Origin of the sequence: Mucilaginibacter aquaedulcis (assembly GCF_030409325.1) — a bacterium.
Classification (GTDB): Bacteria; Bacteroidota; Bacteroidia; order Sphingobacteriales; family Sphingobacteriaceae; genus Mucilaginibacter; species Mucilaginibacter aquaedulcis.
In genome coordinates, this window is record NZ_JAUFPR010000001.1 from 977,882 (window position 1) to 1,035,552 (window position 57,671).

The following is a 57,671-nucleotide window of genomic DNA, read 5'->3' on the forward strand; positions in this document are numbered from 1 at the left end:
ATTTTGTAAGGTTCATTTTTCAAAAGTAATCATTTTCTGCACCGCCAATCATAAATTAAGTAGCGTGGTTTAAAACAGGCTGTTCAACATAATATGCTTACCTCACCAACCATTCACATAATTTTGTACTTTAGTGGCGCTTATGAAAAAAAATATTGTAGTAGCAATTGATGGGTATTCATCATGTGGTAAAAGTACGCTGGCCAAGGCTTTAGCCAAAAAACTTCACTTTATTTATGTAGATAGCGGGGCCATGTATCGCGCCGTTGCCCTCTACTTTTTGCGCAACAATATTGATGTACACAATCATGAGCAAATTGAGGAAGCCCTGAAAAACATCCATCTCAACTTTCACTCCCGCGACTATCAAACCCACATCACCCTTAATGATGAGGAAGTATCTGAAGAGATACGCCTGATGCCGGTTTCTGAAAAAGTAAGCGAGGTATCGGCCCTGCGCGAGGTACGTAAAGAGATGGTGAAACAGCAGCAGCGCATGGGTCACTCTAAAAATATTGTGATGGACGGTCGCGACATCGGCACAACGGTTTTCCCTAATGCCACCGTGAAAATATTCATGACAGCCGACCCAAAAGTTCGTGCCGAACGGAGGTATAAAGAGATCATCGACAAGAATCCCGAAATTACATTAGAAGAGGTATTTGAGAACATCGCCCACCGCGATTACCAGGACACCACCAGGGAAGAAAGTCCGTTGGTAAGGGCTGCAGATGCTGTTGTTTTAGACAATACCAACCTTACCCCCGAGCAGCAATTAGATTTTGCACTGGAAAGAGTGCGCCCGTTTATTCTTTAGGATTATAAGACGATTGGACTTTAGGACTAATAGAAAAACAAAAAACTGATTTAACGATACTACACTTGTTCTTCAGCAACTTTTAGAGTTTAAATCCTTTGTCCAAAAGTCTTTTATCTAATAGTCCTAAAGTCTAATAATCCTAAAGTCCCATAGTCTATAAATCGTCTTTAAATTTCTCTGCCTTAACTCCAAACTTATTCAAAAAGTCGACACCTTCATCGCTGGGTAAGCCTTTATATTCTGCGTATGATTTATCAAAGTAAACATGTTTGATGCCAGCCGAAAATATCAGGCGGGCACAAGGCAAACACGGCGATAAGGTAATATACAGCGTTGCGCCTTCCAGTTTGGCTCCGTTTTTCACAGCGTATAAAATCGCATTTTCTTCGGCATGCAGTGCGAGTGAGCAGCTGCCTTTTGAATCTCGCGGACATCCCTCAGCCGGCCATTCCTCATCACAGTTATGCGTACCTGCAGGCGGCCCGTTATAACCTATGGAGATAATACGGGTATCACGGGTTAAAACTGCCCCCACATGGGCTTTTACGCAGTGCGAACGCTTAGCCAGATCAGTAGCCAGATTCATGAAAATATGATCGAAACTTGGTTTCATTTGCTTAATTGGTTTAAAAACAACAATGGTTCATTAGTTAATTGGTATTGCTACCAAGAACCCAATGAACCATTGAAGTAATGAACTAAATATTAATGTCCGCCTTTTGCTTCTACGTGGTCAAGGTCAATACCCTGGCTGCGCAGTTCGCGGCTCACCTTCCAGGCAAAATATGCCAGGTAAGCAAAGCCTATAGCAGGTACAATATATGAGAAGTGTATACCGCTCATGCCTTTAATAATATCGTTACTGCCGTCGGCAATTTTACCTTGCAGCGGTGGTATAATAGAACCGCCCAGGATCATCATGATTAAAAATGCCGAACCCTGGCTGGTATATTTACCCAAACCTGTAATTGACAATGCAAATATAGATGGCCACATAATAGAGCAGCATAAGCCACCGCTAATGAAAGCGAAAGTAGCTACCCTGCCGGTTGTAAACAGACCGATCAAAACAAATATTACACCTAATAAACCCAGTACCGATAGCGTACGGGTTGGCTTTTGCTGACCAATAAAGAAAGCCACAATTAGTACAGAAACACAAATTGCATAAGTATACAGGTTGCTTACATTAACACCGCTAACCACGTTGGCAAACAACACTAACCCGAATGCAACAAATGGTACAATGATGTATAAAATATATTTGGTTGTTTTTGATAAATTGAACGCGTCAATTGATCCTGCAAAACGGCCTATCATCAAGCTACCCCAGTATAATGAAATATAGGGTGCAATATCCGACTCGTTAAATGAACCAAACTCAGGTGTTTTCAATAACGATCCCATGTTACTTTGTAGGGTTACCTCGGTACCTACATAGGTAAAAATGGCAATCATACCTAAAATCAATTGAGGGTATTGCATAGCACCCCAGCCCTCTTTACTCTTTTTGGCGGCAAAAATGGTACCTACCAGCGTAAATATGATAATAGCCAATGAAGCGTAAACGAAATACTGGCTTGGGATATGTATAGCTAAGCTAAGCGGGTCGGCTGCTAATATGAGAAGGAATGCTATAAAAATGATGAACAATGGTTTATTAGCCTTGCTGCTTGATTCCATTTTTTCGTCGCTGGTAACCTTAGGCAGGTTGGAGAACCAGAAGAAAATAGCTACAGCTATAAATAATGCTGCAAGCATATAGTAGAGGTTATTGATAGATGATATTTTAACCTCAGATGCAGCAGCTTTAGCCGATGCCGAACCGAACAATACCACACTCACTACAATCGGGCCTAATAAGGCACCTATATTATTGATACTACCAGCAAAATTTAAACGGTTTGAGCCTGTTTCTGCAGGGCCCAAAGCAACCACAAACGGGTTTGCCGCCGTTTGCTGTAATGAAAAACCTACGGCAATAATAAAAAATACCGCCAGGATAAACCCAAATGAACCTGTAGCCACCGCGGGGATCATTCCCAATGCGCCTAAGGCCGATATCACCAAACCTAATATGATACCATTTTTATAGCCCAGCTTATTCATGATATCAACCTTACTGGCTTGTGACGCAAAATAAAGTATTAACGAACCGATAAAATACCCACCATAAAACGTAAAATCTATCAGTTGCGACTCAAATTGAGTTAAATGAAAATGCGTTTTACAAAATGGTATGAAAATACCGTTTGATGCAGCTAAAAAGCCCCAGAAGAAAAATACAGTGATCAGCGTATACAATGCTGAGCTGTAATTCTTTTTGTCGTTTTGTTCCATTGTAATGTTTAGTTATTCGGGATATTTTTTGAATCGCTAAACATAATCCATTTTTTGTAAAAAGTGACTATACTTTTTCAAATTAAATAAATCACAATTTTAAGTTTCGTTGTTTAAGAGATAAAATTGCATATTCGCATGGTTCAAAATTTGGAACTTAAGCCTCAATAATGATAGAAGCTGTTATTTCGGGAATTGGGATTGGATTAGTGTTAACGTTTTTGACTGGCCCGGTCTTTTTTGCTCTTATTAAAACCAGCATTGAAAAAGGCTTTCATGCAGGCGTTGCCCTTGCTCTGGGTGTAGTTTGCAGCGATATTGTTTTTGTGGGTGCCATTCTGTTTGGCTCTCAGTATTTTGATATATCAAACCATGCCAAAACTGTAGCCGGTGTTGTTGGCAGTATCATATTATTTAGTGTAGGCATCCGCTACCTGTTTAAAAAAGGCGAGGTTAACTATAATAATAAAGTTCCCTCGGGCATTAACCGCGCAGGCTATTTTTTAAAGGGCTTCTTGATGTGCATTTTTAACCCTACCCTGCTCTTTCATTGGATAACTGTTATAGGTACCGCAAGTACCGTTTTTCACGAAGGAGTTGCCCATCGCTCCATTAAAATTGCCGTAATGTTTGCCACCGTACTTATTGTACAATTCGGCATGGATACCACCAAAGCCTTTTACGCCAATAAACTGCGCGATAAAATATCGGTTAAATTAGTACACCGCCTTAACGAGGTAGCCGGTATAGCCCTCATTATCGCCTCACTTATTTTAGTAGATAAACTGGTAACCCATTTTATATTCGCGGCCCCGGCGGTATCGTAAATTTCTACCTATCATTTATTTTGTCTGGACCAGGATTCATTTGATTACAGGATTTTCTATGCTTCGTTAATTTGTAACGGGCTGCATAAAAAACATTTGTCATATATAATAGATACAGACTTTAATCATATTGTATAGAAATCCCAATAATCCTTTAATCCTAAAAATCAGGTTCAGACAATTCGCTTTGCTTCGTTTCTTCTCAACAACATAAAGCCGAATATGGCAAACAAAAAAGGCGATGAATCTAAATCCATCGCCTTGTATATCATGTTCCCCTTTGGGGGGTTAGGCTTTTACATGTAAGCTCTTTGGTTTTTACCTTCCATCCAGTTAACAAAGGCGCGGTTAACAACCTTGTTACCACCCGGAGTTGGGTAATCACCGCTAAAGTACCAGTCGCCGGTATGATCAGGACAGGCAATATGCAGGTTATCTAAAGTTTGGTATAAAACCTCCACTTTACATTTAATACCTTTTGGTGTAATGATTTGCGCTATGCGATCAGAGATCTCCTGATCTGTAAACGGCTCATAAATGGCTTTTACATAGTTCACCACCTCTTCTTTAGGCAGCTTGGCGCTATCCTTACATTTCTGGTAAACATCAAGGATAATATCCTCACGTTTCATTTCTTTCAGCAAACTGATAGCAGCTTCAAAAGCAACAAACTCACCCATGCGCGACATATCAATGCCATAACAATCCGGGTAACGAATCTGCGGAGCCGATGAAACTACCACTACCTTTTTAGGGCCAAGCCTGTCCAGAATTTTCAGGATACTTTGTTTCAATGTAGTACCACGCACAATAGAGTCGTCAAGAACTACTAAAGTGTCGGTATTTTTGTTGATCAGGCCGTAGGTAGTATCATACACGTGAGCCACCATTTCGCTTCGGTCGGCATCGTTGGTAATGAAAGTACGCAGCTTTACATCTTTAATGGCAATTTTTTCAACCCTTGGTGCAAGTTGCAATACTTCTGTTAACTCTTCCTCACTGATCTTATCTGCACGGTTCAGCAGCTTATCGCGCTGGTATTTTTTAACGTATTTATGTACACCTTCAACCATACCATAAAAGGCAACTTCGGCTGTGTTAGGGATGTAAGAAAATACGGTGTTTTTTATATCATGATCAACCGCGTTCAATATTTGCGGGCAAAGCAGCCTGCCTAATTGTTTACGCTCGCGGTAGATGGAGGCATCGCTTCCTCTTGAAAAATAGATGCGTTCAAATGAACAGGCTTTCTTTTCCAGCGGCTCGCTAAACATATCCTCAGTTACTTTACCATTCTTTTTAACAATTAAAGCATGGCCTGGGCGTATCTCTTTAATTTCTTCAATAGGAATGTTAAATGCTGTCTGGATAGCCGGGCGCTCTGAGGCGGCAACAACTATTTCATCATTATAGTAATAAAACGCAGGGCGGATACCAACCGGGTCGCGCATTACAAATGCATCGCCGTGGCCTAATATACCTGCAATGGTATAACCACCATCCCAGTTTTTGGCCGATTTACGGAGTATCTTGGCTACGTCCATATCGTTGGCAATCAACTTACTGATCTCCATGTTGTCGTCAAGTCCTTCGCGTTTATACTGATCAAACAAGCCCTGATTTTCGGTATCAATAAAATGACCGATCTTTTCAAGCACAGTGATCGTATCTGCTTTCTCTTTCGGATGCTGACCCAAGTCGTAAAGTTGTTGTAACAGTTCATCAACATTGGTCATGTTGAAATTACCTGCTATAACCAGGTTACGGGTTTGCCAGTTGTTTTGCCTTAAAAATGGATGGCAGCTTTCAATGCTGTTTTTACCATGGGTACCATAACGCAGGTGCCCCAGTAAAACTTCGCCTGTAAAGCTCACATGCTCTTTAAGCCATTCGGCATCTTCGAGTTTTTCGGGAGATTCTTTCTGAATATCCGCGAATTTCTTCTGGATGTATTCAAAAATATCAGCAACAGCGTTTGACGCCATTGAGCGGTGCCTGCTGATGTACCGCTTGCCAGGCTCAATATCCAGTTTAATAGTGGCAACACCTGCGCCATCCTGGCCGCGGTTATGTTGTTTCTCCATTAAAAGGTAAAGCTTGTTCAGGCCGTACAGAGCTGTTCCGTACTTTTTCTGATAATAAGATAGTGGCTTTAATAAGCGGATAAACGCCACACCGCATTCATGTTTAATCTGATCGCTCATGATTTGGAATGAGGCTGCAAAGGTATCATTTATTAGTTAACTACGGCAATACCAATTGTCATTAAACGGTAGTTTGTGGATAAGTTAGCTTAACGTTAAATTTTTGTGCAAAATATATTTGTGTTTAAACAACTATTCTTTTCAAGTTTTACCAAAAACGACCATTCAGAACGACATAAAAACACTGTAACCCGGTCAGTATTTAATATCCCTGAAAGTGATATTTATGCGCTGGCCAGCCTCTTTGCTGGTTTTGGGAACCTGGTGCAGCCAGTTATGCTGTGTTTCGCCTTGCATAACCAACAGGCTGCCATTGCTGAGCGCTACAGACACCTTCGCGTTTTTTTGCGTTTTGTGCTTAAACTGAAAAGTACGTGTGGCGCCAAATGATGCGGAAGCTATAACCGGGTTACCGCTTAATTCTTTCTCATTGTCGCTATGCCAGCCCATGCTATCGTCGCCATCACGGTAAAAGTTGAGCAGGGCGGCGTTAAATGGTTTGTCGCATTGTTGCTCGGCCGCCTTTTTTATTTTTAGCAATAACGGGGTAAATGGAATAGGCGTATTTACCACGCCCGAGTAAGTATAGGTTTTATCACCATCGGCATACCAGGAAGTGAGGCGCGGAAAACTAACCGACTTTCCGTAGATCTTCATTTTATCTTGTTTCCATAAAATGGTATGTTTCAGTTCCTCAAACAAATCGTAAACACCTTCTTCCTGGTAAAAATTAGGATACAGGAATACCTCTCCATCAAACGGTAAAAGATTTTGATGGGTGGCTTTAAAAATGTTTAACTGATTATCTGCAAAAAGGCTCATACTCATACTCCGACTTATAGTTAACTGTTGGACAGAAACTATGGTATATGGTTTAACAAAAAAATCCGGCTTGTGGCCGGACTTTAGGTTTATTTAGATTTGGTTTGAAATTCAAAACTATAGTTTTTCGCCATGCTGGCTAATATCCAACCCTACTACTTCATCCGCTGCTGATACCCTTAACGGTGATATCATATCCGTAATTTTCAATAACAATAATGAACCGAAAAACGAAAATATAGATACACCTACAAGCGCTACTAACTGAACCAGGAATAAGTGGGTTTCGCCAAAAAACAAGCCGTTACCCGTAGTGTTACCCGCGTTTACATGCTGGTTAGCAAACACACCGGTAAGCAACATACCCACCATACCACCTACACCGTGACAAGGGAACACATCTAAAGTATCATCAATTGAAGTGCGTGTGCGCCACTCAACCACCAGGTTACTCACCACTGCCGATATAATACCAATAGCCAGTGAGTGCGGCACGGTAACAAAACCAGCAGCCGGTGTAATAGCAACTAAACCCACAACCGCACCAATACATGTACCCATTGCCGATGGTTTGCGGCCGCGCAGCATATCAAAAAATATCCAGGTAACACCGCCAGCGGCCGATGCTGTGGTGCTGGTAGCCAAAGCGGTAACCGCCAAAGCGTTTGCCCCAAAAGCCGAACCTGCGTTAAAACCAAACCAGCCAAACCATAACAAGCCGGTACCGATCATTACGTAAGTGATACGTGCCGGTGAATGATTAGCCTCGTTACGGCGTTTTAAATACAGGGCCGATGCAAGCGCAGCCCATCCGGCCGACATGTGTACTACGGTACCGCCTGCAAAGTCAAGCACACCAAATTTGGCTAATATGCCATCAGGATGCCAGGTACAATGCGCCAGCGGCGAAAATATAAATATCGAGAACAGGCAAAGGAAAATGATATACGAATTAAAGCGGATACGCTCGGCAAAGGCGCCGGTAATAAGGGCCGGGGTTATAATAGCAAACTTAAGCTGATACATGGCAAACAACAACAGTGGAATGGTTGGTGCCGCTTTCCATGTTGCGTTGCCCAGCATCCCCTTCATCATAAAATAGGTAAGCGGATTACCAATAAAACCATGAAAGCTATCGCCGAAGGCTAAACTGAAGCCGAATATGCCCCACATCACCGTAATTATTACCATACAAACTATACTCTGCAGCATAGTTGATATTACATTCTTTTTATTAACCATTCCGCCGTAAAAAAAGGCTAATCCAGGCGTCATGATCAAAACCAGGGCTGTTGACATCAGCATCCAGGCAATATCACCGGTATTAAAGTTAGGATGACCCGAATCTTTAAAGTCTACAGATGGAAAAACAAAGGTTAATGTTAAAATAATAAGAATTATTACAAAAGGAAAGTACCGCTTCATGAAAATATTGAAATTGCTTTGTAAAACGGCCTGAAAGTATGATTTTAATTATAAAAAAACGAAGATTATTATGTTTTTGTTAAAAAATTGCGAAAATTGAAAAATTATAGATACCGAAGCACAAAATCAGGGAAAATACCGAGCAAAATCAGCATAAAGCTTACAATGATTGATAAAATCAATAAATTCATGGATTTTATGCCGCTTATTTCTGGCATTTCTTTCCTTTTCAAAAATAAATTCAAAGGTATTTTAAGATAGTAAAACAGCGAAACTACCGTAGTTAAGGCTCCGGTAATCATCAATAACATTAACCAAATGTTATGCGTTTGCTGATAAACCGCATAAACTGCCGAAAAAACAAACAATTTTCCGGTAAATCCTGCAGTTACAGGTAATCCTGTTAATGATATTAAGATAATTACGAAGCAAACAGAGGCTATAGGATATTTAAGGCCAAGTCCGCGGTAATGTTCTACTTCTTCAGCACCGGTTTCGTTGGTAAAATAGCTGGCCAACGCCAAAGCGCCGATATTGGCCGCACTATATACCAATAAGTAATAAGTAATGGCCGATACTCCCTGCAATGTTAGCACAACCACCGCCATTAATGCAAAACCGGTATGCCCAATGCTGGAGTAAGCCAGCATTCGCTTCACATTGCTTTGCATAACAGCTGCAAAATTACCTGCAATCATGGTAACTATACCTACTGCGGATAGTATTATTCCTATATCAAAGCCTCTCCACGAACTGGCGAGCATAAACGGAGGCAAAAAGTTTGTTAGCAATGCAAATGCTGCAATTTTGGGTACGGTTGAAAGGTAAGCCGTTATGGGTGTACTGGCTCCCTGGTACACATCGGGCACCCAAAAGTGCACAGGTACAAACGACAGTTTAAATCCAATGCCAATTAAAACCAGTATAACCGCAAATGATGAACTAATCGGGTTTACCTTTGATAACTGCGCAATACTGCTCTGAAAAACAATATCAAGTGAGCCACTAAAGCCATACAGCAAGGATATCCCATACAGCATAATGGCCGAAGAGGCCGCACCAAACAGCACATATTTTAACCCCGCCTCTGTACTGAAAGCATTTTCGGTACGGTATGCTACCATCAGGTATGATGCAAGAGATACCAATTCAATAGCCAGGTATATGGATAGCAGGTTTACCGCCATCACCATTAAATGCAAACCAAGAATAGATGCTATGGTAATAGAATACAGATCAGACAATCCTTTCTGATGCGCGTTCAGCTTATTATCCCAGGTAAAGTACAGCAACAGGACAAACGACAATACATCAATACTCAATTTGAAAAATATACCGATGCGGCTTACCAGCAACATATTACTGAATATAAAATGTTCGCCATCAACCACCAAAGCTATCTGCTGCAGATCTTTAAACATGATAAGCACCAAGCCGGCACAAGCTATAGTGCGGCATAATTGAGCAGATCTTTTACCAAATATCAGATCCGTTATCAGTACTATGATAAATAGCAGTGTAAGGTAAACTTCGGGCACAAAATACCTTATGCTGCCAAAAACATGTGACAAAGACTCAGATATATGCGGTAGCAGATCGTGCATTGGTTATTATTGAACTATTTAAGCTGTAAAAACTGAATAAGGCTAAGTACCGAATCATTGATCTTTTCAAAAACCAGCGAAGGCATAACTCCCAGGGCTATGGCAATGATGGCCAGCGGTGCCAGGGTAAGTTTTTCGCGCAGGTTCAGATCGGTAAGGGCTATCTTCCATACATCGCCGCCTTTTAATGATTCGGGGCCGAAGAACATGCGTTGCAGCGTCCACAAAAAGTAAGCTGCGCTTAATAAAATACCCAGCGAACCGCAAACTGCCATCCAGTAAGGCACTAAACCATTTACTGACGACGATCTGAACGTACCGGCCAGCGTAAACGCCTCGGCCACAAATGCTGAAAAACCAGGTAAACCTAAGGATGCAAAAAAGGCTATCATGACAAAGGCCGTATATTTCGGCATCAATGTGCTTAGTCCGCGGAAATGGTTAATACCCCTGTCATGCACCCTGTTGTATAGCACACCCACCAGGAAGAACAGCATAGTTGATAAAAACCCGTGGCTTACCATTTGCATCATCGCTCCGCTTATACCTTCGGCGGTTTGAGAGGCAATACCCAGCAACACAAAACCCATATGTGATACGGAAGAATAAGCGATCATCCGTTTCAGATCCTTCTGAGCAAGAGCATTGAAAGCTCCATATAAAATAGAGATAACCCCAAGCTGGCCTAACCAAAAAGCACCTGTTGTAGCTACTTCGGGGAAAATCCCTAAACAAATTCTGATAATACCATAACCACCGATTTTTAACAGCACCCCTGCCAGTATGATGGATACAGGTGTTGGCGCTTCCACGTGTGCATCAGGCAACCATGTATGTAAAGGTACCACTGGCACCTTAATGGCAAAAGCAATAAACAGCACTACAAAACCAACGGTTCGGGCAGGCATACCTAATATGGTTTGATGCCCTGCTATAGAAAACACCGACTGCGCGCTGTAATTAGCAGGATTCATCATTTGTATAATGTTGAAGGTATGGTTGCCGGTTGCCGGATCGGTAACGGAAAGGTACAACCCTACCATCACCAGCATCATAAATACCGAACCAAATAAGGTATACAGGAAAAACTTGATGGCCGCATATTCCCGGCGTGCGCCACCCCACATCCCTATCAGGAAGTATAAGGGCAGTAACATCAGTTCGTAGAACAGGTAGAACAGGAAGAAATCAAGCGCGCAGAACACCCCGATAACTGCCATATCCAGCAGCAGGAACAGCAGGAAAAACCCTTTCAGGTTACTCTTGATCTCCCATGATGATAACGTGGCGATCACCATAACCAATGAGGTCATGACCAGCAGCGCTATCGACATGCCATCCACACCAATAAAGTAATCGATCTGCATTTTACCCGCACTGCCCAGGTTCAGCGAGATCCATGGGAGCTTCTGCACAAACTGGTACTGATCTTCATGATTGATGCCTCCGTAAGCTGCGCCCGTTTTAAAATGCAGATACATCCATATACTGATGCCTAACTGTATCAGTGTAGCCAGCAGGGTAATATATTTAAAACTGGCACGCAATGATGATGGTGTCAGTATAATGATCAGGCCGAACAGTACAGGTACAAGTAAGAGTATGGTTAATATATTCATCAGGTTCAGATCAGTATTTTTAAAATAAACAGCACCAACACAATCACCAACATGCTATACAGGTAGTATTGTATTTTACCGTTTTGAAACCTCCGAGCAAAATTGCCAATACTTTGCACTATTGATGCCATTAAATGTAAAAAGCCATCAACAATATGCTCATCAGTCCAGGCAGTAAGTTTGGCGATGTAACCACTTATCCTGGTCAGCAGGTGTAAAAAGCCGTCGATCACATTACGGTCTACCCAAAAAGTGGCGCTGCACAAACGTAATACGGGTTTCACTACAAAACGTTGGTAAATCGCATCTAAATACCATTGATTGTATGACAAGCGATATAAAAATCCGCTTTGTTGAAATTTGAAGCCGTTGGGTTTGGTATAAATAACATAAGCCGCATACAACACCACCACACTTATGATATTAACCAATACCGGGATAATGGTATGATATATACTTTCGCCCTCATGATTACCAAGGGATGTTAAACCACTGAACAACCAGGCATGCCCGTATGAAAACGGATTGAAAGAAAACAAAGGAAACAAACAGCACACCGCCAGTAAAATTATAGGCAGTTTATATTGCAGCCCACCATCGTGCATGTGCAGTTTTGCGTTAGGGTAACTTTTTAACAGTCTAAATTCGCCAAAAAACACTTTTACCATAAGCCGTGTCACGTAAAACGCGGTAAGCCAGCTGGTGAGCAAGGCCAATACCGGGATCAGCTTAAACAACACACTTTTGCCCTCACTCCATTCAAAGGCTTGTATCAGGATACCATCTTTAGACAAGTAACCCGAAGTAAGCGGCAAACCAACCAGGGCCAAACTGCCAATAACCGCCACAATGAACGTGATCGGCAGCTTTTTTCGCAAACCTCCCATTAATGAAATATCCTGAGCATCAATATCAAGGTTGTTCTCTTCCTTAACATGCTGCATTTCATGAATAACGATACCGGCCACCAAAAACAGCAGGCATTTAAAAAACGCGTGGGTAGCCAAATGAAATAAGGACGAAGCGTAAGCACCTACCCCCATCGCCAGGATCATAAAGCCCAATTGCGATATGGTGGAATAAGCCAGGATTCGTTTCAAATCGTTTTGTGTAAGAGCGATGGTTGCTGCCATGAATGCGGTAAAACAGCCGGTAACAGCCAGTATGGTTAGCTCAGTTCCGGTGAACATGGGGTAAACCCTGCCCAATAAAAACACGCCGGCAGCTACCATAGTAGCCGCATGGATCAGCGCCGATACGGAAGTTGGGCCCTCCATGGCATCGGGCAGCCAGGTATGCAGCGGGAACTGTGCAGATTTGGCGGCTACCGCTAAAAAGATTCCTGCGCAGGCAACATATTGCCAAATGGCAGGCATCTGCCCGGTAGCAGCTATCCACACTCCATCTTTAATAACCGATTGAGCTACTAATCCTTTCTGCGCAAAAAGCTGAACAATATCAAAGGTGTGATACTGGGTAAACAATATGATGATGGCACTCAAAAGGCCAATATCGCCTATGCGGTTCATGATGAAGGCCTTTTTATTGGCCTGTACCGCTTTATTTCTGGTCAACCAAAACCCTATGAGTAGGTATGATGAAAAGCCCACCAGTTCCCAAAAAGCGTAGAACAGTACGAGGCTATCAACCACAACCAATGCCAGCATGCTGAAGCAGAAAAAGCTGAGGTAGGTAAAATAACGGCTGCGCCTGTCGTCATGCGCCATGTACGCGGTAGAGTATATATGCACAGGCAAGGCAATGAGCGACACCAGCAGCAATAGTAACACCGAAAGATTGTTTAATAGTAAGCCCGCCATCACCTCGGTTTGGCCAACGGTGAACCATACATGCTGCGCATGTACTGGATTGTTATTCCAAACCCCGGCAAATACCCTGGCCGATAGCACACAGCTTAGCAGGATAGCTATGGTAGATACCCAGCCAGCCCATTTACTTTTTACCGGCAGGCAAAAGTTTATGAAAGCAGCAAACAGTGGCAACGCTACAGCTGCCACCGTATAATTTAATAGTTGTATGGAATGTAAAAAGTCTTCCAATTTGGTTTGTTATTTTTTAGTATCAGGTATCAAGACCTGTTGAAAATATTGATACCTGATACTAATATCTTGATACTTAATTTCAATCTCTCAGTTTATTAATATCATTCGGATCAATGGTTTTATACCTGCGGTAAACATTCAGTATAATAGCCAGCGCTACCGCCGTTGTGGCTGCTGCCAGCACAATGGCAAACAAGGCAAATATCTGCCCGCTGTTGTTCACCTTATCGTATTTACCAAAGGCCACCAGGTTTAGTATGGCAGCATTCAATATCAGTTCGATACCTATCAATATCTGGATGGCGTTTCGCTTGGTAATAACCATGTATAAGCCTATACAGAATAAGGCCGCACTTACTACCATGAAATCTGTCAGGCTGATCATACCTTGCCCTCCTTACGTGATAGGTGCGCCGCCCCTATTAAAGCCATCAGCAGCAAAATAGAGATAGCCTCAAAAGGCAACAGGTAACGCGTCATTAAATTGATACCAATATTATCGATCATCACGGCATTGGGCGTGATCTCGTTTTTAAAACTGATGGCATCCTTAACCCATTGCAGATTATCCACATCAGCCTTAAGTACTACATTGATCAGCACAATAAAAAACACTCCCGCCAAAAGTAAAGCCGGCAGCTTTTTCAGGCTGAAAAGTTTTTCCTGCTGTTGCTGTAATATATTCAAAGTTTCTTTCCCTGAAAGCATAAAGGCAAACAGGATAAGCACCAGTATGCCTCCCACATAAATAACCACCTGGGTTACGGCCACAAAATCGGCCAGGGCCAGTACATACAGGCCCGCGAGCGCAAACAGGGTTACAAAAAATACAAATATACTGCGCACCAGATTTTTGCTCGATGCCGCATACAGCGCCGATGCTATGGCTATAAAACTTAAAAAGTAAAACAGTACGCGTACCAAACTCATGCCCCGCCCTCCTTTTTTTGCATGGCGGCAAGCTTGGCGGCTTGTTTTTCGGCCTGTTGCTTATCAAACAATGCACGCTTTTCAGCTGCGACTTCAGGCGGCATATCTGAGAACTGATAAGTAAGATCGCTCAATTCAAATACGGTTTTATCGTACTGGTTAGTCATGGTGATGCACTCGGTTGGGCATACTATGGTACATAAACCGCAGTACATGCATTTGGCCATATCAATATCAAACTTGGCTGCATAGAGGCGTTTAATAGTACCGTCGGATGTTTGGCCAATGGCTTCGGTAGCTTTGATGGCTTCAATATCGATGCAGTTTACCGGGCATACCTTGGCGCACAGGTCGCACACAATGCAGTCGTCCATCTCCACATCCAGCTGGTACCGGCCCACTTCGGGTACGGGTAACTGCTGTTTGGGATATTGTATGGTGTTGGTACCTTCCAGCTGTTTAAAGTAATTGCTGTCACTCACGGTCGTAATCTTCCTGTCGGCATTTGACGCAAACAGGTGCTTCACAGTAAGGGTTAAACCTTTCCATGCAGTTGTAAAACCGTTTATTACTCTTTTATACATTGACCGCTGATTTGTTTGATTACGTTGATTTCGCTGATCTTTTTCTCTTTTTTGATTTATGATTTTTCTATCTCTTGATTCTTATCTCTTGACTCTCTCTATCGTCTTTTATCTTTTATCCCTTCGTCCTTGCCCCTTCCAAACTACATTAGCCACAGGCGCCATATACCCGATATCAGCATACATGCAAAGGCCAGAGGAGTTAGCACCTTCCAGCAAAGGTTCATGAGCTGGTCTACCCGAAAACGGGGCAGTGTCCACCTGATCCACATTTGTATGGCAACCAGGGTCAGTGTTTTCAGGGTTACCCATAAAATGCCCCAGGCCATGCCAGTTGTCCAGGTAGCCAAATGTACCGAACCTATATTTGGTAAGGGCGTGTTCCAGGCGCCTAAAAATAATATAACGCCGATCATGGATACCAGGAACATCATGGAATACTCTGCCAAAAACACCAGGGCAAACCTGATGCCTGTAAATTCGGTATGAAAGCCTGCAACCAACTCTGATTCGGCCTCAGGAATATCAAAAGGCGCGCGGTTACTTTCGGCCAGGGATGCTATAAAATAAATCACAAACGCTATGATCAGGTGCGGGGCACGAAACACGTTCCAGCTGAACAGACCACCAATTTTCGATACATCCCAAAAGCCCGCAAATTTTATTTTTTCGGTAGCCAAAATCCCCTGCTGCATGGCTACTTCCTGCAGGTTGAGGGTTTGCGCTATCATGACTACTGCTATAATAGCAAACCCGGCAGGTATCTCGTATGAGATGATCTGCGCGGCCGAGCGCATAGCACCCAAAATAGAATATTTGTTATTCGATCCCCAACCGGCCATTAATATGCCAAGGGTTTCTACAGAGATGATGGCAAAAATATAATATATACCCAGGTTTATTTTTGAAGGGATAAGGCCTGGTGCCCATGGCAAGGCAGCAAAGCCCATGTATACCGCGATAAAAATTACTGCAGGCGCCAGCATAAACAACCATTTATCGGCTGCGGCAGGGATAATAAGCTCCTTCTGGATCATTTTTAAAATGTCGGCCAGGGTTTGGAGCGAGCCAAATTTACCGGTTTCGGTAGGGCCAAGCCTGTCTTGTATGTAGGCCGAGATCTTACGTTCTGCATAAACACCCGCCAACGCAAAAAAGGCCGAAAAACTAAACAACCCGATAGCTACAATAAAATATGTGATATAATAATTCAAGTGCCTTTTTGCTAAAGCTGCAAACTTACTAAATGTTACAATAATTTAGGCGATAAGTGTAGTATATAAAGTTGGTGGGGATTATGGGGAAAGATTATGTTTTTTCCTAAATTGGGATTAAGCGGATTTATGGGTAGTATGAAGGATTTTCTAATTCTGTCTCGGGAGATTGTGTAGTGGCTGGGAGGGGTTTACACGCCAATACTCAAACGAATAAGCCTGCGGATTAAACCCCTCCCTACACCCTCCCAGGGGAGGGAATCACACTGGCCCTCGGTTCTATTTCTTCCGAACACTTATAGTGACAACACCAACACGGCACAAGCGGGCTACCACCCTGAGCTCAGTCGAAGGGTAGAGCGCAGAGGCCTGCCCACCATGCTTCGACGAAGCTCAGCATGACATCTTTTTTTAATCCAATAAATCTGCTTAATTGTGGTTCAGACAAATTCATTACCTCAACACTTCACCAGATCATTGGCGGAGATGAAGGTTGATTTTACCGGGGCCGAGAAAAACAGTGATGCATGGTGATCAAAATCGGCTGTATCATCAGTAGTAGTAAAAAACTGGTTAACGCCGTTTTTGGTCAGTTTGGCTTCTATTTCGGGATGGCGTTGCAGGTAATCAACCAGGCTTTTGGCCACAATATCGCCCTGGGCCACCACTTTTACATGCGATGGTAGTTGAGCCTCTATCTTCTGCTGAATTAAAGGGTAATGCGTGCAGGCTAATAAAATGGTATCAATTTGTGATGACTGAGCCATGATCTGATCAAGGTACAGTTTTACAAAGTAATCGGCACCGGGCTGATCATATTCGCCGTTTTCAATAAGCGGTACCCATAGCGGGCAGGCCTGCTGATGCACCTTGATATCCGGAAAAAAGTTTTGGATCTCCAGAAGATATGAGCCCGACTGTACAGTTCCTTTAGTACCCAGCACTCCTATCTCTCTGGTTTTGCTGTAGTCACCAATAACCTCTGCAGTGGGGCGTATCACACCCAATACCCTTTTTTCGGGATCACCCAGTTTAAGGTCCTGCTGCTGAATGGTGCGCAATGCCTTTGCAGATGCAGTATTACAAGCCAGTATAACCAATGGGCAACCCTGTTCAAACATCCATTGCACACACTCCCATGTGTACTGATGAATGGTGTTGAATGACCGGTTTCCGTAAGGCGCGCGCGCGTTATCGCCCAGGTATATATAATCATATCCCGGAAGCTGCTCAATAATTGATTTGAAAACGGTAAGGCCTCCAAAGCCCGAATCGAAGATACCTATAGGTTGCTGGTGCATATATACAAAAATAAAAAAAGCGTTCTGTAAATACAGAACGCTTTCCTTTTAATGACTAATAATTGATTATTATTTTAAGCCTAATTTAGCTTTTACTGCTGCCATCAGGTCATCAGCATCCGGAGATACCAATAAGCTCACTTGTGAAGAATCTAACACGTAAGCGTATCCTTTTTCTTTAGCTACAGTGTTTACTGCTGCAGTAGCTTTATCAATTAGCGGTTTGCCTAATTCTTGTCTTTTAGCGTCAACTTGTTGCTGTGCTGTGTTCTGATAATCCTGCATACGTTTTTGGATATCCTGTAACTCCTGTCCTTTTGAAGCACGGATAGCATCGGTCATGGTAGCTTGATTTTTTTGAAACTCCTGGCCTTTTGTAGTATACTCATTATTCATAGTAGTAAGCTGATCAATAAAAGTTTTTTGATAAGCCTGCATTTGAGTAGTTACAGTTTTGGTTTCAGGCATCATGTCAATCAGCTGGTTAAAATTAATATGCCCAATTTTAGTTTGCGCATTGGCAAAGTTGCCCGCAAATAACATTCCTACTGCAACTAAAGCAACTTTAAATAGTTTTTTCATTTTCCTTGTTCTGTGTTTAATAATAGTTTTGTTTGTTTTATCTTTTAAATTTTACTTAGCAAATACACCGGGTTTAAGCCCTAATTTTGTAATCACATCTGCGCTTTTATCATAGCGCGGATTTGCATACAGCATCATTACTTCGCTATTTTTATCAAAAACCATATCCAGGTTATCACCTTCGGCTACTGCTTGTACAGCTTTAGACACCCGATCCTGAATTGGTTTAATCAAGGTGTTACTCTTTTGTGAAAGTTCGCCATCGGGACCAAATTTCTGGCGTTGAAAATCCTTCGCGGCTTTTTCCTTATCAACAATTTCGACCTCGCGGCGCTTTTTCATATCGGCCGTCATTAAAACCTGATCGGCCTGGTAAGCTTTGTACAGGCGGTCAATTTCCTGAAATTTACCATCAACTTCTTTTTGCCACTGATCAGATAATGCTGCCAGCTGCTTCTGTGATGAAGCGTACTCGGGCATATGTTTTAGTATGTAATCCGAGTCAACATAAGCAAAACGCTGGGCGTAAGCTCCTGTAAATGCTGTTAACGTTAAAAACGCTATTAAAATTATCTTCTTCATATATCGCTGTGCAAATTAATTAAATCCGCCGGATAAACTCTGAGAAATTGTAAAATGGAACTGCCCCCTGTTTGCATCTGGTGCACCTGGTATTTTATCAAATCCATAGCCATAATCTAATCCAAGCAATCCAAATATAGGTAAAAATATTCTCGCTCCAACACCTACCGAACGTCTAACGTTAAACGGATTAAACTGGCTAAAGTTATTCCAAACGTTACCGCCTTCAGCAAAAGCCAGTAAAAATATTGTTGCCGACTGACTTGCAATTACCGGGTGGCGAAGCTCAAGTGTGTATTTATTGTAGATGGTACTACCTGTGTTGGTATTCTGATTTTCGGTTGAGCCTTCAGGCACAATTGAGAAGTTTTGATAACCCCTTAAACCGATGATCTCACTACCCTGTAAAAACTGGTAGCTCTGCATACCATCACCACCCAATTTGAAACGTTCAAATGGTGAAGGGCCTACATCTTTGTTATACATGCCCAGGAAGCCAAACCTTACCTGCGACATCAGTACGAATTTACCAACCAGTTTAGAGAACCATTGTGCATCGTATTTGAATTTGTAATACTCCACAAAGTGGTAGCGCTCCTCAGGAGTTGCTATTTTATAATTTACATTATTAAACAACGAGTATGGAGGTGTAGCCTGTACCGTGAATTTAATATTTGAACCCTGTGTTGGGAAAATTGGCGCATCAATTGAGTTACGGGTTAACTCCTGGGTTAACTTAATGTTGAACGACGTACCGTTGGTGAACAGGTAACCGGTATAGTTATCCAGGTTATAGTGGTCAACGTTTAACGAGTAGTTTAGCTGGAAGTAGTTATCAGGCCATTTTAAACGTTTACCCAAGGTTACACCAACACCGTTAATACGTAAGTTATTATATAACGGGCTTGTTTTTGGATAATACTGACCGGTTGAACTTCCTTGTGTATATGCTGATAACGCGAAGTAAATAGGCTTTTTACCACCTAACCACGGCTCAGAGAATGTGAAGGAAAAGTTCTGATAAGTTCTTCCGCTTGATTGGCCTCTTAAGCTCAGCTTCTGACCATCGCCTTTTGGCAGTGGTTTATATGCTTTCAGGTTAAAGATATTACGTAACGAGAAGTTGTTGAAGGTAAGACCCAGTGTACCTACCAACTGGCCGCCACCAAAACCACCTGATAACTCAATCTGATCTGATGGTTTTTCAACAACGTTGTAAACCAAATCAACAGTACCATCCTGCGGGTTGATGTTTACCGGCTTAGGCTCGGTTTTTTGCTCATCAAAGTTACCCAGCTGACCAATCTCGCGTGAACTGCGGATCAATAACTCTTTGTTGAATTTTTGCCCTGGTTTGGTTTGTATCTCACGCATAACCACTTTATCGTTGGTTACATCGTTACCTTTTAAGCTTACACGGTTAATGGTATACTGCGGGCCTTCATATACACGGATATCCAGGTCAACGGTATCATTATATACCCTGGTTTGTACCGGATCGGCAGTGTAGGTTAAATAACCATCGTTCAAATAAAGAGATGAAACGTCGTCATTACTTGGCGTTGGGCCAACCAATCTTTTGTTTAACTCCTCTTCACTAAATACATCACCTTTTTTAACGTGCAGCAACCTATCTAACAACTCAGTTGTATACTTAGCATTACCAGACCATTTTACATTACCGAAGTAATATTTAGGGCCTTCATAAACTTTAATTTTTACGTTAACCGTAGTTGCATCATGAGCATAAACCGAGTCGCTCAAAATTTCGGCATCACGGTAACCTTTGCCTTGCATTGATTCAACCAGGCTTTGTTTATCTTCTTCGTATTTATCCTGTTTGAATTTTTTTGAACCAAACAAGTTATACCATTTTCTTTCGCGGGTTTTTTTCAAAAAGCCCTTTAATTTCTTTTCGCTAAATGCCTTGTTGCCTTCAAAAGCAACATCGTTAATTTTTACTTTGGTCTTTTTATCAATAGCCACATCCAGTATCACGCTGTTGGCATCTCCCGGATCTTTACGTTGCGTTAATTTAACCGTGGTATTTAAAAAGCCTTTTTCATTAAAGTGCTTTTTAATGATTGCAGTAGTTGTGCTTAATAAGTTTTCGTTTACAATTTTACCTGTTCTGTCATTCAATTTCTTCTGCACATCCTCAATCTCACCCTTGCGGATGCCTGTTATATGCAAACGTGATAACCGCGGTCGCTCAGAAACGGCAATTTCCAAGTAAATGGTATCCTGGTTAATTTTTGTGATATTCAATTGTACATCATCAAATAAGCCCTCTTTGTATAATGCCTTTATCACCTCAGAGTTACGCTCGCCTGGCAGGTTGATACGATCGCCTTTGTTTAATTTGGAGAGTTGTATCAAAATATCTTTATCCAGATACTTAGCGCCACTAACAGATATGCCTCCAATAATATAGTCCCGCGGATTCAGGTAGCTTAAACTATCGGCAGGTATTGATTTTGTCAGGTTTGTTCTCGGGACATTGGATACCTGGGCAAACGCCGTGGTAACAAAAACCGAGAGAAGAATAGCAAAAAGAAATTTATACATTCGAATATTTTAGTGGGCTAAAAATAATTTATACAGTTGTTAAAAAGTGTTAAAAGTAAAAATTTAGTTAATTTGCTCACTTGTCTTACCAAAACGACGTTCGCGTTTTTGGTAATCGAGTATAGCTTCGTATAAATCTTCCTTTCTGAAATCGGGCCAAAATTTAGGAGTAAAATACAGCTCGGCATAGGCTATTTGCCACAATAAATAATTGCTGATACGGTACTCGCCGCTTGTTCTGATCAGTAATTCAGGATCGGGCATATCGCCGGTAAATAAATTATTCTCAAAAACCTCTTCAGTAATATCGGCAATATCCAACTCGCCGTTTTGAACCTTTACAGCAATGTTTTTAGCTGCACGCACAATTTCGCGGCGCGAACTATAGCTTAAGGCCAGTGTAAGTACCACCCCGGTATTCCCGGCAGTTTTTTCCATGGCTGAATTTAGTTCCCTGATACATTTTTCGGGCAACATATCCAGATCGCCAATAGCGTTCAATTTGATGTTATTTTTCATGAACCCGGCTATCTCTTTGTTAATGGTGCTTACCATAAGCTCCATAATAGCCATTACCTCCAGCTTGGGGCGGTTCCAGTTTTCGGACGAAAACGTATACAGGGTAATATATTTAATGCCTAACTTATCAGCACCTTCAACGACATCCCTAACAGAGGTTACTCCGCTATGATGGCCAAACACCCTTAATTTGCCTTTTTCTTTTGCCCAGCGGCCATTACCATCCATAATTATGGCAACGTGCCGTGGTAGCTTTAACAAATCAATCTGATCCAAATATCCCATACTATTCATTATCAAAAGCTGCTCTTGAGTGTTTGTAAAAGACATGCTTGTGTTTATTTATCAATGCGATGTCTAATAAAATATTTGTTTTAGACTAATCAACGCTAAAAATAACCCCGTAAACTCCGTCATTTAAATTTCAAATTGCCGGATTTTTCAGGGTACAAAGGTAAAACTTACTTTGTATTTTTTTAGTATACAGCACGAAAAGAAAATGTTATTATAAATAATGTATTAAAATGATATAAAAAACCACAAAATTGGCATTTCGTTAATCAGTTATTATGAGTACCTATGGGTAAAATAATAAAGCCGGTCATGAAAATCAGCTTATAATTTTCATGACCGGCTTCTTAGAACGCTTATTTTAAGCCCTTAAATACCTACCCGATTAATAAATACCTTTTTGTTTCAATATATCAGTATCATGCTTATCTATATTAACTATTGCATACTGCTGGGTGTTGGTAATGGTAAGCTCATCTAAAACATTAACCAAATTGTTGTACACTGAATGATCTGAGGGCTTTATAAGTACGATCATGCTTTTGCCTGTTTTATCATGTACCATTTTACTGGTTTCGAGCAGTGTTTTGCGAATGCCATCCCTGTTAAACCCGGTTATGGATGGTGTTATAATGGGCTTTTGCATTTCACCCAAATAGTACATCACCTGGTTGTTTTTGCCCAGGCACACGGTAAAACTGCGGCTGGCGGCTGTTGCGCCCTGATCTTTACCTACCGGCATCACTATATCCATCGCCTTCGGTTTTGACAGCGTGGTAGTCATAATAAAAAAAGTGATCAGCAAAAATGCCAGATCAACCATGGCGGTAAGGTCAACACGTACATTCATTTTTTTGCGTCCGCGTGCTCCGCCTGTTCTTGGAGATGATGAATTTAATTCGGCCATGACTTAAAGTTTAAGGTTAATAATTGATCAATAGCAAGGTGCTATTTAAACCTTAAACGGAATTAAAATTCAACTATTGTATAAAAACAGAATTATATTTTGTTTTTATTATCAATAACAAAATAATTAGTAATAGCAGCGCTGAGTAACGAAAGTAAAGGAGATGGTAAAGCCTACAAAAAAGTAGGTATCATGGTTTTTAAAATCGCCGCGTTGTGAGCCAATTGCGTTAAGTGGCTTATTAACCTCAGGAGATCGGTCGGCCAGTGCGCGGGAGGTGTTATTGGGCAGCAGGGCCGGATCGGCATATACGCCGCTTACATCATCAAGATAATCGGTAAAGGTATACCTGTAACCTAAATCGGCACCGGCTGTCCATTTACCGTTAAAGTTATATTTTATACCCACACCATAAGGCACGACCAACGTACCCGATCTGTAGGGCTTGGTTTGCCCCTCTGTTGTTAAGTTTCTTAAACTGTATGAATCGCCCTGGTAATTGGCATGCGGAGAGTAAGCCGCCCAGCCTATACCCGAATATATATAAGGTGTATATTTATTACGCCCGGCATCGGGTATATAGTTCATAAAATTAAACTGACCTATCAGGCTTGCTTCTTTTATGGGTGTATTAAAGCTCAGATTACGATCACGAAACTGTTCACTGCTTGATTTACTATCGTCGGCGCTGATTTTGCCGTAACCCAGGTTTAACCGGGCCGACAGGTAGCCGTCAAAATTGCGGGCCACAAATACATCGCCTGATACGCCGCTTATTTTAACCGGGTTATTAGGGTTCAGATCACCAATGTAACCGGCACCGCCAATAGCCCCGCCCACTTCCCAGGTTTGGGCCCGCAGGTGATAAGAAATAAACAGGAGGAATATAAACGCTATAAATTTAGGCATCCAGTAAATTTAGTAATTACGGGCGTCAAGACCCCATAATAATTTATTTCTAAGGGTAGATAAGTAGCTTTCGTTATTTAAACGTATCAAATTTAATTGAAAATCGGCCTTTTGAACATGAAACTTAACTGTTTCATCCAACACAGCCACCCTCGAATCGCACGATACCAGGTAATTGGCACTACGGCTTTCTACCTCAAAGCATAATTTACTGCTATCGGGTATCACAATTGGCCTTACGTTAAGGTTATGGGGCGATACCGGTGTAACCACTATAGTGTTTGACTGAGGGAAGATAATTGGCCCGCCGCAACTTAATGAATAAGCGGTTGAACCCGTTGAACTGGATATAATGATACCATCGCCCCAGTAGGAGTTCAGGAACTCATCGTCAAGAAAAACATGGGTAATGATCATGGCGGCATCATCGCGTTTGTGGATGGTTACATCATTAAGCGCGAAGTTATCATCACCAAAAATTTTCAGTTTTGAATCAATGGCAAGCAGTTCGCGGCTGTCTAAAGTAAACTCTTTGTTCATTACGGCATGTATGGCTGCATTAATATCATTTTTATTAACGCTGGCCAAAAAGCCCAGCCTGCCAAAATTGATACCGATAACCGGTATACCCGAATCGCGGATAACGGTTACCATATCAAGCAGGGTACCATCCCCGCCAAGGGTAAAAAACAAGTCGATAAAGCCTTTTAATGAATCGGTACTTTCAAGCACACTGTATTTTACGGTGTTTATTTTATCGCGCAGATACTCATTAAGCTGGTAGTGTACATATATTTCGGCGCCATGCTGTGCCAGGTTATCAAATACCTGCTGTATATATGGTATTACAGATGGATCATTAAACGGTCGGCCGTAAACTGCTATTTTCATGTTGGGTTATGGGTTCGCGATGTTCATTAGTTAACAAGTGCTTATCAGACCATAATTTATATAAAACTACATCATAAAAATCTGGTATTGATAAACAGCTGCGTTAATGAACCAAAAAACCATTTATAAATTAAGGTAGTTCATCAATGAATCGTAACGATCCTTTGAGTTATCATTGTGGTCGGTATTATTAAATGTAGCTTTAATATCATACTCGTAACGCAAAAAGGTGGCTACAATGGCCGAGATATCCTGTTTGTTTACTTTGAGCGTTACTTCCATCTTGGTGGAGTCGGGAAAAGTTTGAACGTATGAACTCAGTATCTGGGCATTGTCTGACTCTACAATTTGAGCCATATGAGCCAGTGAATTATTTTTATTGCTGATCTCGAGCACAATGATACCTCCGGGTTGGTCAACGGAGGTAATTTTTGCAAAGTATTCGGTTAAGGCATTTACAGATATAAGGCCCAGGTAGTTTCTTTTGGCATCAAGCACAGGCACTACCGTAAGGTGGCGCTCATAAAACATGCGTATAACATCATAAATGTGCTGGTCTTCCAGCACATAGGGGTTTACCAATGATAAGGCCAGGGCGCCAACAGCCGTTTGCTGATCGCTTTCAACAATCAGGTCGTCTTCGGCTACCAAACCTAAAAACTGGTCTTCATTAACAATGGGCAAATGCCTGAGCCGAAACTCTACCATGCGGTCATGAACCTTTTGCAAGGTATCAGAAGTATGTACCGGGGGTATTTCGTCAGCTATCAGTTCAATTGCCACCATAATGTTAAACTCCTACTTTTATTTTGTCTAAAAATGCTGTTAACAATGTATTAAACTCTTCGGGGCGCTCCATCATTGGGGCGTGCCCGCATTTATCTATCCAGTGCAATTCAGAGTCGGGTAAAAACTCATTAAACTCCACCGCCACTTCCGGAGGTGTTATTTTATCATTTTTGCCCCATATTAAACAAACAGGCAAATTCATTTTGTGCAGATCCTTTTTCATGTTGTGGCGTATGGCCGATTTTGCCATGGCCAGCAGCCTGATCACACTGTGCCTGTCGTTTATTAACTTATATACGTCATTAACCAGCTCATCGGTTGCCACTGCCGGATCATAAAAGGTATATTGTACCTTTTCCCTTACAAAGTCAATACTCTCGCGTCTTGGAAACGAACCGCCGAAAGCATTTTCATATAAGCCCGAGCTGCCGGTTAATACCAAAGCCTTTACATTTTCGGGGTGGGCCAAAACATAAATTAAAGCCACGTGCCCGCCTAACGAGTTGCCAAGTATCGTAATGTTATTAAGCTCCTTTAACTTTATAAATTTATGTACAAATTTTGATAAGCTCTTTACACCTGTGGTTAAAAGAGGCATATCATAAATTGGCAATATGGGTATTAAAACCCTGTATCTTGATTTAAATTCGTTTACAACATCATCCCAATTGCTCAATGAGCCCATTAAACCATGTAACAGTAACAGAACCTCACCTTCGCCCTCATCGATGTAACTAAAACCGTGTTCCTCTTTAAGCACGAAATCCATATAAAATATCAGTGTTAATTTATTCAATTTTTTATACCAAAACTAAATCTGGTATAAAACTTATTAAATCCGCCATAAAATTAGTCTATTACGGATGAGTTACAACAATTATAATAAATTAAAGCTTAACCTAATAATTGCCTTACTACTTCAGATATGGTTTTACCATCGGCTTTGCCTGCAAGTTCCTTGTTAGCGGCACCCATTACCCTGCCCATATCGCTGGTTGAGGTTGCTCCTATCCTGCTGATAAGTTCCTGAAGATAACCTTCAATTTCAAAACGGGTCATTTGCTGTGGCAAATAAGGTTCAATCACCTTCATTTCTTCCATCTCAATCTCGTACAGATCTTCGCGGTTTTGCGTACGGTAAATATCTGCCGATTCTTTGCGCTGTTTGATCAGTTTTTGAAGCACCTTGATCTCTGCCTCCGGAGTAAGCTCCTCAGCTGCGCCCTTTTCAGTTTTAGCTAAAAGCAAAGCCGATTTTATAGCACGAAGGCCCCTTAAGCGGTCGGCCTGTTTGGCCAGCATGGCCAATTTAATATCCTGATCTATTTGAGTAATTAGTGACATGTATTTTAATTGATGTAGTGTTCTTTTTTAATGTACAAATTTCAGCTATGCAAATGTGCAGATTAATAATTTAATCAATCACCGGCACATCTAAAATATGCATATCTGCATATTTTATTGTCTGAATATATTAGTTGCGGTAGCCTGCGCGGTTGGCATAATTACCAGGTCATTGATATTTACATGTGCAGGGCGCGATGCTACAAACCATATGGTTTCGGCAATATCGGCCGCTACAAGGGGTTCAAAACCTTCATAAACCTTTTTTGCCCTTTCCTTATCGCCTTTAAACCGCACTTCAGAAAACTCTGTTTCAACAGCGCCGGGGTGTATTGCCGTAACCTTGATACCGTGCGGCAGCAGATCAATCCGCATACCTTTATTTAATGCATCAACGGCGTGTTTGGTAGCACAGTATACATTGCCATTAGCATATACCTCTTTACCGGCTATGGAGCCCAGGTTTATGATGTGCCCCTTGCCATGCTCTATCATCCAGTTTGATACTATACGGCTCACATAAAGCAAACCTTTTATATTGGTATCAATCATGGTGTCCCAATCATCATAATTTCCGTTTTGTATGGGATCAAGCCCCTGGCTTAAACCGGCATTATTAACAAGCACATTTACCTTTCGCCATTTTGCAGGCAAGCCTTCCAGGTTTTCAATTACCTGTTCACGGTTGCGGATATCAAATGATGATACGGCAATTTCAACGTTATACTTTTTGTTCAGTTTATCAGCAAGCTGCTCAAGGCGATCAAGCCGGCGGCCGGTTAGTATTAAATTAAAGCCTTCGCGGGCAAAAACTTCGGCACATGCCAGGCCTATGCCTGCGGTTGCACCGGTAATTAAAGCAATTTTAGCCATGATAGATAAATAACTATAGCAGCGAAATTATGTTTTTTACTTTAAACTATTGTCTTGTCAGGGTAAGGTTGTTTTTAGAAAGGGATTGGTTAAGCGGTCATGCTTATTCTAAACAACTCCCTCAGACATCGCTGCGATTGTCACCCCTCTCTCTTCGCCTACGGCGGGAAAGTGGGATTTTTTCCTTAGCCCTCTTTATAAAGACAATAACTTATTCAAAATACAAACTGAACATCAGCGTATGCAGGGATAGCTTATTGATAGGGTTTGAGTAAGGCTGATATTCATGTTGCAATACGTTACCAAGTGAATTGGATATTTTTATCTCTGGCGATAGTTTAAAAAATTCAAAGTAAATATCGCAGCCCAGGCCTGCCTCGTACGATGCGTATCCGCTGTTATTTTTAACCAGCTTATCCAGCATATCGGCATTTGTATCGTCCTTTTTTGCACCTATGGAATGCGAGTATTTCAGGCCGCCCAAAATGTAGGCCCTGAAATCGCCTATCCTGTCTGATTTTATTTTTAACGATACCGGGAAATCAACCGTAGTGGTTTGTACCTGTTTGGTAACGGTAGGGTTTACCTCCGGGTTTACATAAGTATAGGTCAGGTTTCTATCTGCAAAAACCAATGATGGGGTTATGCGTGCTTCCAGGTGTTCGGTTAACCGGTAGCGGGTTAAAAAACCAACGGCAAAGCCCGGTAAACTTTTTGAACTGATACTGTTTAATGCAGGAGTGATAATATGATTTACTCCGGGATCTGTGTCAAAAAAGGGGGTTCGCCAATCAGGCTGCTTCACAATTTTAAAATCGCTGCTTACGTAACTAAAACTGAAGCCAAAGCTAAAATCCTCCAGGTCGGCACCGCCGCCCCAGGCCGGTACCCGGTCTTGTGCAAACAGCGTACTGCTGCCGCAAAGTGTAAGTATACATACAATAAGGTACCGTTTTAAACTCATTTATTTTATGCCTGTGTATATAGAACAAATGCCAAATGCCAATGGCCTGTGTTTGGTATTTTTAAAGCCTACCTTATCCATCAGGGCCACAAAATTTTTACCATCCGGAAAAGCTGCTACCGACTCCGGAAGGTAAGAATATGCCCTGGCATCTTTACTAAATATTTTGCCAATGCCCGGTGTAATATAATTGAAATAAAAATTATATAGCTGTTTTACCGGAAAAACTTTTGGTTTTGAAAACTCCAGCACTACCGCTTTGCCTCCCGGTTTTAACACCCGCTGTATGTCGGCCAGGCCGGTTTCCAGGTTCTCGAAGTTACGTACGCCATAGGCAACGGTAACGGCATCAAAGCCGCTGTCGCCAAAAGGTAGCTTTTCAGAATCGCCCAGCTTTACTTCAAATTTATGACCGAGGTTACGTTTCTGGATCTTCTGTTCGGCAATATCCAGCATGCCGCGCGAGATATCAACCCCGATTATTTTTTCGGGGTGAAGTATTTTCAGGGCTTCGAAAGCAAAGTCGCCGGTACCGGTTGCTACATCCAGTATCAGTTTGGGTTTATCCTTTTTTAATTCGTTAATAGCTTTTTTACGCCATATGATATCTATCCCTAATGACATGAAATGATTAAGGAAATCATAAGTTTTGGATATATTGTTGAACATATCGGCCACCTGCTCTTTTTTGGTAGCCTGCTGATCGTTGTACGGAGTTATGGTTTTGCTCATTTTTATAATGACAGCAAAGATAGTGAATGTATACCGATTGAGTTTATTTGGTTGTATTAAGTTAACCGTTGTGTAAATGTTAAGTCAATTCATTAATTTTAAAAACCAATTTATTTAAAACAAGCCCCGTACAATTCATTTTAAATAATGAGCCGGGGTGTGTAATTTGCCTTTAGTTAATTAATTATCAAAATTCATTCCTTATCTATGAAAGAAAAACCAGAGCAATCGCGCCGAAGTTTTATTAAAAAACTAACCACCACCACCGCTGCAGTTGCTGCAGGCACCAGCCTCTTTGCCTCCGAAAGCACTGTTAAACCCTTCGCCATACTTAAAAGACAGTTAGGCTATACCCTTAATGATCAAATCAATATTGCTTTGATAGGTGCCGGAGGTATGGGAACCCAGGATACCATTGTGGCCCTGCAGGTGCCCGGTGTAAAGCTGGTTGCCGTTTGCGATCTGTACGATGGCCGCCTCAACGATGCCAAAACCCGCTGGGGTGCCGATATTTTTACTACTAAAGTTTATAAGGAAATACTTAACCGCAAGGATATTGATGCCGTGATCATAGCTACGCCCGATCACTGGCACCAGCAAATTTCTGTTGATGCCATGCATGCCGGCAAACATGTATACTGCGAAAAACCCATGGTGCATGCCGTTACCGAGGGCCCTGCCGTGATCAAGGCGCAAAAAGAAACCGGCAAAATTTTCCAGGTAGGCAGCCAGGGTGTATCATCATTGGGTAATGAAAAGGCGCATGACCTGTTAAAAAGCGGCGCCATAGGCGAGCTTAACTATGCTGAAGGCTTTTGGGCACGCCGCGAGCCGTTGGAGGTTTGGCAATACCCTATCCCTGAGGATGCCTCAACCAAAACGGTTGATTGGGAAACCTATATCAGCAATACTAAAAAACGCGATTTTGATTCCAAGCGATTTTTCCGCTGGCGCAATTATACCGACTATGGCACAGGCATGGCAGGCGACTTATTCGTGCACCTGTTTTCGAGCCTGCATTTTATTACGGGTTCAGTTGGGCCAAATAAAATATATGCCTCGGGTGGTCTCCGTTTCTGGAACGATGGCCGCGAGGTGCCTGATGTGCTTTTAGGCACTTTTGATTATGGCAAAACACAGGCTCATCCAGCCTTTAACCTTTCCCTGCGCTGCAACTTTGTTGATGGTACCAGCGGCACTACATACCTTAAACTGGTAGGCAGCGAAGGCTCAATGGATATTACCTGGGATAAAGTAACCTTGAAAAGGAATAAAACCATTGGTTCCGACGATCCTTTTTATCTGGATAAATTAAAAAAAGCAGGCAGCGGTTTTGCCGAACGCAAAAAGATGCTGCCGCCCGAAGAGATTGTTTTTGATGCCGAAAAAGGCTACAAAGGCGGCCCTTACGACCACATGAACAACTTTTTTAACGCTATCAGGAACAACGGCAAAGTAACTGAGGATGCCATTTTCGGTTATCGTGCCGCTGCCCCTGCCCTGTTGTGTAACGATAGCTATTACAACAATTCGCCCATGTTCTGGGATCCTGAAAAAATGCAAACGGTTAAAAAATAATTTGGCGAGTGAAAAGTATTGAGTTGTGAGTATTGGGTTGTTCGAGTTGGATTTAAAGACCTGTCTAACTATTCGTTACTCATAAATGCCTACTCACAACTCAACACTAACCACTCACTCAATCAACCATTCACCACTTACTAACTTATGAAACATTCATTTAAAAATTTTGGTTTGATGCTGGCTGCGGCAGGCTTGGTTTGCGTACAAGCTTCGGCCATGGCGGTAGGTAATCCTGTACCTGCAAAAAAAGCAACTGCGAAAAAAGGCGGCTGGGTAAGCCTGTTTGACGGTAAAAGCCTGAAAGGCTGGCATGGCTTTAACAAAAAGGGCCCCGTTAAAAACTGGGAAATTGTTGACGGCGCGCTGGTGTGCTTAGGCGCTGCCCAGGGCGATACCGGCGGCGATATTGTGACCGATAAAGCTTACAGCAACTTTGAGCTTACCTGGCAATGGAAAATTGACAAAGGCAGCAACAGCGGCGTATTATACCACGTGGTTGAAGACCCAAAATATCCGGCCACTTATGAAACCGGCCCCGAATACCAGATCATTGATGATAACGGCTGGCCCGAAAAACTGGAAGATTGGCAAAAAACCGGCTGCGATTATGCCATGTACCTGCCTAACAATAAAAAAAAACTAATGCCTGTTTGGCGAGTGGAACACCAGCAAAATTGTATTTAACAACGGGCATGTTGAACATTGGCTCAATGGCGCTAAAATTGTAGAATTTACCGCCTGGAATGCCGACTGGAAAAAGAAGAAGGCCGAGGGGAAATGGAAAGATCATCCGGATTATGGCAGTGCTAAAACCGGCCTTATAGCCTTGCAGGATCATGGCCACAAAGCCTATTTTAAGGATATTAAGATAAGGGAGCTATAAGCTGCTGACTCATGATCAGGTCGAAAAACTTTTGGGCAGGCAGTATACTGCTTGCTCTTATCCCCGTATTAGTATGGGATATCAGCTGGCATTATTTTTCGTGGCAGAAAGAGGTTTGGGAACAAATTATATACGCAACCCAAAACGTTTATAATTATACCAGGGAACAAAAAGCCGAAATACTGGATAAGGCATTTGAAAGCAATAAGCTATTAGGCTGGCTCATGGCTGTAAAATCTGTACTGTGCTTGTTATTTCTTTTTGTGGGTGTTTACCAGTTAAGGCTTTACGCTAAAAAAGAAAAACCATCTGCTTTTAAACCAATGTTAACAGGTTTGGGCACGGTTATACTTTTTTTAGCCGTAAAATTTTTCTGGACAGTTGAAATAAACAACACTCCCGGCGCCCAATTTTTAACAGTTAAATCGGGAAGTACTTCCTTTCAAAACATCGTAAATGATAATTTTAAAGGGAAGGTAGTGTATGCCGATTTTTGGGGAACAACCTGCGTTTCCTGCCTTGCTGAATTTGCTAATTTTACACATCCGTTAAAGGATAAGTACAAATCAAACCATGATATTGCTTACCTGTACATTTCGCGTGGTAACAGGTATACCTGGAAACAACAGATTGAAAAATACCAGGTTAACGGTTACCACCTTTTTTTAGACGATAAGGATTATGACAACCTGTACCGGAATGCTTTAAATAATGATACCGCCGCGGTTTTTATGCCACATTATTTAATCGTGAACAAAAACGGAAAAGTGGCTGTTAAGGATGCCAAATCCCCCTCAGATCAGGATAAATTATTTGCTCAACTTAACCAGTACCTGGCCGAAAAGTAAATAATCATCTTTATAAAAAATTAAAACAGGAGCCGTATCAACCAAAGTTGATACGGTCTGTTTTTTTATAAGCACCAGGCAGGGTGCCTATGTTTAGGTAAAGGGTATTGTGAGAGTATATGGTAAACTTTACTGTACCGGGTTGCTGGTAAGCGGATCAATGATGGCCTTAACCTCGGCCACTATATTGATAGGGAAATTGCCCAGTTTGGCGTGCTGACGTATCACGTCCTCGTTTTCGGCTATATGGATGCAGTAGATCTTATCATCGGTTACAAATGATTGTATCCAGTGGTAAGGTTCGCCCAGCTGGCTTACCACCGCGCAGGATGTTTTAGAAATAGCCTGCAGCTCTTCGGCAGAAAGATTACCCGCACCGGGTAGTATCCTTTCAATTATGAATTTTTTCATGCTGATGATTTTAAATGATGTGTGATCACAAATTTAATATCACCACCGCGGCATAATTACGGGGGCATTCCCTATTTAAACCTTCGCCATTCCCTATTTTATAATGTTAAGACTGATGGCTTCCTGAACAGCCTTTGCCCGCGAGCTAACTTCCAGCTTAAACAATATGGACGAGATATGATGATCAACCGTTTTGGCCGATATGAAAAGCCTGGCGGCTATTTCCTTGTTTTGCATTCCTTCTTTTAACAACTGTAATACATCAAGCTCGCGCTCTGTTAAACGCGCCGAGTTTGACCGGGTAGATTTTCGTTGCCCCCGCGGAATGTTCTTAATGCCGCAGCTGCGCATTTCCAGTTTCATTTTTTGATAAACAGCATCTGCTCCCAACTGCTGAACAATGATTAAGGCTCTCCTTTTTTCGGGTTCATCGCCCTCAAATAACGCGAGTGCCTGTTCATAAGGACAACCCAGTTGCTCCCACAGGTCGGCGGCCTTCATAGCAACAGAGGGATTATATACCTGGTATCCCTCATAAAACTCCCGGAGCGGAATGTGTTGTTTCCTGGCTTTTAACAGCCAAAAGGCAAATTCATTATTTTCATAAATATTGCCCATGCGCTCAACCATGCTGATGGCAGTATCAATGGCCGCCTTTTCAATAACGATGCTGTCGGTTATCCACTCATATTCCAATAAAGCTACCAGCGCTGGTATAATGCGCTGCAGCTCCATCGTTTCAAATGCCATTGATTTAGCTTCGGCCAGCAAAGGGAATACATCGGTATCGCCCTTTCGCATTTTTATGGTGGCTAATACAACCAGGGCACCAATTTTAACAATTGGAGAGTGCATTTCGTTCTTAACCAGGCTCTCTGCCACGCGGCTGGCCTCATCCCAGTTTCCGGTTTCCAGATCTACACGGGCCTGGTGCGCCAGCATATAAGCCGACCACGAATCGAGGTTTCTTTTTTCGCAGTAACTTATACCCGCATCCATGGTTTTTTTTGCCAGCTCATAATCCTTAATTTTCACCGCGTTTGATGCCATGTTCACATATGCCCGGGCAGCGTGTTCGTGGTAGGAGTTTTTCAATGCAATATCAAGGCTTTGCTGCAACAGTTTTAGTCCTTTTTGCTCAGATGGCTTAATTTCCATTTGCACGGTACCCACATTATTTAAGGCGTGCGAAAGTATTTCGTCGTTACCCAGCTCCTGGGCCATTTCTATAGCCTGCGTACCCCAGAATATACATTCGGCCGGTTCGCCGGAAAGCATTTTTAGTTGCGACATATTACTGAACGCCATAGCCTTGGCACTTGAGGGTTGCTGATCACTTAGTATCCCAATGGCTTCGTTACCATACTTTTCGGCCTGTTTACGGTTGCCATCAAACCACCACAGGCGCGACAGGAACCGCATGCAATTACCTATCTTTTCAGCATCATTCTTTTCTCGCCAAATGTTTAAGGCCTTGGTTTGGTAAACAATGGCTTCTTTAATCTGGTTGGTTAAATAACACTCGTAGGCATATGATTCATAAAACCCGATCAGCACATCCTTATCATGCCCTTGGTAGTATTCTATAGCCGATAGGTATAGTTTTGATGCTTCAATATGTGCCCCAACACAAGCCGCCTTTTTGGCTGCTAGGGGCACGTAATGCACCACCATTTCATATTCATTGGCATTTTTAGCATGGTGAATAATGCGTTCGGTTTCCTGCCCGCTTTCAAAACTTTCCAGGAAAAGTTCAAGCACCCGTTTATTGAGCGAAACCCTTAAAAAAGGCGACAGGGACAATTCAATGGTTCGGCGGTATAATTCATGTTTAAAATGAATGAGTCCGTTATTAGGTATCAGTATCTTTGCCTCCAAACAGTTTTCAATGGCCTGGGCGTAACAGGGCTCCATTTTTTCAAGGTACTTAACCTCCAAACCGGTGGGCATTACCGAAAGTATTTGCCAAACCTGCTTCGTTTTATCATCAAGGCGGTTATATACTGATAGAATAGAATCTTTAATATTATCAGGCACACCAGGGCTGTAACTGGCCAGTATCTCGCTTACATAAAAAGGGTTACCGCCCGAAATTGCATAAACATCGTCGCCGTTGTACCCCTTCTCTCCCGCCATTTTATCAACCACCTCACGCGATAAGGGAGTGAGCTGTACACGGGTAAAAGAATCGGGCGGCAGCTGCCCCAGCACGGTTCTTAAAGGATGGCGCGAATGAATTTCATCATCGCGAAAGGTAAGCAGGAACAGGCAAGGTATCTGGGTGATACGCCGGGCAAAAAACTTTATAAAATCAAGCGTAGCCTCATCGGCCCAATGTATATCTTCAAATACAATAATGGTTGTTTGCTTTTGGTTACTTACCTCATGCAAAAACCGGGTAAACAAACCAGCCCTATCGGCAACCCTGCCGCCGCGTTCAAGATCGGTACCCAGTTGCCAGGCTATATCATAAAGCGGTGCCAGCGGGCGTGGAGAGAACAAGGCATCGCAGGTGCCCTGGTATATGCTGCTGTCTTTTTTACGTTCGCGGCAAAAGGCCCTTACTAATGATGTTTTACCCATACCAGCCTCACCGCTTATCATAATGCAATGCCCTTCGCCTTCTGCCACGTTTTCAAACTTTGCTTGCAGTAAGGCTAAAAATCCGGCCCGTTCAATCAGTTCCATGTTTGCCTTAAATAAAATGAGGAGATTTTAAGTCTAAAATAGGGAAAACTTCTTATATCCTATTGCACAATTACGGCTCTATTTGTAATGAATTATTTTATTTATAACCTTTAAATCAATTTATTATGAAAATTTCTTTTGTCCTGACGGTTACCTTTACTTCCATCCTGATCTCCTGCCATGTATACGCCCAGTCAGATGCAGCTACAGGTAACGGCTCATCTAATTCATCTAAAAAAACAACCGAAAATCTTTATATAGATGTGCATCACCTCGGAGCCGGTAAAGTAAAGTATGAGGACGTTGCCAAGGCCCATGCCAAGGACCTGGCAGTGCAGGGTAAATACGGCGTACACTTTTTAAAATATTGGGTTGATGAAGCAGCAGGCAACGTTTACTGCCTGTCATCATCGGCCGATACCGCATCCATCCGTAAAACCCATGCTGAAGCTCATGGCCTGCTGCCCGACCAAACCTACCTGGTAAAAGGCGGAGAAGAGGCGGCATTAAGATCAGGTAAAAACCTGTTTTTGGATGTACACAAGCTTGGCGCCGGAAAAGTTACCGCTAAGGATGTGGCAGCGGCTCACCAGAAAGACCTGGCTGTGCAGCAAAAGTACGGGGTTAACTTTATAAACTATTGGGTGAATGAAAAGGATGGTGTAGTGGTATGCCTTTCGCAAGCGGCAGACTCAACCGCCATTATCAACACGCACAGGGAGGCCCATGGTTTAATTCCTGCTTATGTAGAGCAGGTTAAGGCCGGCCATTAATTTGTTCAGGATAAACAAATCCCCACAACCTGTAAACCCTATTTTGCAGGCAGTGGGGATTTTTTTAGATAATATTAAATACGACTTACTGTTTAATGGTATTCAACAAGCCTTCGATATCCAGCCGGCGGGTAAACATGGTTAAGTTCCCGTCCTCATCTGTAGGCCATTGGTCTTTGGGCCTGTCCCAGTAAAGCTCAACACCATTTTGGTCGGGGTCATTCAGGTATATGGCTTCAGATACGCCATGATCCGATGCCCCGGTGATCTGGTATTTGGCATCAATTAAACGCTGCAAAGCTACCGCCAGATCCTTACGTTCCGGGTATAGTATAGCTGTATGGAACAAACCGGGCGCATACTCAGGTGCAGGCGGCGCTCCCTTACTTTGCCAGGTATTTAAGCCAATATGGTGGTGGTAACCACCGGCCGATATAAACGCGGCCTGATCGCCATACATCACCATTTTTTCAAAACCCAGCAGGCCGCAGTAAAAATCAAGCGAGCGCTGCAGGTCGCTTACCTTTAAATGCACGTGGCCAATACGGGTTTGGGCGGGTATTTTATATTCGTTCATTATATTACATGTTTAAACATCAAATTTAACTATAATTGCTTTCATATTTGTTTTCGCATTGTAAAACAAGTGCATGGTATGCAGGCACGTGAAAGCCTGATCTTTTTAAAGCTGTTAACGCACCACTAAAAATACTACCTTTGCAGCATGATTGTTAAATCGGCCGAATTTATTTGCAGTAATACCCAGATATCCAAATTGCCGCCACCGGTAAAACCGGAGTACGCTTTTATCGGGCGCTCAAACGTGGGCAAATCGTCCCTGATCAATATGCTTACAGGAAAAAAGGGATTGGCAAAAACATCGCAAACACCAGGTAAAACGCAGCTCATCAACCATTTTTTCATTAACGATAGCTGGTACATTGTTGATTTACCGGGTTATGGCTACGCGAGGGCTTCCAAAACAGAAAAGGCCAAATGGGATAAGTTTATCCACACCTATCTGGATAAGCGCGAAAGCCTGCAATGCGTAATGGTACTGATAGACAGCCGCCTTGAACCACAAAAGATAGATCTTGAATTTTGCAATTGGCTTGGTGAAAAAGGCTTGTCGTTTGTACTGGTATTTACCAAGGCCGATAAGCAATCAAGTGTAAAAACAGACCAAAATATAGCTAAGTTTAAAAAAGCGCTGTTGGCTACATTTGAAGAAGCGCCACACTTTTTCATTACCTCCTCAGAAACCCATGTCGGCCGCGAAGAGATACTGGCATTTATAGACGAGATCAATAAAAATTTTGTAATACCGCATTACACATCTCCTCTTGAAAGAGAGAATGGTGGGTAGCTTGCTAAGTTCCCCTCTTGAGAGGGGGGGCGCCGGAAAGTGTGGTGGCAGGGGTGTGTTATTAAATAGAAAGTAAATTATTATGCCCCGCAAAATCATTCCTTACAATCCAAAACTAAAAGATCTGGCGCGTAAGCTAAGAAAGGATAGTACATTAGGCGAAATATTACTTTGGAGAGAGTTAAAAGGTAAGCAATACTTTGAATATGACTTCCATCGTCAAATGCCACTATTAAATTATATTGTAGATTTTTATTGTAGTGAGTTAAATTTGGTGATTGAGATAGATGGAAATTATCACAATCATCAAGAAAAAGTTGAGGCTGATCAGATAAGAGATGAGGAACTTGCAAAATACAACTTAACAGTTATCCGGTTTAGTGAAACCGAGGTTAAAAAAGACATAGCGAACGTATTAAGAACAATTGAACAGCATATAGTAGAACACACCCCTTACCCCTCTCAAGAGGGGAGCATTTAATAAACATGAAAAAATATCTTTCATTAGTAACCTTTGCGCATACCATTTTTGCCATGCCGTTTGCATTTATCGGCTTCTTTTTGGCTGTTACTACTACTCAATACCGGTTCGACTGGCAAAAGCTTGTTTTGATGATATTGTGTATGATATTTGCCCGCAACTCGGCTATGGCCTTTAACCGCTATCTTGACCGCGATATTGACGCTCAAAACCCACGCACCAAACAGCGCGATATACCCGCTGGCCGCATCAGCGCCCCGGCGGCATTAACCTTTACATTGGTTAACTGCGCATTATTTATCCTTGCTACCTGGTTTATCAATCCGCTGTGTTTTTACTTATCACCGGTGGCTTTGTTTGTGGTGATGGGCTACAGCGCTACCAAACGTTTTACGGCGCTTTGCCATCTGGTACTGGGTTTGGGCTTGTCGCTGGCTCCTATAGGTGCTTACCTGGTGGTTACCGGGGAGTTTGCCTTAACACCTTTGTTTTTCTCGTTTTCGGTTTTATGCTGGGTGAGCGGTTTTGATATTATTTACGCCCTGCAGGACGAAGATTTTGACCGCGGACTAAAGCTGCACTCCATCCCGGCCTATATGGGTAAGGTGAACGCTTTACGGCTATCAACGTTTTTGCATGTGCTATCGGCCTTGTTTATCATGATGCCTGTGTTTTTTACGCACGTAGGCTTTTTATATTATATCGGCATCGCGTTCTTTTGCGCCATGCTTATTTACCAGCACCTGCTGGTAAAACCAAATGACCTTAGTCGCGTAAACTTTGCCTTTATGACTACCAACGGTGTTGCCAGCGTGGTATTTGCCGCTCTGTTTTTGTTAGACAGGGTATGGATACGCTAAACGCGCTTCAAAAATTCCGTCAGCATGTAGAAACCTACGTTTCTTTAAATGATGCCGAGTGGGAAGTGCTGGCACCTTATCTTGAGATCATCACGCTCAAAAAGAAGAAATATTTTGCTGAACCCGGCAAGGTATGTAACTATATTGGCCTGGTTGTTAAAGGTTCGGTGCGGTATTTTCACATTAAAGACGGCGAAGAGATAACCGGCTATTTCAGCTTCGAGAATGAAATGGCCAGCTCCTACAAAAGCTTTTTAACTCGCACACCGGCCATCAACTACATACAGGCCATGGAAGATGCCGTGATCGTAAATCTCAGCTACGCGCACATGCAGCAACTGTATGCCGATGACATCATTGGTGCTAAAATGGAACGTTTTTGCAGGCTTGTGGCCGAGCATTACCTCATTTGCTATGAGGACCGGGTTACCTCATTCATCACCCAAACTCCCGAAGAACGCTACAACAAACTACTGGAAACAGGTGGCGAGGTTTTGTACCGCATCCCCCAGCATTATATCGCTAATTTCCTGGGTATTACCCCCGTTTCGCTCTCACGGATCCGCCGAAGGATCATGAAGATAAGTGCATGATGGAGAGGGAAATTCTAAAATCGAAATCCTAAAATCTAAACCCTAAAATCTAAGTTCTAAATTCTAAAAAAGTTTGCCATCCTGAGCGATAGCGAATGATCTGTTCTGCGTTTTGTCTGAACCACGACTAAACAGATTAAATGATTGCTATGATTTTTTTAAACCGATTAATATCTTAAAATCCTTGAATCCGCTTAATCCTGGTTCAGACAAAATCCGAAATCGAAATTCCCAAATCCGAAATCACAATAATTCTTATCTTTTGTTAACGTTTTGACTTCCAAAGCCCTCCTACCTTTGTTAAACACAAAACGAAAAACATATGCATACTATATTAGGAGCCGGTGGCCCGGTGGCCAATGCCCTCACCCAGGAGTTAATAAATGCTAACCAAACCATCCGTTTAGTAAGCCGCAAACTCATACAAACTACAGGTGCGAATGTAACCTGGCAAAAGGCCGATCTGCTGAATTATGATGAAGTACTGGCAGCTGCTAAAGGTTCAACCGTAATTTACCTGGTTGCAGGTTTGGTTTACGACAAAGATATATGGAAGGTTCAGTGGCCAGTTATCATGCAAAACGTGATCAACGTTACCAAAGCTACCGGTGCCCGCCTCATATTTTTTGATAACGTTTATATGTATGGACTGGTTGATGGCCCCATGACCGAAAGCACACCCTACAAACCCAGCAGCATTAAAGGGCAGATTCGCGCGGGTATAGCGGATATGCTGATGAACGAAGTAAAGGCGGGCACTATTCGCGCCAGCATTGCCCGGGCACCTGACTTTTACGGAACCGACTCCACCAACAGCTTTATTGACATGATGGTACTGAGCAAATATGCCAAAAAGGAATCGGCACAATGGATGGGCGACCCCAACAAAAAGCACAACTACATTTATATTCCGGATGCAGGCAAAGCGGTGTTTTTATTGGGCCAAAACCCTGATAGCGATAACCAGATCTGGCATCTGCCTACCGCGCCTGTTATAACCGGCAAACAGTTTTTGGATATTGCCGCCCACATTTATGGGGTTAAACCCAAATACATGCACCTTACCAAATGGATGCTATGGCTTATAGGCCTGTTTAATAAACTGGTGATGGGTACGGTAGAAATGTATTACCAAACCGATCATGATTATATTTTTGATAGCAGCAAATTTGAAAAAGCCTTTAATTTTAAACCAACCAGTTATGAGGATGGTATAAAACACATGTCGGAAACGCTTTATAAGGTGCAGGCATAGAATTTTGTCAATAAGCAAAAGTCCGGGAGATGTAATTCAGTTTGAACCAATCCAGGTAATCATTGAATCCGCTTAATCGTGGTTCAGACAAATTCCGAAATCTTTCCAAATTGTAATTTTACAGCTCCGGACTTTTTATTTACATGGCGGTCTGCACATTTGCACATTTATAATTTGCACATCTGCATCCATAATCTGCACATTTGCATATACGCACATCTGCATATTATAAATTTATGATCCACAAAAAAGCAAGAACATATATCCCGGCCACGCTTGATATCAAGTGGGAAAACCTGGAACCGATCTACAAAGAACTGCTCGACCGTCCTATCAATTCGGTTGAGGAACTGGAAAAATGGCTGCACGATAAAAGCGAACTGGAAGCGGCCCTTGAAGAAGATTTTGCCTGGCGCTACATCCGCATGACCTGCGATACCACCAGCGAGGAACTGCTGCAAAACTTTCAGTATTTTGCTACAGAAATTGAGCCTAAAATTGCCCCTTACAGCAACGAGCTGAATAAAAAACTGGTGGCCAGTCCATTTGTTGACAAGCTTGACGGCGAAAAGTATTTCATCTTTTTACGCGCGGTTAAAAAAGCGCTCGAGCTATTCAGGGAAGAGAACATCCCGGTACAAACCGAGATACAGGTTGAACAGCAAAAATACCAATCCATCACCGGAGCCATGTCGGTTCATGTTGATGACAAGGAATATACTTTAGAGCAAGCCTCTGTATTTTTAAAGGGAACCGACCGCGCCAAACGCCAGGAGGTTTGGGAAAAGATAACTAATCGCCGCCTGCAGGATAAAGATCAGCTCGACCAGCTTTTTGATCACCTGCGTAAATTAAGGCATACCGTTGCCACCAACGCCGGTTTTGAAAATTTTAGGGATTACATGTTCCAGGCATTGGGCCGTTTTGATTATACCCCGCAAGATTGCTATGCTTTTCATGCCGCTATTGAAACCGAAATTGTACCCATTCTGCGCGAGCAGGCCGAAAAACGCAAGAAAGCCCTGGCACTGCCCGTATTAAAACCATGGGATATGGATGTTGATATATCGGGCAAACCTGCCTTAAAACCATTTAACAACGGCGCCGAGCTGGTTGAAAAATCAATTCAGTGCTTCAGTAACATCAACCGTTATTTGGGCGAGCGTTTGGAGATCATGAAGGATAATAACCTGTTTGATGTAGACAGCCGCATGGGCAAAGCTCCGGGAGGTTATAACTACCCCCTGGCCGAAACCGGCGCTCCTTTCATCTTCATGAACTCGGCCAATACCTTCCGCGATCTGACAACCATGGTACACGAAGGTGGCCACGCGGTGCATACCTTTTTAACTGCCGATCTGGAACTGAACGATTTTAAGCATTGCCCTTCAGAAGTGGCCGAACTTGCTTCTATGTCGATGGAGTTGATTTCCATGGATAACTGGGATGTGTATTTTGATAACGAGGAAGACCTGAAGCGTGCCAAACGCGATCAGTTGTTTGATGTATTGAAAACCCTGCCATGGGTAGCCGTGGTTGATCAGTTTCAGCACTGGATATACACCAACCCCGATCATACAGACCAGGACCGCAGAACCGCATGGATGGAAATTTATGAGCCGTTTGGCGCAGGCTTTGTTGACTGGAGCGAACATCCTGATGCCGAGGCCAACTTATGGCAAAAACAGCTGCATATTTTTGAGGTGCCTTTTTATTATATTGAATACGGCATGGCCCAATTAGGCGCAATTGCTGTTTGGAAAAACTATAAGGAAAACCCGCAAAAGGGATTACAGCAATACATTGATGCCTTAAAACTGGGTTATACCAAAACCATTAAGGAAATTTACGAAACAGCGGGCATCAAATTTGATTTCAGCGCTGCCTATGTAAAAGAACTGGCCGAATTTGTAAAGGCCGAAATGGATAAACTATAAAATGTAAACGGGATAAAGCACTATATGAACCAGGTAGTAAACTTATTTTGGACCATATTGTGCTTCATCCCGGTTATTACCTACTGGGTAAACGCCGACCGCTTGTTATGGTGCTTTATCTTTATTGGCCTTAGTCTGCTCAGCCTTTTAATACCCTTAAAACATTTACAACTAAGCCATAATCCTAAATTTTACGAATCGCTGGGAGTTAGGTTTGCACGCAAGTTTGTGCAACAAGGCGAATACGTAAACCTCTTCATCAGGAAAACCAATCCCAATTACCGCATAGTTAAACACAAAGCCAACGCTGCGCAATACCTGAAAACCACGGTAATGTACGAGCGTTTTCACTTAATGTGTTTTATATATTTCGTGCTAACGGCCATTCATACAGTAATAACCGGGCAGTATTTGCTTCTTGCACTCATCCTTATTGCCAACATTATTTACAATGTTTACCCCATATTACTACAGCAGTATAACCGGGCAAGAATAGCCAGATTCATCAAGTAGCAACCCTTTATAACTGGTTATTTCATTGTTATTATACAAAATCTGCGTACTTATTATCACTTACATCACACTGACTATCAACGCAGTAAAACATCATAAAAACGTAAACTCCATTATTTTTTAAAACTAATTGCGCTTTAGCAGGTTTAAACATCTATGAAAAAGATAATTTTAAGTATAACCTGCATACTGTTTACCGTTACTGCTTTTAGTCAGATTTTGAAGCCGGTAAATATAGACAGCCTCGTTTCAGTTTCGCTGCCTAAAGATTTTCAGAAGAAAGATACATTAGGTCAGCAAATATATTCTGCTAATGGAGCCTTTGGTTTTATAACCATTATCCGTGCACCGAACGCTAAAAACAACACCCCATTAAATAAAGAAAGAGATCTGAAAAAGGTTCTGAATACCTATATGGAGGGCATTCAGAAACAATCGCATAACGGGAGTGTTATGAATCCGCGCGATACGATTATAGGTAACCTTGAAGCCAAGGTTTTTACGTTGAGGGTTGATAACACCGGCTCAACTGGCGAACCTGTACAGCTAAGGCATTTCATTTTACTTTACACACAGGATGTTACCTACACGTTCCAGTATTTTTATGAAGAAAAACGCTTGGAATTAGCTAAAGATGAGTTAAAGAATTTTATAACTTCCATCAAAGTATCGCCAACGGTAAAACGTAACGAACAATATATTTCAAATGCCAAAGGATTATCGCCTGGCGCCAAAATTGCCATTTACGGCGGCGGCCCGGTCATCATCCTGATCATTCTATTCGCGGTGTTGCGCAAAAAGAAAAAAGGCGAAGAGGTTTAATAGAAGTCCTCTTAAAAAGTTACTTGTTATTAATAAAAAGCCACTTTTGTCATTGCGAGCGCAGCGTGGCAATCGCGAACATTACAGTCGAATCTGCACAGTTCGCGATTGCTTCGTCGTCCCTCCTCGCAATGACATTTTTTTTGTTATTGTGCATCCTGCATAGTTGTCAATGACAAAATTAGCGTAGAGCCTTATAGCCCACTACTTATCAAACCCCGGTTCCATTTATCGCTATGTATAAACTGCTTACTATCAAGCCAGCTCAGCCAAAAAACGGTAACCAATACCCCGATTACCGAGCCTGCCATAACATCCTCAAAAAAATGCTGACTCAGATACATTCTCGAATAGCCCACCAGTATGGCCACTAAAAGCGCTATTACTCCCCACCCCTTCTTTCTGCATAGATAAGTGATTACTACCCCGGCAGAAAATGCAGTAACTGTATGGCCCGAAGGGAAGCTGTGTGTACCCAGGATATAAAGCCCCTTAACAAAATGGATGCGGCTAAGCTCATGTACAAAATACACTCTTGGTCTTGGCGCATCAAATATGTATTTTAAAATTTGTGCCGCAATACTGGTCACCGCGAAACTTGAAGCCAGTAGTAAGGCTTTCCGGTAGCTGAACAAGGCTACAAAGGCCGATAAAATAAGTACCGTGAACCCTTCGCCAAGATCGGTGATGTAGGGCATAATGGCATCGGCCCACAAACTATTGAGGCCATTTACAGTAAAATATATAATTTCGCGGCTGTAAATGAATTTGATGATCAAACAGGCGCATAATACCAGCAGATAAAGTATAAAAAATGGCCTTATCCGGTACAAAACATCTTTAACGCCTATCTTCATTGGCGCAAAATAAGCATATACTTATTCAATGCAAAAAAATGATTATGTTTGAGTTGAGTTAGACTAATTAGTTGAATTAAATGTCGAAAAGCATATTTCGTAAAAAATCTGTAGAAAAAATATTACATGATGTTGAGTGTGGATTTAGTGATAGCGAGCACCCGGGTACAACAACATCGCAACTCAAAAAAGAACTAAATGTTAAGGATCTGACACTGATGGGCATAGCTGCCGTTGTTGGTGCCGGTATATTTTCAACCATAGGCGAGGCATCTTTTCATGGCGGTCCCGCGGTATCCATTTTATTTGTAGTTACAGCCATTACCTGTGGCTTTTCGGCCCTTTGCTATGCCGAATTTGCCTCACGCATCCCGGTTGCGGGCAGCGCTTACACTTATGCCTACGCCTCATTTGGCGAATTAATTGCCTGGATCATTGGCTGGGATCTTTTAATGGAATACGCCATTGGCAACATCGCCGTTGCTATATCCTGGAGCGAGTATTTTGTGAACCTGCTGGAAGGCTTTAATATCCACATGCCCAAATACCTTACCATGGATTACGTATCGGCCCTGCGCGGGCATGAGGCAGTTGTGGCTGCTGGTAACCACGTGGCCGATATCAGCGAACGTGTACAAGCTGCGGCATTAGCCTGGAACACAGCCCCCGGAATAGGCAATTTTAAGCTGATAGCCAACCTGCCTGCCTTAGGTATTGTTATCATCATCACCTACCTGGTTTATGTAGGTATCCGCGAAACCAAAAAGGCTACCAACGCCATGGTTATCTTAAAAATTGTGATCGTGATAGCGGTTATTGTAATCGGCTTTTTTTATGTAACGCCTGCAAACTGGCACCCGTTTATGCCTAACGGTTTCAGCGGTGTAATGAAGGGTGTATCCGGCGTATTTTTTGCCTATATCGGTTTTGATGCCATATCAACCACTGCCGAAGAGTGCGAAAAACCCCAGCGCGATCTGCCCCGAGGTATGATCTACTCGCTAATCATTTGCACCGTACTATATATATTGATTGCCTTGGTACTAACAGGTATGGTAAGTTATAAAGATCTCCAGGTAGGCGATCCGCTGGCCTTTGTATTTGCAAAGGTTGGCTTGCATAACATCAGCTATATTATCTCCATAAGCGCGGTTATTGCCACGGCCAGCGTTTTGCTGATATTCCAGTTAGGCCAGCCCCGCATATGGATGAGCATGAGCCGTGATGGCTTATTGCCAAAGGCGTTTTCACGCATTCACCCAAAATTCCAAACCCCGGCCTTTGCTACTGTGGTTACCGGCTTTGTGGTGGCCATACCTGCCTTGTTTATGAACCTTACCGAGGTTACCGACCTTACCAGTATTGGTACCCTGTTTGCCTTTGTATTGGTGTGCGGTGGTGTGCTTTTGCTACCCCGCGAAGCTGCACAGGCTGGTAAATTCCATTTACCTTACGTTAACGGCAAATGGATTGTTCCGCTCATCACGCTGGTTATTTTAGGCTCATGCGTCTACTTTAAACCAGCGCCTCAGGTTGAAATGATGCAGTTTAAAAAGATAAAGGAAAAATCGGCAATTATTGATGATTTGAGCGCGGCTGATAACACCGCCCTGCTCAATACATGCAGTACGCTCTTTGGAGATCAAAACATTAACAAAACAGCACCAACCCCGTATTTTAAAAACCTGGAAGAAGATAAATTTAATACCGCCCTGAGGGCTACCCCATCAATCAGCGATGCTAAAAAATACCGCCTTGGGTTAGACGGCTTTCTGTATAACTTCCCTAATTACCTGTTCTTTATCCTGATCATCATCATCAGCGTTTATAGCTTTATTAAAAACTTTTCGCTGATACCGGTACTGGGCCTCATGAGCTGTTTTTACCTCATGACCGAGCTTGGCTACACCAACTGGCTGCGCTTTTTAATATGGCTGGTTATCGGCCTGGTTATTTACGGCACATACAGCTATAAAAACAGTGTATTGGGTAAAGAAACTGCAACAGCATAATTTAGGTAACATCAATCCCGTAGGGATATCCTGTTTATAGCCTTCATCCAAAAACATCAGCTCCGTAGGTGCTGCCTGATTATATTTTATAAAAAGGGAGCTCCTATGGAGCTAAAAACATTTTAACTTTATTGCTATAAACAGGGTGCCCCTATGGGGCTTTTTAATTATGCCGATCTGGATGATCAATTAACATAACCTATATGTGGATATGCCCCATATGCAACCGCGAATTTGCCAATACCAACCAGGTACATTCCTGCCGTGAGCGTAACCTGGGCGATTTTCTGCAGGGGAAATCTGAACATACTATTGCGCTGTTTGATCACTTCGTTACCGAGTATCTGCAGATAGCCCCCATCAAGGTATATCCCACCAAAAGCATGATAGCTCTTGGCGATCGCATAAACTTTGCCTATGTTACCCAGTTAGGCAAAAACTTTATTGATGTAGTATTTCCCTTTCATGAGATATATGCCGATAACCTGTGTTTTACCAAAATAAAGACCGTGCCCGGCACTAATGACCATAACCACTATTTCAGAATGTACCTGAAGGAGGATGTTAACGATGAGGTTAAAGGGTATATGAAAATGGCTCATGAGCAAAGCCTCAACTAAATCCGCTCAAAGGAATGATAGTTCATGAAAAGATAGTTTCGTCAAGTTAGCCTGTTTAGCTACTCACCCCTACATCGGCAGGCTCGTTGACCCTATCATTGCGGCGAAGCCAGAGAGAGTCGACAAGTGAAGCGTAAACCGGGTGAGCCATTTTATAACCTTCCTGATTCTGCCGTTAAATTATAATGCAAGCATGTTGGTTATTATTCCGTACCTTAACAAGGGCCGGTTGATCTGCTTTACTTCACCATATAATATTCAACTTACCAATTTGAATATTATCTTATAAATTTTACTTCAAATTAAATTGGTATAGTTTATGCATCTATAGTGTATAACTATACAAAAGGTGCTTCAAAGGCGTCTTTTCTTCCAAAACAGATCATTTCTGCACTTTTTTATAGTCACTGGTGTAAACAAGTAGCTCTATAGGCTTGTTTGTAATACAACTATACGTTCTAAAACATCTTACCAAAAAAATGAAAATAGCATATATCTCCACCTACCCTCCCCGCGAATGTGGTTTGGCCACATTCAACCAAAATTTAATGCGTGCCATTAATGCCAACTTTCCCGAAAGAAAATCACTTGCCGACGGTGGCTTTGTAGTTGCGTTAAATGATTCTGAAGACCAGCACGCGTATGAATACCCGGAAGAGGTTAAATATGTTATTCGCCAGGATCATCAGAAAGATTACATCAGGGCTGCCAATTACATTAATACCAGCAACGCCGATGTTTGTATCATGGAGCACGAATTTGGCATATACGGCGGCGAAAGCGGGATATATATTTTACCATTGATCAACCGGCTCGAAAAACCACTGATCTCCATATTGCACACCATACTTAAAGAGCCCAGTTATGTGCAGCGCATCATTATCCGCGAGATAGCCGATCAGTCGTCGAAAATAATTGTGATGAGCCAGCGGGCCGTGGAGTTTTTAACCACCATTTATGACATTCCTGTTGCCAAGATCCAGATCATTGAACATGGTGTACCCGATGTGGAGGCACCTGCCCAAAATCCGGTTAAAGGCCTGTCGTCATTTAAAAACCACCGGGTTTTACTCACCTTTGGTTTGTTAAGCCGCAATAAGGGGCTCGAAACAGTGATCAAGGCCCTGCCCCGTATTGTTGAAAAACACCCCGACGTAATGTATGTGATCCTGGGGAATACACATCCGGGCGTAATTAAAAGCTCGGGCGAGGAATACCGCGACCATTTGAAAAGCCTGGCACATCAGCTTGGTGTATCGGCAAACCTGTCGTTCATCAATAAATTTGTGTCGGAAGAAGAACTGGTGAATTACCTTACTGCCTGCGAAGTTTATGTTACCCCGTATTTGAACGAGGCTCAAATTACCAGCGGTACGCTATCATACGCGGTTGGCGCGGGTGCGGCGGTGGTATCAACCCCGTATTGGCATGCTACTGAGTTACTGGCCGATAAACGCGGAAGGCTTTTTGATTTCAAAAACTCCGAAGCCCTTGCCGATACCGTAATTGAACTGCTTGACCAAGACCGTGTTTTGGTTGAGTTAAAAGATAATGCCTATCAATATGGCCTGCATCTGCGCTGGCCGGTTGTTGGAGCCGAGTTTATTAAAGTGGCCCAGGAAGCCAGCGTACGTTACGACTTTAGCGATAAGATACTTAAAAACAGCATTGTTGACCCGGAGATATTACCGCAATTTAGCCTTACCCATGTTTTGCGCTTAACCGATGATACCGGTATTGTGCAGCACGCCAAATACGGCATCCCTAATTTAAAGGAAGGTTATTGTTTGGATGATAATGCGCGTGCGCTTATCATGGCGCTCATGGCCTATCAGCGTAATAAAAGCAAGGAAGCTTTTGAACTGCTGCCGGTTTACCTGAGTTATATCCACTATATGCAAACAGATGATGGCAACTTCCGCAACTTTTTAAGTTTCGACAGGCGTTACCTGGATGAGGTGGGTTCTGAAGATTCTTTCGGGCGCACCATCTGGGCTTTGGGCCATTTGATAGGCTGCGCGGCAAGTAATTCATACCGTGAGTTTTCGTTGGAGATATTCCATAAATCGGTGCCGCATTTTACCAAACTGGAACATTTGCGGGGGATGGCCAACACCATCATAGGTGTAAGCTTGTACCTGCAGGTATTCCCATCAGACGAAGGCATGGTGAAAATATTAACCCAGCTTACGCAGCCGCTTATTGATGCGTATGAAAATACCCAATCTGATGACTGGCAGTGGTTTGAAGAAAAAATGACCTATGATAATGCCATCCTTCCGCTGGCATTACTGCACTCCTGCGAAATTACAGGTAATGAGGATGCTAAAAGGATAGCATTGGCTACCATGGCCTTTTTAGATAAACTGACACTCTCAAACGGCTATTTGAGCCCTGTGGGTAACGATGGCTGGTATTATCGTGGAGGTACTTTCCCTACATTTGATCAGCAGGCTATTGAAACCATGGCCATGGTCATGATGCATTTTCAGGCTTACCAAATATTCAGGGTGCCGCAATATATTGAGAAGATGTTTTTGAGTTACAAATGGTTCCTGGGCGAAAACACGTTGCGCGCGCCATTGTATGATCATGAAACCAAGGGTTGCTGCGATGGGCTGTTGCCTACAGGCATCAATCGTAATCAGGGTGCCGAAAGCACGCTGGCCTACCTGATATCGCACCTTACGGTATTGAAAGCATTTGAGCTGGAATACGAATACAACAAGTATGGCAGCCAAAAAGCGGAGATCTGTTAAATGAAAGTAGCTGTACTGGCTCCCGTTGCCTGGCGCACACCGCCCAGGCATTACGGGCCTTGGGAACAAATAGCCTCAAACATAGCCGAGGGTTTAATTAAACTGGGCGTAGATGTAACCCTTTTTGCCACCGGCGATTCCATCACCGCCGGCAAACTTGATGCTGTTTGTGCGGCAGGTTACGAGGAAGATAAGCAAGAGGATGCCAAAGTGCTGGAATGCCTGCACATCAGTAACCTGATGGAGAAAGCCGGTCAGTTTGATATTATTCATAATAACTTTGACTTTCTGCCGCTTACCTACTCGGGCCTTATTAAAACTCCGGTGATCACTACCATACACGGTTTTTCGTCGCCCAGGATAATTCCGGTTTATAAAAAGTATAACGGCTTTGGTTATTATGTATCCATCAGCAATGCCGACCGCAGCCCGGAGCTTAATTATCTGGCCACGGTTTATAATGGCCTTGATACTGCCGACTTTGAGTTTTTTGAAACTCCTGGCGATTACCTGCTTTACTTCGGCCGCATCCACCCGCACAAAGGCACTGCCGAAGCCATTGAAATAGCCAAGAGGAGCAAACGCAAACTACTGATAGCTGGTATCATTCAGGACGAAAACTATTACCGAGAAAAGGTAGAACCATTTTTGAGTGCAGATATTGAGTACATAGGCCATGCCGGTCCCGAAAAAAGGAAACAACTGTTGGGCAATGCCCTGGCCTTGCTGCACCCGATAAGTTTCGACGAACCCTTCGGCATGAGTGTAGCAGAAGCCATGCTATGCGGCACACCCGTAATTGCCTTTAACCGCGGCTCCATGCCCGAGCTGATTCAGGACGGCCAAACCGGCTTCCTGGTAAACACCATTGATGAAACGGTGCAAGCAGTAGATCAGCTGAACAAAATCAACCGCATTGACTGCTACAACCGCGCCAGTACCCTCTTTTCAAAAGAAAAAATGGTTGCCGATTATTTGGAGTTGTATAAGAGGATATTAGGGTAAGGATGTGCTCATTGAGAACAATTGTATAATTACTTTCTGAAAAAGCTGAAATACATAACGCATACTTTTATTGCGCAGAGCGCTCAATTGCCGCTAAGGCTGTTACTTTTTTCTTGATAAAAAAGTAACCAAAAAATTAAGACAAAAAAAAGCTTCTACCCACAGGCAAAACTCCCGGCCCGCTTTTTTGTCGGGCCTTTACCCGCATTTCGCTTTTTATAAGATTGTTTCAAGCTATCTTTAAGTTCTTCTTTTTTGCTATCCTGAGCGTAGTGAAGGATCTATTCTACGGCATGCAAAGTTTACTAACAGATCGTTCGCTACGCTCAGGATGACAAGTTAGAGCGCTTTTTCCATCCACCATTTTACATTCTGTTCATTCTCTAATTCCGTAAATTCTGGTTCAGACAATTTTAAATTCTGTTCATTCTTTAATTCAGAAAATTCTGATTCAAACATTCAGCAGATCAGCTTCGGGCGAAAAGCAGGCAGAATACGTTGGCCTGTGTGCTAGCAGGGGCATTAGCAAACCTTGCCGAAGCAAGGGCAATGAGCGAACGAAGTGGAGGTAAGGTTTAGCAGCCCGTGGTTCTGGCTGCTTTGCAGGGTAAAGGCCTTGTGCGGCAAAGAAGCCTCTCTGCTGAAAGCCTTTTTGGTTACTTTTGTGGCGACAAAAGTGACTGGCCCTCCCGCGGCCAAGAGCGGGACTTCGCCATGCAGCGCGCGAACCTACTTAGCAATAAAATCTATTAATTTCCAGCTCTTTCGCTGCGTTCGCTGAGTTGTTTGATGAGTTCATCACGGAACTCCTGTTCGCTTTTGTAGAGCTTACTTACCTTTTCGGGTGGAAGTATCTTAGAGAAGGCGTCGCGGTAGCGCTTGCGGATGCCTACCTGCTGGCTTTCATAATAAATCTCTTTATCAATTTGCTCGGTGCCGTTAGTGGCAGCACTGGAATTGTTTAAACGTTTTAAGATATTAACGGCAGTAAGTTCCTGCTGATACTGGCGGTATATAGGCCAAAACTTAGCCGATTCTTCATCGGTAAGGTCAAGCTGTTTGCCAATAAAACGGTCGCGGGCAGCTTCAAGGCGTTTACCCACACCTTTTTTATCACGGGATGGAGCAGGAGTTATCCTTTGCCGCTGAACCAGGCTATTGCTGACCTGTGCGTAAGATTCACGGCCGGCAGCTATAATAAACAAGAAAATAAAAATAAGCCTGATCAATTTACTCATTAAAAATATATCGTTTAATTAGTATCCAAATAATCTGACAGGTCTACATCCAAATTGTCGCTGTTAATTTGCTGGCTTCCATCCATCAGGGTGCGGGTATCGCCGGCATCAGCATGTAATTGCAGGTAGCTTTTAATTTCATCAACCGGTACGGTTGAAAGCTGCTCATGCAAAAACGACTGATCGTGCTTTACAGGTGCATCGGCGTTTTTAATTACCACACCAATACCCAGTATAAGCGCAAAACAAGCCGCGGTAGCATACCTGAAGGTGTGAGATGCAAAAAGTTTGCGTACAACGCCTTTCTTTTTGGCTGCAACCGGCATAGTAACCACTTTAGCTGGTTCCTGGTTAACAGTTTTATTTAAGATGTTTTGACTTAACTGCTCAAAATAATTTTCAGGAACAGTAAAGCTTTCCGCCTCGTTATGGATATGCTGCTCAACAGCTATCCTGCTTTGGATTTGCTTATCCAATTCCTCAAAATAGTTTTCAGGAACGGCAAAGCTTTCTGCCTCATTGTTTACGTACTGCTCAATAGCAATACGGCTTTGAATGTTGCTGCCAAGCTCTTCAAAATAATTTTCGGGCACATCAAAACCCTGATGCTCCGGGTTTAGGGCCTGCTCAACAGCAATACGGCTTTGTATATTGCTGCCAAGTTCATCAAAATAATTTTCCGGAACGGTAAAACCTGTGTTTTCCGTATTCACAGCCTCGTTAATACGTATACGGCTCTGTATGTTGCTGCTTAATTGTTCAAAGTAGTTTTCAGGAACGGTAAACCCACTGGATGAGCTTTTCAGCCCTTCCAGCCCTATGCGTGATGTAATGTGCTGCGCTAAATCATCGAAATAGCCAGACGGCACTGTAAACGGGTTTCCGGAACCTACCCGCTTCAGTGATTCATAATCATCCAGCCACTCCCTATTGTCCATATCGCTTTTCATACATAACTATAGATGAACATAGTGCTAAAAGGTTTAACGTAAAATAAAATTAATCTTTAGACAGTAAGAAAGCTTCGATCTTTTTAACCGCAAGGTGAAAAGATGCCTTTAAAGCACCCACGCTTGTACCCAAAACGTCTGATATTTCTTCATACTTCATATCATCATAATACTTCATATTGAACACCAAACGCTGTTTTTCGGGCAGGGTTAACAAAGCTTCCTGTAATTTGCGCTGCGCCTGGTCGCCGTTAAAGTAGCTTGAGTCGGCCAGAGTATCGGCCAGTTCATAAGCTACATCATCTAACGAAACATTATTTTTTTGTTTTTTCTTGTTCAAAAAAGTAATGCATTCGTTGGATGCTATCCTGTACATCCAGGTATATAGCTGCGCGTCATTTCTAAAAGTCAGCAGGTTTTTCCAAACCTTGATAAAAACATCCTGAACCAGATCATCCGCATCGTCATGGTCAATAACCATGCGGCGTATGTGCCAGTAAATTTTTTGCTGGTATTTTTTTAATAACAGGTTAAACGCTTCGTTACGTGTCTTCTCGTCCTGGAACTTGCTTAAAATCTCTGAATCTTCAACCTGCAACGACATTTTTTAATTTTTATAGTTAAATGCTAATTACCGCATTTTGTTTTCTTTCCATCACCTTTTTTGCAACAGGCAAACATGCCCGGCATTCAGGTTACAGGCAGCAAATATACTTATACAAATTAATTCTTTGTAAACAAGGTTATTGAATAAGATCAAGCACCTGCTGTGATGAATTTTTGGTATCAACCTTACTGATCAGGTGGCTTATAACGCCGTTGCAATCAATAATGAAGGTGGTGCGGGCAGTGCCCATATACTGCTTGCCGTACATGTTTTTTTCAACCCAAACGCCGTAGGCCTCAACAATTTGTTTTTCGTTATCGGCTATGAGGGTAAAAGGCAGGTTGTATTTGGTTTCAAATTTTTTGTGCGATTTTTCATCGTCGGTGCTTACACCAATTACTTCAAAGCCTTTGCTCAGCAGCGATTGGTAGTTATCCCTGAAATCGCATGACTCGGCAGTACAACCCGGGGTATCATCTTTAGGATAAAAATAAAGGATCACGTTCTTTCCTTTATAATCAGCAAGGGAAACGGTTTTTCCGTTCTGATCCTTCGCGGTAAAATCAGGGGCCTTATCGCCTTCTTTTAGTGTTGCCATAGGTGCTTTTCTTAATTTGATATAGTATCAAGTAGTAAGTATCAAGTATCAGGATTTTTTTGATGATTGTAAATACCCAAATTTAGTTGTCTTGATACGGTGATAAGTATTTAGTATCAGTTATCAAGATTATTTGTGATGGTAAATATCCAAATTTAGCAGTCTTGATACCTGATACTAATTACTTGATACTACCTGTAAAAATCTGCCTTAAATTCGGCAAAGTTATTTTTGTTATCGCTCACGGTAAGCTTAAATACGTGCTTGCCGGGTGCAATATCGCTGTTAAAGTTAAAACTTAGTATTTTACTTTTATAATCCCACTCCATTAAAACCCATTTATTATCAATGGTGCCTGCATAACTTTTTATGCCCGACATATTATCGCCCATGCGGAAGTTAATGCTCCGGGCAGCCGCCATATTTTTACCATTCTGGATATTGAGCGGATGGATAACTGGCGGTATGGTATCCAGCTTAATAAAGTAATCGCCAAAGCTGCTCACTTTTGTTTTCACGTAGCCATCTTCAAAAAAACCACCCTGGCAAGCTCCCGTTGTGCTTACAATTACGGCCTTATCGGCATAGTTACCCAGGTCGGCATCGGGTTTTATCCACAAATCATAGCTGTCATGAATTGGGGTGAGCCTGTTGTGGATATGGTGTACCTGCGAAAAACCTGAAACCGGTTTGGGCGATACCGAATAGGCAAAATCCAGATCATCATACAAATTGCCCGGCATAATGGTAACCTTTACCTTATCGGTACTGAACTCACTTTTGGTATCGTAATGAAACAGAGTGCCAGCTAATTTATTAGTTGCCGGGGTAAATTTGCTTGATTGTACCTTGAGCTTTACCGTTGACGCGTTGCCGGCTACATCTTTAACCACATACTCAACCTCATGCATGGCATCATCGTCAAAAGTGATGATACCGCGGTTGATGGATTGCGGGTAGAGCGATATATGGCTGCCCGGCAGTATAAAACATTTCTGCATCCACCTGCGCGATGAGGTGAAGGCCGGATAATCTATATAAGCGTTGATGGCGTGGGTTTGATCAAACGCGAAACGCTCAACCGTAAAGGTATAAACCGTTTGGCCGTCAAGCTTTAATTCTATCGAATAGATACCGTTATGATTGGCCGAAGTGCTGTTCATATCAGTAGTATTGATACCGAAGCCTACATAACCGCTCAAATGCAATACCTGCGGTTTGGTTAAATGGTAATTACCTGCGGCGCCAATGATGGGCAAAAACTCACGTGGTGTTTTTTCGCTGAAAGGGTTACCGTTCAGGTGATAGATACCGATAGAGGTAATAGTAGGCGGCACCCTGTCTGGAATGGTTAAACCAAACAGCTGGGGGTTAATGGTTTCTTCGGTTTTGGTGTCCCTGATCTCGAAGTGCACATGAGGCCCGGCCGATGCGCCCGCGTTGCCGGATATGGCAACTACTTCGTCCTTACGAACGGGTACCTGTGTTGGCTGAAGGTTAAAATCGGCCTCGTAGGTTTGATGTTCATACTGGTATGCCTTAACCAGAGCCGCTACCGCAGGCGAAAAGCTTTCCAGGTGACCATAAACTGTGGTGTAGCCGTTTGGGTGGGTAATATAAATAGCACGGCCAAAGCCACCAAACTGCACCCTCACCCGTGATATGTAGCCATCATTAACAGCATGCACGGGGTAACCTGTGCGCTGGTTGGTTTTAAAATCGAGCCCGGAATGGAAGTGCGCGGGCCTCAGCTCACCGAATGAACCGGCCGTAGTTGGTGGCAGATCAAGCGGGTAGCGGAAATAATTTTGCGGGTACTGCCTGCTTTGTATTGGGGTGGTTTGCGCACGCAGGCCCGTGGTAAGGGCGAGGCACAGCGCACCCGTAATTATATGTTTGATCATGTGTTATTTTACGTAAAAGTCAAGCAGTTTTTCATCTTCCAGATAGCCTTCCAGCCTGTCGCCAACTTTTACTTTTGCCACTCCCGGCGGAGTGCCTGTAAATATAAGGTCGCCCTTTTTAAGGGTGATGTATTGTGAAACAAATGCTATGATGTTTTCAAAGGAGAAAAGCAGATCGCGCGTGTTGCCCTGCTGGCGGGTTTCGCCGTTAACGTCAAGTTTAAGGTTGAGATCATAAATATCTACGAATTTGCTTTTGGGCACAAAGTTGCTGATAGGCGCCGAACCGTCAAAAGCTTTGGCAAGTTCCCAGGGCAGGCCTTTTTCTTTGTGGCGGCTTTGAATATCACGGGCGGTAAAATCAATACCCAATGCAATTTCCTCAAAATAGCCCGCGGCAAATTTC

The 57,671-nt window shown here is 42.7% G+C and carries 56 protein-coding genes (2 of these 56 running past the window's edge); 19 read left to right on the plus strand and 37 right to left on the minus strand.

Translation table 11 applies throughout. The annotated features are described in order from the left end of the window. Positions 1–16, minus strand: the start of a protein-coding gene (gene arfB, locus QWZ01_RS04070; protein WP_290321955.1) for an alternative ribosome rescue aminoacyl-tRNA hydrolase ArfB. It extends 392 nt beyond the left edge of the window; only the first 16 of its 408 coding nucleotides appear in the window; its start codon is at positions 14–16; its stop codon lies off the left edge, out of view. A gap of 126 nt (positions 17–142) precedes the next feature. Here arfB and cmk point away from each other — a divergent pair, with 126 nt between their 5' ends. Next, entirely contained in the window at positions 143–817 is a 675-nt protein-coding gene (gene cmk, locus QWZ01_RS04075) for a (d)CMP kinase (RefSeq protein ID WP_290321956.1), read from the plus strand. A 157-nt stretch (positions 818–974) separates the two neighbouring features. On the opposite strand, the gene QWZ01_RS04080 is transcribed toward cmk, so the two are convergent. Both QWZ01_RS04080 and QWZ01_RS04085 read right to left on the minus strand, forming a co-directional pair. Beyond that, complete coding sequence (locus tag QWZ01_RS04080; RefSeq protein ID WP_290321957.1) at positions 975–1,433, minus strand: deoxycytidylate deaminase; 459 nt, start codon at positions 1,431–1,433, stop codon at positions 975–977. Positions 1,434–1,525: 92 nt separating this feature from the next. Next, a complete protein-coding gene (locus tag QWZ01_RS04085) occupies positions 1,526–3,160 on the minus strand; it encodes an MFS transporter (RefSeq protein ID WP_290321958.1) in 1,635 nt (544 codons plus the stop codon). A 170-nt stretch (positions 3,161–3,330) separates the two neighbouring features. On the opposite strand from QWZ01_RS04085, the gene QWZ01_RS04090 reads away from it, so the two are divergent. After that, positions 3,331–3,987, plus strand: coding sequence for a LysE family translocator (locus QWZ01_RS04090; RefSeq protein WP_290321959.1), 657 nt, complete (start codon positions 3,331–3,333; stop codon positions 3,985–3,987). 296 nt (positions 3,988–4,283) lie between these two features. Here QWZ01_RS04090 and QWZ01_RS04095 read toward each other — a convergent pair whose 3' ends face one another. The 24 genes from QWZ01_RS04095 to ubiE form a co-directional block, all read right to left on the minus strand. Beyond that, positions 4,284–6,191, minus strand: a complete 1,908-nt coding sequence (locus QWZ01_RS04095) for an amidophosphoribosyltransferase (protein WP_290321960.1) — start codon at positions 6,189–6,191, stop codon at positions 4,284–4,286. A gap of 195 nt (positions 6,192–6,386) precedes the next feature. After that, positions 6,387–7,013 carry an alpha-ketoglutarate-dependent dioxygenase AlkB family protein gene (locus QWZ01_RS04100; protein WP_290321961.1) on the minus strand — a complete coding sequence of 209 codons (627 nt, stop codon included), beginning with the start codon at positions 7,011–7,013 and terminating at the stop codon, positions 6,387–6,389. A gap of 117 nt (positions 7,014–7,130) precedes the next feature. Further along, positions 7,131–8,438, minus strand: coding sequence for an ammonium transporter (locus tag QWZ01_RS04105; RefSeq protein WP_290321962.1), 1,308 nt, complete (start codon positions 8,436–8,438; stop codon positions 7,131–7,133). 104 nt (positions 8,439–8,542) lie between these two features. Continuing rightward, the gene (locus tag QWZ01_RS04110) at positions 8,543–10,042 is read right to left on the minus strand and encodes an NADH-quinone oxidoreductase subunit N (RefSeq protein ID WP_290321963.1); all 1,500 of its coding nucleotides are present in this window, start codon (positions 10,040–10,042) and stop codon (positions 8,543–8,545) included. A 14-nt stretch (positions 10,043–10,056) separates the two neighbouring features. After that, positions 10,057–11,661 carry a complex I subunit 4 family protein gene (locus QWZ01_RS04115; RefSeq protein ID WP_290321964.1) on the minus strand — a complete coding sequence of 535 codons (1,605 nt, stop codon included), beginning with the start codon at positions 11,659–11,661 and terminating at the stop codon, positions 10,057–10,059. Between the two features lie 5 nt (positions 11,662–11,666). Next, entirely contained in the window at positions 11,667–13,721 is a 2,055-nt protein-coding gene (locus QWZ01_RS04120) for an NADH-quinone oxidoreductase subunit 5 family protein (protein WP_290321965.1), read from the minus strand. A gap of 82 nt (positions 13,722–13,803) precedes the next feature. Continuing rightward, positions 13,804–14,109, minus strand: a complete 306-nt coding sequence (gene nuoK / locus QWZ01_RS04125) for an NADH-quinone oxidoreductase subunit NuoK (RefSeq protein ID WP_290321966.1) — start codon at positions 14,107–14,109, stop codon at positions 13,804–13,806. Beyond that, on the minus strand, positions 14,106–14,654 hold the full coding sequence (locus QWZ01_RS04130; RefSeq protein WP_290321967.1) for an NADH-quinone oxidoreductase subunit J family protein: 549 nt from the start codon (positions 14,652–14,654) through the stop codon (positions 14,106–14,108). Before QWZ01_RS04130 ends, nuoK begins: the two co-directional genes overlap by 4 nt. After that, complete coding sequence (locus QWZ01_RS04135; protein ID WP_290321968.1) at positions 14,651–15,238, minus strand: 4Fe-4S binding protein; 588 nt, start codon at positions 15,236–15,238, stop codon at positions 14,651–14,653. Before QWZ01_RS04135 ends, QWZ01_RS04130 begins: the two co-directional genes overlap by 4 nt. Before the next feature lie 143 nt (positions 15,239–15,381). Further along, the gene (locus tag QWZ01_RS04140) at positions 15,382–16,452 is read right to left on the minus strand and encodes a complex I subunit 1/NuoH family protein (RefSeq protein ID WP_290321969.1); all 1,071 of its coding nucleotides are present in this window, start codon (positions 16,450–16,452) and stop codon (positions 15,382–15,384) included. Positions 16,453–16,910: 458 nt separating this feature from the next. Beyond that, positions 16,911–17,753, minus strand: coding sequence for a glutamate racemase (gene murI, locus QWZ01_RS04145; RefSeq protein ID WP_290321970.1), 843 nt, complete (start codon positions 17,751–17,753; stop codon positions 16,911–16,913). A 69-nt stretch (positions 17,754–17,822) separates the two neighbouring features. Then, the gene (locus QWZ01_RS04150) at positions 17,823–18,335 is read right to left on the minus strand and encodes an OmpH/Skp family outer membrane protein (protein WP_290321971.1); all 513 of its coding nucleotides are present in this window, start codon (positions 18,333–18,335) and stop codon (positions 17,823–17,825) included. Between the two features lie 51 nt (positions 18,336–18,386). Next, positions 18,387–18,917 carry an OmpH/Skp family outer membrane protein gene (locus QWZ01_RS04155; protein ID WP_290321972.1) on the minus strand — a complete coding sequence of 177 codons (531 nt, stop codon included), beginning with the start codon at positions 18,915–18,917 and terminating at the stop codon, positions 18,387–18,389. A 15-nt stretch (positions 18,918–18,932) separates the two neighbouring features. Beyond that, a complete protein-coding gene (gene bamA / locus QWZ01_RS04160) occupies positions 18,933–21,485 on the minus strand; it encodes an outer membrane protein assembly factor BamA (RefSeq protein ID WP_290321973.1) in 2,553 nt (850 codons plus the stop codon). A 63-nt stretch (positions 21,486–21,548) separates the two neighbouring features. After that, on the minus strand, positions 21,549–22,289 hold the full coding sequence (uppS, locus tag QWZ01_RS04165) for an undecaprenyl pyrophosphate synthase (RefSeq protein ID WP_290322082.1): 741 nt from the start codon (positions 22,287–22,289) through the stop codon (positions 21,549–21,551). Between the two features lie 391 nt (positions 22,290–22,680). Further along, positions 22,681–23,202, minus strand: coding sequence for an ExbD/TolR family protein (locus QWZ01_RS04170; RefSeq protein WP_290321974.1), 522 nt, complete (start codon positions 23,200–23,202; stop codon positions 22,681–22,683). A gap of 126 nt (positions 23,203–23,328) precedes the next feature. After that, entirely contained in the window at positions 23,329–24,111 is a 783-nt protein-coding gene (porG, locus tag QWZ01_RS04175) for a type IX secretion system protein PorG (RefSeq protein ID WP_290321975.1), read from the minus strand. 9 nt (positions 24,112–24,120) lie between these two features. Continuing rightward, positions 24,121–25,002 (minus strand): NAD kinase, encoded by an 882-nt coding sequence (locus QWZ01_RS04180; protein WP_290321976.1) that lies wholly within the window; start codon positions 25,000–25,002, stop codon positions 24,121–24,123. Positions 25,003–25,125: 123 nt separating this feature from the next. Then, positions 25,126–25,788 carry a CBS domain-containing protein gene (locus QWZ01_RS04185; protein ID WP_290321977.1) on the minus strand — a complete coding sequence of 221 codons (663 nt, stop codon included), beginning with the start codon at positions 25,786–25,788 and terminating at the stop codon, positions 25,126–25,128. Positions 25,789–25,792: 4 nt separating this feature from the next. Further along, a complete protein-coding gene (locus QWZ01_RS04190; protein ID WP_290321978.1) occupies positions 25,793–26,560 on the minus strand; it encodes an alpha/beta fold hydrolase in 768 nt (255 codons plus the stop codon). 125 nt (positions 26,561–26,685) lie between these two features. After that, complete coding sequence (locus tag QWZ01_RS04195) at positions 26,686–27,135, minus strand: GatB/YqeY domain-containing protein (protein ID WP_290321979.1); 450 nt, start codon at positions 27,133–27,135, stop codon at positions 26,686–26,688. Between the two features lie 114 nt (positions 27,136–27,249). Further along, positions 27,250–28,008 carry an SDR family oxidoreductase gene (locus QWZ01_RS04200; protein WP_290321980.1) on the minus strand — a complete coding sequence of 253 codons (759 nt, stop codon included), beginning with the start codon at positions 28,006–28,008 and terminating at the stop codon, positions 27,250–27,252. Positions 28,009–28,219: 211 nt separating this feature from the next. After that, positions 28,220–28,972 carry a type IX secretion/gliding motility protein PorT/SprT gene (gene porT / locus QWZ01_RS04205; RefSeq protein WP_290321981.1) on the minus strand — a complete coding sequence of 251 codons (753 nt, stop codon included), beginning with the start codon at positions 28,970–28,972 and terminating at the stop codon, positions 28,220–28,222. Further along, positions 28,973–29,704: a bifunctional demethylmenaquinone methyltransferase/2-methoxy-6-polyprenyl-1,4-benzoquinol methylase UbiE gene (gene ubiE / locus QWZ01_RS04210; protein ID WP_290321982.1), complete on the minus strand. Its 732-nt coding sequence runs from the start codon at positions 29,702–29,704 to the stop codon at positions 28,973–28,975. A gap of 207 nt (positions 29,705–29,911) precedes the next feature. Between ubiE and QWZ01_RS04215 the strand changes: the two genes are divergently transcribed. The 4 genes from QWZ01_RS04215 (at position 29,912) to QWZ01_RS04225 (ending at position 33,016) form a co-directional block, all read left to right on the plus strand. Beyond that, a complete protein-coding gene (locus QWZ01_RS04215; protein ID WP_290321983.1) occupies positions 29,912–31,282 on the plus strand; it encodes a Gfo/Idh/MocA family protein in 1,371 nt (456 codons plus the stop codon). Between the two features lie 147 nt (positions 31,283–31,429). Next, positions 31,430–31,969 (plus strand): 3-keto-disaccharide hydrolase, encoded by a 540-nt coding sequence (locus tag QWZ01_RS04220; RefSeq protein ID WP_290321984.1) that lies wholly within the window; start codon positions 31,430–31,432, stop codon positions 31,967–31,969. Continuing rightward, the gene (locus QWZ01_RS25985) at positions 31,959–32,168 is read left to right on the plus strand and encodes a 3-keto-alpha-glucoside-1,2-lyase-like domain-containing protein (protein WP_353959385.1); all 210 of its coding nucleotides are present in this window, start codon (positions 31,959–31,961) and stop codon (positions 32,166–32,168) included. Before QWZ01_RS04220 ends, QWZ01_RS25985 begins: the two co-directional genes overlap by 11 nt. A gap of 11 nt (positions 32,169–32,179) precedes the next feature. Beyond that, positions 32,180–33,016 (plus strand): TlpA family protein disulfide reductase, encoded by an 837-nt coding sequence (locus tag QWZ01_RS04225; RefSeq protein WP_290321985.1) that lies wholly within the window; start codon positions 32,180–32,182, stop codon positions 33,014–33,016. 129 nt (positions 33,017–33,145) lie between these two features. Here the strand turns inward: QWZ01_RS04225 and QWZ01_RS04230 are convergent, their stop codons facing one another. After that, positions 33,146–33,427, minus strand: a complete 282-nt coding sequence (locus QWZ01_RS04230; protein WP_290321986.1) for a DUF4242 domain-containing protein — start codon at positions 33,425–33,427, stop codon at positions 33,146–33,148. A gap of 93 nt (positions 33,428–33,520) precedes the next feature. After that, positions 33,521–36,115, minus strand: coding sequence for a helix-turn-helix transcriptional regulator (locus tag QWZ01_RS04235; protein ID WP_290321987.1), 2,595 nt, complete (start codon positions 36,113–36,115; stop codon positions 33,521–33,523). 125 nt (positions 36,116–36,240) lie between these two features. Here QWZ01_RS04235 and QWZ01_RS04240 point away from each other — a divergent pair, with 125 nt between their 5' ends. After that, entirely contained in the window at positions 36,241–36,888 is a 648-nt protein-coding gene (locus QWZ01_RS04240; protein WP_290321988.1) for a DUF4242 domain-containing protein, read from the plus strand. 85 nt (positions 36,889–36,973) lie between these two features. On the opposite strand, the gene QWZ01_RS04245 is transcribed toward QWZ01_RS04240, so the two are convergent. Beyond that, on the minus strand, positions 36,974–37,465 hold the full coding sequence (locus QWZ01_RS04245; protein WP_290321989.1) for a VOC family protein: 492 nt from the start codon (positions 37,463–37,465) through the stop codon (positions 36,974–36,976). Between the two features lie 147 nt (positions 37,466–37,612). Here QWZ01_RS04245 and yihA point away from each other — a divergent pair, with 147 nt between their 5' ends. The 8 genes from yihA to QWZ01_RS04285 all read left to right on the plus strand — a co-directional run bounded on the left by yihA (position 37,613) and on the right by QWZ01_RS04285 (position 44,715). Further along, positions 37,613–38,254 (plus strand): ribosome biogenesis GTP-binding protein YihA/YsxC, encoded by a 642-nt coding sequence (gene yihA / locus QWZ01_RS04250; RefSeq protein ID WP_290321990.1) that lies wholly within the window; start codon positions 37,613–37,615, stop codon positions 38,252–38,254. 82 nt (positions 38,255–38,336) lie between these two features. Beyond that, on the plus strand, positions 38,337–38,735 hold the full coding sequence (locus QWZ01_RS04255) for an endonuclease domain-containing protein (protein ID WP_290321991.1): 399 nt from the start codon (positions 38,337–38,339) through the stop codon (positions 38,733–38,735). A 5-nt stretch (positions 38,736–38,740) separates the two neighbouring features. After that, positions 38,741–39,595: a UbiA-like polyprenyltransferase gene (locus QWZ01_RS04260; protein ID WP_290321992.1), complete on the plus strand. Its 855-nt coding sequence runs from the start codon at positions 38,741–38,743 to the stop codon at positions 39,593–39,595. Further along, positions 39,583–40,188, plus strand: a complete 606-nt coding sequence (locus QWZ01_RS04265) for a Crp/Fnr family transcriptional regulator (RefSeq protein WP_290321993.1) — start codon at positions 39,583–39,585, stop codon at positions 40,186–40,188. The genes QWZ01_RS04260 and QWZ01_RS04265 overlap by 13 nt, the downstream gene beginning before the upstream one ends. A 322-nt stretch (positions 40,189–40,510) precedes the next feature. Further along, positions 40,511–41,443 (plus strand): NAD-dependent epimerase/dehydratase family protein, encoded by a 933-nt coding sequence (locus tag QWZ01_RS04270; protein ID WP_290321994.1) that lies wholly within the window; start codon positions 40,511–40,513, stop codon positions 41,441–41,443. Positions 41,444–41,679: 236 nt separating this feature from the next. Further along, positions 41,680–43,380, plus strand: a complete 1,701-nt coding sequence (locus QWZ01_RS04275) for a M3 family oligoendopeptidase (protein ID WP_290321995.1) — start codon at positions 41,680–41,682, stop codon at positions 43,378–43,380. Positions 43,381–43,404: 24 nt separating this feature from the next. Beyond that, positions 43,405–43,893 (plus strand): glycosyl-4,4'-diaponeurosporenoate acyltransferase CrtO family protein, encoded by a 489-nt coding sequence (locus QWZ01_RS04280; RefSeq protein WP_290321996.1) that lies wholly within the window; start codon positions 43,405–43,407, stop codon positions 43,891–43,893. A 156-nt stretch (positions 43,894–44,049) separates the two neighbouring features. After that, complete coding sequence (locus tag QWZ01_RS04285; RefSeq protein ID WP_290321997.1) at positions 44,050–44,715, plus strand: hypothetical protein; 666 nt, start codon at positions 44,050–44,052, stop codon at positions 44,713–44,715. A 194-nt stretch (positions 44,716–44,909) separates the two neighbouring features. Here the strand turns inward: QWZ01_RS04285 and QWZ01_RS04290 are convergent, their stop codons facing one another. Further along, positions 44,910–45,572, minus strand: a complete 663-nt coding sequence (locus QWZ01_RS04290; RefSeq protein WP_290321998.1) for a phosphatase PAP2 family protein — start codon at positions 45,570–45,572, stop codon at positions 44,910–44,912. 80 nt (positions 45,573–45,652) lie between these two features. On the opposite strand from QWZ01_RS04290, the gene QWZ01_RS04295 reads away from it, so the two are divergent. The 4 genes from QWZ01_RS04295 to QWZ01_RS04310 all read left to right on the plus strand — a co-directional run bounded on the left by QWZ01_RS04295 (position 45,653) and on the right by QWZ01_RS04310 (position 51,968). Beyond that, entirely contained in the window at positions 45,653–47,584 is a 1,932-nt protein-coding gene (locus QWZ01_RS04295; RefSeq protein ID WP_290321999.1) for an amino acid permease, read from the plus strand. Positions 47,585–47,787: 203 nt separating this feature from the next. Continuing rightward, positions 47,788–48,204: a DUF5655 domain-containing protein gene (locus QWZ01_RS04300; protein ID WP_290322000.1), complete on the plus strand. Its 417-nt coding sequence runs from the start codon at positions 47,788–47,790 to the stop codon at positions 48,202–48,204. Between the two features lie 479 nt (positions 48,205–48,683). Continuing rightward, positions 48,684–50,963, plus strand: coding sequence for a glycosyltransferase family 4 protein (locus QWZ01_RS04305; protein ID WP_290322001.1), 2,280 nt, complete (start codon positions 48,684–48,686; stop codon positions 50,961–50,963). Beyond that, entirely contained in the window at positions 50,964–51,968 is a 1,005-nt protein-coding gene (locus tag QWZ01_RS04310; protein WP_290322002.1) for a glycosyltransferase family 4 protein, read from the plus strand. Positions 51,969–52,717: 749 nt separating this feature from the next. On the opposite strand, the gene QWZ01_RS04315 is transcribed toward QWZ01_RS04310, so the two are convergent. The 6 genes from QWZ01_RS04315 to QWZ01_RS04340 form a co-directional block, all read right to left on the minus strand. Next, on the minus strand, positions 52,718–53,206 hold the full coding sequence (locus QWZ01_RS04315) for a hypothetical protein (protein ID WP_290322003.1): 489 nt from the start codon (positions 53,204–53,206) through the stop codon (positions 52,718–52,720). Positions 53,207–53,220: 14 nt separating this feature from the next. Next, entirely contained in the window at positions 53,221–54,156 is a 936-nt protein-coding gene (locus QWZ01_RS04320; RefSeq protein ID WP_290322004.1) for a hypothetical protein, read from the minus strand. Positions 54,157–54,205: 49 nt separating this feature from the next. Beyond that, positions 54,206–54,760: an RNA polymerase sigma factor gene (locus QWZ01_RS04325; protein ID WP_290322005.1), complete on the minus strand. Its 555-nt coding sequence runs from the start codon at positions 54,758–54,760 to the stop codon at positions 54,206–54,208. A gap of 139 nt (positions 54,761–54,899) precedes the next feature. After that, on the minus strand, positions 54,900–55,361 hold the full coding sequence (bcp, locus tag QWZ01_RS04330) for a thioredoxin-dependent thiol peroxidase (protein WP_290322006.1): 462 nt from the start codon (positions 55,359–55,361) through the stop codon (positions 54,900–54,902). 191 nt (positions 55,362–55,552) lie between these two features. After that, on the minus strand, positions 55,553–57,265 hold the full coding sequence (locus QWZ01_RS04335) for a M23 family metallopeptidase (RefSeq protein WP_290322007.1): 1,713 nt from the start codon (positions 57,263–57,265) through the stop codon (positions 55,553–55,555). Positions 57,266–57,268: 3 nt separating this feature from the next. Next, positions 57,269–57,671, minus strand: the 3' portion of a protein-coding gene (locus tag QWZ01_RS04340) for a fumarylacetoacetate hydrolase family protein (RefSeq protein ID WP_290322009.1). The gene runs 209 nt beyond the window's last position; the window shows 403 of its 612 coding nt (coding positions 210–612); its start codon lies off the right edge, out of view; the stop codon is at positions 57,269–57,271.

Coding starts and splice junctions, on each gene's coding strand:
- cmk (WP_290321956.1), top strand. CDS start 143: ATGAAAAAAAATATTGTAGTAGCAATTGATGGGTATTCATCATGTGGT.
- QWZ01_RS04080 (WP_290321957.1), bottom strand. CDS start 1,433: ATGAAACCAAGTTTCGATCATATTTTCATGAATCTGGCTACTGATCTG.
- QWZ01_RS04085 (WP_290321958.1), bottom strand. CDS start 3,160: ATGGAACAAAACGACAAAAAGAATTACAGCTCAGCATTGTATACGCTG.
- QWZ01_RS04090 (WP_290321959.1), top strand. CDS start 3,331: ATGATAGAAGCTGTTATTTCGGGAATTGGGATTGGATTAGTGTTAACG.
- QWZ01_RS04095 (WP_290321960.1), bottom strand. CDS start 6,191: ATGAGCGATCAGATTAAACATGAATGCGGTGTGGCGTTTATCCGCTTA.
- QWZ01_RS04100 (WP_290321961.1), bottom strand. CDS start 7,013: ATGAGCCTTTTTGCAGATAATCAGTTAAACATTTTTAAAGCCACCCAT.
- QWZ01_RS04105 (WP_290321962.1), bottom strand. CDS start 8,438: ATGAAGCGGTACTTTCCTTTTGTAATAATTCTTATTATTTTAACATTA.
- QWZ01_RS04110 (WP_290321963.1), bottom strand. CDS start 10,042: ATGCACGATCTGCTACCGCATATATCTGAGTCTTTGTCACATGTTTTT.
- QWZ01_RS04115 (WP_290321964.1), bottom strand. CDS start 11,661: ATGAATATATTAACCATACTCTTACTTGTACCTGTACTGTTCGGCCTG.
- nuoK (WP_290321966.1), bottom strand. CDS start 14,109: ATGATCAGCCTGACAGATTTCATGGTAGTAAGTGCGGCCTTATTCTGT.
- QWZ01_RS04130 (WP_290321967.1), bottom strand. CDS start 14,654: ATGAGTTTGGTACGCGTACTGTTTTACTTTTTAAGTTTTATAGCCATA.
- QWZ01_RS04135 (WP_290321968.1), bottom strand. CDS start 15,238: ATGTATAAAAGAGTAATAAACGGTTTTACAACTGCATGGAAAGGTTTA.
- murI (WP_290321970.1), bottom strand. CDS start 17,753: ATGCACCAGCAACCTATAGGTATCTTCGATTCGGGCTTTGGAGGCCTT.
- QWZ01_RS04150 (WP_290321971.1), bottom strand. CDS start 18,335: ATGAAAAAACTATTTAAAGTTGCTTTAGTTGCAGTAGGAATGTTATTT.
- QWZ01_RS04155 (WP_290321972.1), bottom strand. CDS start 18,917: ATGAAGAAGATAATTTTAATAGCGTTTTTAACGTTAACAGCATTTACA.
- bamA (WP_290321973.1), bottom strand. CDS start 21,485: ATGTATAAATTTCTTTTTGCTATTCTTCTCTCGGTTTTTGTTACCACG.
- uppS (WP_290322082.1), bottom strand. CDS start 22,289: ATGGGATATTTGGATCAGATTGATTTGTTAAAGCTACCACGGCACGTT.
- QWZ01_RS04170 (WP_290321974.1), bottom strand. CDS start 23,202: ATGGCCGAATTAAATTCATCATCTCCAAGAACAGGCGGAGCACGCGGA.
- porG (WP_290321975.1), bottom strand. CDS start 24,111: ATGCCTAAATTTATAGCGTTTATATTCCTCCTGTTTATTTCTTATCAC.
- QWZ01_RS04180 (WP_290321976.1), bottom strand. CDS start 25,002: ATGAAAATAGCAGTTTACGGCCGACCGTTTAATGATCCATCTGTAATA.
- QWZ01_RS04185 (WP_290321977.1), bottom strand. CDS start 25,788: ATGGTGGCAATTGAACTGATAGCTGACGAAATACCCCCGGTACATACT.
- QWZ01_RS04190 (WP_290321978.1), bottom strand. CDS start 26,560: ATGGATTTCGTGCTTAAAGAGGAACACGGTTTTAGTTACATCGATGAG.
- QWZ01_RS04195 (WP_290321979.1), bottom strand. CDS start 27,135: ATGTCACTAATTACTCAAATAGATCAGGATATTAAATTGGCCATGCTG.
- QWZ01_RS04200 (WP_290321980.1), bottom strand. CDS start 28,008: ATGGCTAAAATTGCTTTAATTACCGGTGCAACCGCAGGCATAGGCCTG.
- porT (WP_290321981.1), bottom strand. CDS start 28,972: ATGAGTTTAAAACGGTACCTTATTGTATGTATACTTACACTTTGCGGC.
- ubiE (WP_290321982.1), bottom strand. CDS start 29,704: ATGAGCAAAACCATAACTCCGTACAACGATCAGCAGGCTACCAAAAAA.
- QWZ01_RS04215 (WP_290321983.1), top strand. CDS start 29,912: ATGAAAGAAAAACCAGAGCAATCGCGCCGAAGTTTTATTAAAAAACTA.
- QWZ01_RS04220 (WP_290321984.1), top strand. CDS start 31,430: ATGAAACATTCATTTAAAAATTTTGGTTTGATGCTGGCTGCGGCAGGC.
- QWZ01_RS04225 (WP_290321985.1), top strand. CDS start 32,180: ATGATCAGGTCGAAAAACTTTTGGGCAGGCAGTATACTGCTTGCTCTT.
- QWZ01_RS04230 (WP_290321986.1), bottom strand. CDS start 33,427: ATGAAAAAATTCATAATTGAAAGGATACTACCCGGTGCGGGTAATCTT.
- QWZ01_RS04235 (WP_290321987.1), bottom strand. CDS start 36,115: ATGGAACTGATTGAACGGGCCGGATTTTTAGCCTTACTGCAAGCAAAG.
- QWZ01_RS04240 (WP_290321988.1), top strand. CDS start 36,241: ATGAAAATTTCTTTTGTCCTGACGGTTACCTTTACTTCCATCCTGATC.
- QWZ01_RS04245 (WP_290321989.1), bottom strand. CDS start 37,465: ATGAACGAATATAAAATACCCGCCCAAACCCGTATTGGCCACGTGCAT.
- yihA (WP_290321990.1), top strand. CDS start 37,613: ATGATTGTTAAATCGGCCGAATTTATTTGCAGTAATACCCAGATATCC.
- QWZ01_RS04255 (WP_290321991.1), top strand. CDS start 38,337: ATGCCCCGCAAAATCATTCCTTACAATCCAAAACTAAAAGATCTGGCG.
- QWZ01_RS04260 (WP_290321992.1), top strand. CDS start 38,741: ATGAAAAAATATCTTTCATTAGTAACCTTTGCGCATACCATTTTTGCC.
- QWZ01_RS04265 (WP_290321993.1), top strand. CDS start 39,583: ATGGATACGCTAAACGCGCTTCAAAAATTCCGTCAGCATGTAGAAACC.
- QWZ01_RS04270 (WP_290321994.1), top strand. CDS start 40,511: ATGCATACTATATTAGGAGCCGGTGGCCCGGTGGCCAATGCCCTCACC.
- QWZ01_RS04275 (WP_290321995.1), top strand. CDS start 41,680: ATGATCCACAAAAAAGCAAGAACATATATCCCGGCCACGCTTGATATC.
- QWZ01_RS04280 (WP_290321996.1), top strand. CDS start 43,405: ATGAACCAGGTAGTAAACTTATTTTGGACCATATTGTGCTTCATCCCG.
- QWZ01_RS04285 (WP_290321997.1), top strand. CDS start 44,050: ATGAAAAAGATAATTTTAAGTATAACCTGCATACTGTTTACCGTTACT.
- QWZ01_RS04290 (WP_290321998.1), bottom strand. CDS start 45,572: ATGAAGATAGGCGTTAAAGATGTTTTGTACCGGATAAGGCCATTTTTT.
- QWZ01_RS04295 (WP_290321999.1), top strand. CDS start 45,653: ATGTCGAAAAGCATATTTCGTAAAAAATCTGTAGAAAAAATATTACAT.
- QWZ01_RS04300 (WP_290322000.1), top strand. CDS start 47,788: ATGTGGATATGCCCCATATGCAACCGCGAATTTGCCAATACCAACCAG.
- QWZ01_RS04305 (WP_290322001.1), top strand. CDS start 48,684: ATGAAAATAGCATATATCTCCACCTACCCTCCCCGCGAATGTGGTTTG.
- QWZ01_RS04310 (WP_290322002.1), top strand. CDS start 50,964: ATGAAAGTAGCTGTACTGGCTCCCGTTGCCTGGCGCACACCGCCCAGG.
- QWZ01_RS04315 (WP_290322003.1), bottom strand. CDS start 53,206: ATGAGTAAATTGATCAGGCTTATTTTTATTTTCTTGTTTATTATAGCT.
- QWZ01_RS04320 (WP_290322004.1), bottom strand. CDS start 54,156: ATGAAAAGCGATATGGACAATAGGGAGTGGCTGGATGATTATGAATCA.
- QWZ01_RS04325 (WP_290322005.1), bottom strand. CDS start 54,760: ATGTCGTTGCAGGTTGAAGATTCAGAGATTTTAAGCAAGTTCCAGGAC.
- bcp (WP_290322006.1), bottom strand. CDS start 55,361: ATGGCAACACTAAAAGAAGGCGATAAGGCCCCTGATTTTACCGCGAAG.
- QWZ01_RS04335 (WP_290322007.1), bottom strand. CDS start 57,265: ATGATCAAACATATAATTACGGGTGCGCTGTGCCTCGCCCTTACCACG.